The sequence below is a fragment of the Mesorhizobium sp. M0306 genome (genome assembly GCF_040321655.1).
In the GTDB taxonomy this organism is placed as follows: domain Bacteria; phylum Pseudomonadota; class Alphaproteobacteria; order Rhizobiales; family Rhizobiaceae; genus Mesorhizobium.
Map to the genome: position 1 here is coordinate 1 of NZ_JAMYRY010000002.1, position 55,866 is coordinate 55,866.

The window sequence follows — 55,866 nt, forward strand, 5'->3', positions numbered from 1 at the left end:
AGAGCCCGGAATTCATGGCCGCGCAGGTCGAGGATTTTGCGCGGGAAGGGCTGGTCAATGTCGTCGGCGGCTGCTGCGGCTCGACGCCCGACCACATCCGCGCCATCGCAGCGGCGGTGAAGAAATATCCGCCGCGAGCTGTTCCCGACATCGAACCGAAGATGCGCCTGTCGGGGCTCGAGCCGTTCACGCTGACCGACGAGATTCCATTCGTCAATGTCGGCGAGCGCACCAATGTCACCGGGTCGGCAAAATTCAGGAAGCTGATCACGGCGGCCGACTATGTCGCCGCGCTCGATATCGCCCGCGACCAGGTCGCCAATGGCGCCCAGATCATCGACATCAACATGGACGAGGGCCTGATCGATTCGAAGAGGGCGATGATCGAGTATCTCAACCTGATCGCGGCCGAACCTGATATCGCCCGTGTTCCCGTGATGATCGACAGTTCCAAATGGGAGATCATCGAAGCTGGCCTGAAATGCGTGCAGGGCAAGCCGCTGGTCAACTCGATCTCGATGAAGGAGGGCGAAGAAGCCTTCCTGCATCATGCCCGACTGGTCCGTGCCTATGGCGCGGCGGTGGTCGTCATGGCCTTCGACGAGGACGGCCAGGCCGACACCAAGGCGCGCAAGGTCGCAATCTGCACCCGCGCCTACAAGCTGTTGACCGAGCAGGCCGGATTCCCGCCGGAGGACATCGTTTTCGATCCGAACGTCTTTGCCATCGCCACCGGCATCGAGGAGCACAACAATTACGGCGTCGACTTCATCGAAGCAGCGCGCGAGATCACCACGACGCTTCCCTATGTTCATATTTCGGGCGGCGTGTCGAACCTCTCCTTCTCGTTCCGCGGCAACGAGCCGGTGCGCGAGGCCATGCATGCGGTGTTCCTCTACCACGCCATCCAGGCGGGCATGGACATGGGCATCGTCAATGCCGGACAGCTTGCCGTCTACGACACCATCGATCCGGACCTGCGCGACGCCTGCGAGGATGTCGTCAACAACCGTGAGCCGAAAGGTGGTAGCACGGCGACCGAGCGCATGCTGGAACTTGCCGAGCGCTTCAAAGGCACGGCTGGCAAGGAGGCGCAGGAGCGCGATCTCGCCTGGCGCGACTGGCCGGTCGAACAGCGCATTTCGCATGCGCTGGTCAACGGCATCACCGAATTCATCGACGCGGACACGGACGAGGCGCGGGGTGCGGCCGAGCGTCCACTGCATGTCATCGAAGGTCCGCTGATGGCGGGCATGAATGTCGTCGGCGACCTGTTCGGCTCCGGCAAGATGTTCCTGCCGCAAGTGGTGAAGTCCGCCCGCGTCATGAAGCAGGCCGTTGCCGGCCTGCTCCCCTACATGGAGGCGGAGAAGCTGGCGAACGCCGCCAACGGCATCGACAATGGCGAGCGCCAGACCGCAGGAAAGATCCTGATGGCGACGGTGAAGGGGGATGTCCACGACATCGGCAAGAACATCGTCGGCGTGGTTCTGGCGTGCAACAATTATGAGATCATCGACCTCGGCGTCATGGTGCCGGCGACGAAGATCCTGCAGACGGCGCGCGAGCAGCAGGTCGACATCATCGGCCTGTCCGGCCTGATCACGCCGTCGCTAGACGAGATGGCGCATATGGCGGCCGAGATGGAACGCGAAGGCTTCGACATTCCGCTGCTGATTGGCGGCGCGACCACCAGCCGCGTGCACACGGCGGTCAAGATCCATCCACGCTACACCAGCGGCCAGACGGTCTACGTCGCCGATGCCAGCCGCGCGGTCGGCGTTGTTTCGGCGCTGCTGTCGAACGAGGCCAAGGCCGGCTACGTCGACAACGTCCGCGCCGAATACAAGAAGGTTGCCGATGCGCATGCGCGCAGCGAAGCCGACAAGCAGCGCCTGCCGCTGGCGCGGGCGCGGGCCAACGCGCACAAGGTCGACTGGTCGGCCTATGTGCCGCCGAAGCCGTCCTTCCTTGGCGTCAAAGTCTTCGAAGGCTGGGATCTGGCCGAGCTCGCTCGCTATATCGACTGGACGCCGTTCTTCCAGACCTGGGAGTTGAAGGGTCGTTATCCCAAGATCCTCGAGGACGAGGCGCAAGGGCCGGCGGCACGCCAGCTTTTCGAGGACGCCCAGGCGATGCTGAAGAAGGTCATTGCCGAAAAATGGTTCGCGCCCAAGGGCGTGATTGGCTTCTGGCCGGCGAATACCGTCGGCGACGACATCAGGCTGTTCACGGACGATAAGCGCTCGCAGGAACTGGCGACCTTCTTCACCTTGCGCCAGCAACTGGCCAAGCGAGACGGCAGGGCCAATGTCGCGCTGTCGGATTTCGTCGCGCCCGCCGACAGCGGTAAAGCCGACTATCTCGGCGGCTTCATCGTCACCGCCGGCATCGAGGAAGTGGCGATCGCCGAGCGCTTCGAGCGGGCGAACGACGATTATTCCTCGATCATGGTCAAGGCGCTGGCCGACCGTTTCGCCGAAGCCTTCGCCGAGCGCATGCATGAGAAGGTGCGCAAGGAGTTCTGGGGTTACGCGCCCGACGAGAACCTGGCACCGGACGACCTGATCGGCGAACCTTATCGCGGCATCCGCCCGGCGCCCGGCTATCCAGCGCAGCCCGACCACACCGAGAAGGCGACGCTGTTTCGCCTGCTCGACGGCGAGCGCAATGCGGGCGTCAGCCTGACCGAAAGCTATGCGATGTGGCCGGGCTCTTCCGTGTCGGGCATTTATCTCGCCCATCCCGAAAGCTATTATTTCGGCGTCGCCAAGATCGAACGCGACCAGGTCGAGGATTATGCTAGCCGTAAGGCGATGCCAATCGCCGATGTCGAGCGCTGGCTGGGCCCCGTTCTCAACTATGTGCCGGCACACTATGCCGAGGCGGCTGAATAGTGGGAACGGCGGCATCGTAAATTCGTGCCTTCTAAATCTCCGCTGCCTTTTCGACCGGATGGCTTTCGACAGTTTCTTGTGCTCCTTCCTTGCCAAGCGTTTGAGGTAGGCAAAAGACTCTTGAAGCGGGCGGGTTTCGGCCTTCGTAAGAAGGGCTACTTAGCTGGTGCCGGGTCCGCATCGTGCGATACGGACTGAGATACAAACTGTGATACAAATCGCTACGGAATTCTACCAAAAACCCCTTTAAAATCAACGCGGGAGGCGGTGCAGCGTTGCATCTCGACCGCACCAATCAAATTCGAAAGCGGAACCTCTAACCCATTGAGTTCGAGCATGGCAGGGAGCGTCCTTGTCAGGGCACGAGGCTTTTGCCTGATTGCGGTCGCGAGTTTGGCCCATGCGAAGAGGCCATCGGCGGGCATGGCCATCTACCGACAAGCGCACATAATTATTCGCGCACCAGGCGTCCGGTCGCCCACCAGATCACAGATACAACAACGATCGATGCGTAGCCGTCCACGGCATAGTGCCAGCCAGTGTACACCGATCCGTACAGGATCAGGGCTGCAAAGGTCCAACCCAGAACGCCAAGCCAGAGATTGATTGAGGAAAGCAAATAGGCGTTCAATGCGGCAAAGGCGACATGCATGCTTGGCATGGCTGAGATGCCGCCCCCAAGACTTGGCCGGCCGCTCTGGTAAGCCATCAGGAGATATGCCGAGGGTTCCCGCACCATGTAACTATGGTCCAGTCTGTCCAAAGCGGCATTCAATCCGTGGAAGCGATCCACGCCAACAAAGTGGTGGTAGTAAACCGGCCCGACCGATGCCAGCGCCAGGGCCAAGACCGTTCCGAGGACGCACAACGTCAGCGCTGCTGCGCAGAGATAGCGGATGCGGGCAATCTCGTCCGACCAGAGCGACACGAAAAGGATGGTGCCGAACCACTGGTAAAACCAAATGACTTCATAGCTGTTGAAGACGACGAGCGACCAATTGTTGCTGTCGAGCTTATGGACGATCTCCCATGGCGGCATCCCGTGCAGCCATTCATCAGCGTCGGCCAACCAGTTGTCGGCATAGTATGGGACGACGGACGGGATGGCGATCTTGTAGGTAGAGAACGCGGTCAAGCTGGCGAAGAAGAACAGCAGTACCAGCAGACAGCCGCGCCAGCGCCCTTGAACCAAATCCAGGGCGTAGCGAACTGGTTGCCGCCGGCCATGGAGTATCGCGGCACAACAGACGCCACCGATAAACAACACCGGAATACCAATAAGAAACTTGTGAGAATAGATTAAGGCTGATGTATAGAATAGTTCTGGATATAGTGCAGATGCGCCTAAAACGTATATCGCCATGAACAGGGAGAGGCGCAATTGCCATATGGCGGAGGGCCTGTAGCGAGAGGCTTCCGTGGTTAGGGCCAAACCAATTTACCCGTTCTTAACGTTTCGCCGGAGAGACACATACACCGATAAGGTAAAAACGTTGCCGCCAGGTTTACTTTTCCCCGGTGATCGACATTTGCCTGCCGGCCCGCACGCGGTGGATTGTTTCCCTGAGCAATCTTGCATCCGCATTGCTGTCCATGCCCGGTGTGAAGGAACGCGCCGGAGCCTCGGGGCCGAACCGGCCGGGTGTTTAAACACCGGTCCACCGCTCCCTCAGTTGACATATCATAAGTTGTAACTTATCATAAGTCATGGTTTATGATTATGCAGGAATGGTGGCCTTGGCCGATCCGACGCGCCGCAAGGTGTTCGAGCTCATCGCCGATCGGCCACGCTCGGTCATCGATCTGACGCGAGTGCTTCCGGTCTCGCAGCCGGCGGTATCGCAGCACCTCAAGGTTTTGAAGGCGGCCCGGCTGGTCCGCGCAGAGCCGAAAGGTGCCAGCAACATCTATCATCTCGACCCGCATGGGCTCGGCGAGATGCGCACCTGGCTCGACCGCATGTGGGGCGATGCGCTCGACGCCTTCAAACGGGAAGTCGACAACAGCAAGGAGAAGAGGAAATGACGACCATGATCAAGCCCGCGCCGCTCAGGAAGTCGGTGACGGTGGAGGTGCCGCTCGACAAGGCATTCGATGTGTTCACGACAGGGTTCGGACGGTGGTGGCCTGCTTCGCACTCGATCGGCAAATCCGCCCTGACGACCGCGGTGATCGAACCCAAAGCCAGCGGCCGCTGGTACGAGATCGGCGAGGACGGGTCACAATGCGATTGGGGCGAGGTTCTCGCCTGGGATCCGCCGTCCAGGCTGACGCTCGCTTGGCGCATTGGAGCCGATTGGCGCTACGATCCGGCATTGCTGACCGAAGTCGAGATCCGCTTTGTCGCACTCGGCGAGAACGCGACGCGTGTGGAACTCGAGCACAGGCTTCTGGAGAACATGGGCGAGACCGCAGAGGCAGCGCGCCAGGCCTTCGAATCCGAGGGTGGCTGGAGCGGGCTCCTGGACCGCTATGCGGCTGAGGCCCAGCGCCACGCCGCCTGATCGGGAAGCCTTCCAGTCCATACCAGCGAGGCCGTCGCACTGTCGGCCTCGCCTCATTCCCGGTGCAGCATGTGCCGCTCTGCCCGGCCACTGGGACTAATGTTGTTGGGCGAACGATGCCCCGACCGGAACGGCGGGCACACCACACCTAGCGTTGTCGCGGACTACCCGGCGGTTGGTCAGCGGCGGTACCAGAGCTGGATTACCGGTGCTTCTCGACGAAAGCCTTGCAGGCGGGTGACAACTGCTCGATCATGCTCTGAAGGTCGCATTTGCCGATCGGTGTCATTGGGCAAAGCCGTTTGTAGTCAGGCTTGCATTCCTTGCCCTGAAAAGATTTGAAGGCCTTTGCCTCGGCGGTAATCGGGCTCAAAAGTATTCCCGAACAAACCAACGCAAGGCTGGTAAACAGATACTTCCCCATAAACACCCTCCATTTATTAGCAGTAATTATAGAGATCCTAAATTAGAATTATCTAATTATCAACCTGAGCAACCGGCAGCTCGCAACGTCGTCTGATATCCGTCCGTTGCGCACAGAGAGGCCGATTCTCAAGCCAAATCGTGCCGCCGCTCCATCTTTGTGTTTGACCAAGATCTTTTCGGAAAACCGGTTTCCACTTTTCAGGATCATGGTCTAGACCTGAGGCACCTTATCCGGAAATCCGATGGCGGGAGGCGCTGGTGGAAGGCCAGGACGAACACATGACCAGCGCCAGGGCGGCTGACGAGCGCCGCGCCGACATCTATGACGAGGACGGCGTCATCCTGTCGTCGTTCCTCGCCCAGATCGGTGCCGCGATCGCCGATCGCGATACGCTGACGCTGAAGCGTGAAGTCGACGATCTGCACCAGTCGGAACTCGGCCACCTGCTCGAGGCCCTGCACCCGGAACAGCGCCGCGCCCTGGTCGAATTGCTGGGCAAGGATTTCGATTTTTCCGCCCTGACCGAGGTCGACGAGGCGATCCGCCGCGACATCGTCGACAATCTACCCAATGCGCAGATCGCCGAGGCGGTGCAGGAGCTCGATTCCGACGACGCCGTCTACATTCTCGAGGATCTCGACCAGGAGGACCAGGACGAGATCCTGTCGCAACTGCCGTTCACCGAGCGGATCAGGCTGCGGCGCTCGCTCGATTATCCCGAAGAGACCGCCGGCCGCCGCATGCAGACGGAGTTTGTCGCGGTGCCGCCCTTCTGGACGATCGGCCAAACCATCGACTACATGCGCGAGGACAACAATCTTCCCGACCGTTTCAGCCAGATCTTCGTCATCGATCCGAGCTTCAAGCTGCTCGGCGCCATCGACCTCGACCAGATCCTGCGCACCAAGCGCTCGGTCAAGGTGGAAGAGGTCATGCATGAGACCAGGCATGCCATCCCGGCCACCATGGACCAGGAGGAGGCGGCGCGCGAATTCGAACAATACGATCTTCTGTCCGCTGCCGTCGTCGACGAGAACGAGCGGCTGGTCGGCGTGCTGACCATCGACGACGTCGTCGACGTCATCCAGCAGGAGGCCGAGGAAGATCTGCTGCGCATGGGCGGCGTCGGCGACGAAGAACTCTCGGACAGCATCCTTTCGACCTCGCGCTCGCGCGTCCCCTGGCTACTGGTCAACCTGTTGACGGCTTTCCTAGCGGCCTCGGTGATCGGCCTGTTCGACCGTACCATCGAGCATATCGTGGCGCTGGCGGTGCTGATGCCGATCGTCGCCGGCATGGGCGGCAATGCCGGCTCGCAGACCATGACCGTCACGGTGCGGGCGCTGGCGACGAGGGACCTCGACATCTACAATGCCGGCCGCATCATCCGCCGCGAAATCGGGGTGGGCTTCATCAACGGCATCATCTTCGCCATCCTGATCGGCATCGTTGCGGCTGCCTGGTTCCACGATCGCAATCTGGGCGGCATCATCGCGGCGGCGATGATCATCAACATGTTCGTGGCGGCTCTGGCGGGCATCCTTATCCCGCTGCTGCTCGACCGCTTCAAGATCGACCCGGCTGTGGCTTCGGCGGTTTTCGTCACTACGGTCACCGATGTCGTCGGTTTCTTTGCCTTTCTCGGGCTTGCCACATGGTGGTTCGGCGTGCGCTGAACGGCACCTCAATTGACTTTTACGTAAATGCCGTGCGAGGCTTTGGAAGGTGCCTTGTCCGCCGATTCTGGTACGTGCCTGGACGCCGGCGGCGCCGGCCAGTTGGAACTCGCGGCGTGGCCGGGGCATTGGAGTGACGATGCGGGAATATTATTCAATCACGGAGCTGACCCGCGAATTCGACGTGTCGACGCGGACGTTGCGCTTCTACGAGGACGAAGGGCTGGTGCAGCCGGTAAGGCGCGGCCGCACCCGGCTGTTCCGTCCGTCGGACCGGCATCTCATCCGCCAGATCATGCGCGGCAAGAGGCTCGGCTTCTCGATCAATGAGATCCGCGAAATCATCCAGATGTACAGGGAGCCGCCCGGCGAGGTCGGCCAACTCAAATTGATGATCAAGCGCATCGAGGAAAAGCGCGAGGATTTGCGCCAGAAACGCCGCGATCTCGAGGAGACCCTGGCCGAGCTCGACCAGGCAGAGGAATCCTGCGTCGAGCGGCTGGTGGAACTCGGCGTCACCACATAAGCGTGGTGTCAGCGCCGGCTCAAATCCAGCGCCGCACCCTTTTGGCGTAGTCTCGGTACTTCTTGCCGAATTTGGCCGTCAGCACCTTCTCCTCGCTCTCGATCGTCAGCTTCTGCGTCAGGAACGCCGCGATGACCGCCAGCGGCAGGAACCAGGCGATCCCAGAGACAAAGGCGAGGCTGACCAGCAGCAATGTGTTAGCGAGGTAGATCGGGTTGCGGCTGACGGCGAAGGGGCCGGTGGTCACCAGATGGTCCGGCACGCCGTTCGGGTTGAGCGTCGTTTTGGCGCGGATCATGGTGCGGATTGCCGTGAACCAGAGCGCGGCGACCGCCACCAACCCCACAAGGCCGGCAGCGAACAGGATGTCGCCGAGAAGATCGCCGATCCATGGCAGCGGATAGAACAGTCCTAGCGCGACGCTGACGATGATGGCGGCGATATAGATCAGCGGCGGCCATGGGATGTGCCCCAGCTTCGGCTGCCCAGGATTTTGCTGCACGGGTTTCGGGTGACTGTCGCTCATTGTTGTCCTCCCTCGATTAGCGCGTTCCCGGTTCCGCCGCCTCGGTTTGGGCGGTACAGGTGCCGGCGAGCTCGCCAATATGCGCCTTCCACTCCGGGGACTGGTCGTTGCTGTAGAGCCGGTCAAGCGAGGCTTCGCCCTGGAGAGTGTCCAGCATGCAGGCACAATAGCTGGAGCAGAACTCGGTGTCGCGTGCCTGCTCGCAGGATATCTGGCAGGATTTCAGGAAGTTCACCTCCCTGGTTTCGACCTGTGCCGGCATGAATTGCGAAAACAGCCAGACCGAGCCGATCAGCACCGGCTGATGGATCAGATAGAAGGCAAGGCTGTGCCGGCCGATGAAGACCAGCGGGTTTGCCCAGCGGCCGGCCGACAGCCGCGTCAGCGCGCCGGAGGTGGAGGCGAGCTTGGTAACCGCGATGCCGGCAAGCACGGCACCGAACCACGGCAGCAGCGGAACGTAGTCATTGGAGCGCGGATTGGTCGCCGACAGGCCGACCCACCACAAAGCCGGCTGATCGAAAGTTTCGGATCGCAGGTAGAAGGGCGCAGCGACAACGAATACGGCGACAAGCAGCGTCAGCAGCGCCGGCAGGCGCAGGAACGCCAGGCCGAGCAGGCTGGCGAGCGCGATTTCGTGCAATATGCCGAAGAAGATGAAGCCGTCGGGCGTGGCGATGCGCGTGACCAGCGATATTGCGAGTGCTGCCCCGGCAACCATGGCGAAGCGCTTCCAGAAGCCGGTCCAGCGGATTTTTTTGCCATGGGCGAGATAGAGACTGATGCCGACCAGGAACAGGAAGCTCGAAGCGATGCAGCGCGCGTAGATTTTCCACCAGCCGAAGGCGGTGAGGCCGGGATCGGTGTAGCCGAAGAATTCGAGGTCCCAGGTGAAATGATAGCTCGCCATAGCAAGCAAAGCGATGCCGCGTGCGATGTCGATGGCGGCGATGCGCTTCGACTTCGGTTGATCCTGAACGGCTGCGGTCGGCGTGGCGATGCTCATTGGTCTCGCTGTCTTGGTTCAGCCCCGGCAAGACGACTATCACGGTTGCCACCGTCAAAAGAAGCAGGGCCTTGCGTCGCGTTGGTGCCGGTCGGCATCAGAGCTGCTTTAGGCCAGAGCCGGAAAGCCTTTGGCCGGCTTCGCTTTTTGCCGTGAAGGCGTCGGTTTCCTGTTACCCGGCAAGGAATCGCCGCGGCAGATTTGTGCTCCAAACCCTGCTTCGGGCGATTCGGCTTCGGGGAAAGCAATGGCTACCCATGTGCGCCATCCGATCTGGCTCGCGGCCTTGCGGCCGGCGGATGCCCGCACCTTCGCCTCGCTTTATGCGGTCGAATCCTTCGCGCGCGCCACCGTATCCAGCGTCATCCCGATCCAGGCCTACGAGATCCTGCACAACGAGCAGATCGTTTCGATCCTCTACACGATCGTGGCGATGCTCGGCCTGTCGGCGACGCTGTTCATGCCGATGCTGATCGCCCGCTTTGCCCGGCGCTGGGTCTATACCGCCGGCGCCTGCCTGCTGGCCGCCGGCTCGCTGTTCTTCGTCACCCATACCCTGGCCGGCCAGGTGGTCGGCATGCTCTGCCGCGTCGTCGGCGCCGGCGCGCTGGCGATCACGCTCAACCTCTACATCATGGATCATATCCGCAAGACCGATTTCATGCAGGCCGAGTCGCTGCGCATGGCGTGGTCGATGCTTGCCTGGACCGCCGGGCCGACGCTCGGCATTTTCCTCTACACGCGTTTCGGCATCTATGCCGCGCATGGCGCGGTGGCCGTCTTCGCCATGGCCTTGCTGGCGCTGTTCTGGACTTACCGGCTTGGCGACAACCCGTCGATCCGCCCCGGCAAGACGCGGCCGGTCAATCCGCTGGCCAATATCGGCCGCTTCGTCGCGCAGCCAAGGCTGAGACTCGCCTGGCTGATCGCCTTCGGCCGCTCCTGCTTCTGGACGACGTTCTTCGTCTATGGGCCGTTGTTCATGGTGATCACCGGCGAGGGCAAGCTGGCCGGCGGCCTCTTGGTTTCGGCCGGCAATGCGCTTTTGTTCATGGCCATCTTCTGGGGCAGGGCGGGACGGCGTTTCGGCGGCCGGCGCACCATGACGTTCGCCTATTTCGCCATGTCGGCGACGCTGCTGGCGGCCGGCGCCGTCGGCGAGGCCGCACCGCTCGTCACCGGCGCGTTGCTGCTTTGCGGTGCCCTCTTCACCATCGCGCTCGATGCGCTGGGCTCGACCGCCTTCATGCGCTCGGTGCGCTCGTATGAGCGGGCGCAGATGGCGGCGGTCTACCGTACCTATCTCGACTTTTCCGAGCTGACGCCGCCGCTGGTCTATTCGGTGGTGCTGGCGTTCTTCGGCCTGGGCGCGGTTTTCGCGACGCTCGGCCTGCTGGCGGCAGTCTGCGGCTTCGTCACCTGGCGCTATCTGCCCAAATCGCTTTGATGTTCAAGCGCCGCGTGGCGCTCGCGCACCCAGTTGTGGAAGCGGTGCAAATCATATTCCTCCGGCATCAGCACGCCAGCCTTATGGCGCATCGAGCGCAGGCCCTTCTGGTTGACCTCGCAGATATCAGCATCTTCCTCCAGCATCTGGGTACCGAAGGCGACGATGTTGTCGATATCGGCCGCCGGATCGGCGAGCGCTTCGGGCGAAAAAAGCCATTCGGCGGTGAGTTCGGTCTGCTCCGGCCCAAGCGGCACCAGCCGCACGGTCCTGACATAGTCGACATGACCGACGACGAACATCGACGGCAAGCTGGTGGCATAGGTCTGCCCGGCGGCACGCTCGCTCGGCGTCAGGCCGGAAAAGACCGACCCGTGGACGCGTCCGTCGCGCGACCAGGTTTCGGCCCCGGCCCGCAAGCCGCCGGCAAATTCCGGCGCGTCATTGTCGGCGTGGCGCGCCCATTCGGGGTCGTCGTGCCGGCCCATCAGGCCGCGGCCATAGATCGGCACCAGCCGCGACAGGTCCTTGTGGACGCCGGGGCAGTGCAGGCACTCGTTGAAGTTTTCCCAAAAGATCTTCCAATTGCAGTTTATCACCTTGCGCAGCACATGGCCGCTCAGCAGCGTTTCCAGCGGCCAGTTGGCGAGGTCGCCGGATGCCGGATCGAAGGATGTTTCAGCTGAGCCGGCAACATCCTCGGCGAGGTTGGCGAAGACAAAACCGCGCCACACCGAAAGCGCGACGCGGTAGAGCGGATGATCGGCCTTGTCGAAACCGTCCGGCAGCGATTTCGATGGCACGCGCACCAGATCACCGCGCAGCGAATAGGACCAGGCGTGGTAAGGGCAGGTGATGAGCCGCGCCTTCAGCCGGCCTTCGCTCTGCTGGCAAAGCTGCGAGCCACGATGCCGGCAGGTGTTGTGGAAGGCGCGCAATTCGCCGGTCTCGTCGCGCAGCACGACGACCTCCTGCGTGCCTATGCGGAACGTTCTGAAAGCCAGCGGCTGGGCAAGGTCGGCCTCGCGGCAGACCAGCAGCCAGTTGCGATACCAGATGGCCTCGAGATCGCGCTGGTAGGCTGCGATGTCCCAATAGGCCGATGACGGCAGCGTCGGCTCGGCCCGCGTCAGACCGTTGTAGGACCGCGCTCATTCGGGCTGGGTTGCATGCCGGCTTCTTCCCCATCCGCCAGCCGACACCCGGCGGTAAAAATTGTCAATCGCGGCGCCGGCCGGGCAGCTTGGCGAGGCGGCGCATTCGCCACACGATCCGGCGGAATTTGGTTTGCCGGGCGCGGCGATTCTGCCTATAGTCGCTGATGTCGTCGGTTCCGTTTGGAACCAAGAGGGAATGCGGTGCGGGCGAAATTGTTTGCCCAATGCCGTGGCTGCCCCCGCAACTGTGTGCGGTAGTCCTCTCCATATGCCACTGAAGGTTCGCCTTCGGGAAGGTGGGGAAGGACGCTGATCCGCGAGCCAGGAGACCTGCCGGCGACAGGAAACTGACTTCTATGCCCTCGGGTGGAGGGCGAAAGGACAAGACATGAATACCGCATCCGTCTCGCTCGGCGCTTCCGTCTCCTCGCAGTCGCGTTTCATGCAGCTGGCGCTTGCTGCATTCCTCGGCATTTTCGTCATGGGCTTTGTCGGCTTCTCGCATATCGATGCGGTCCACAATGCCGCGCACGACTATCGCCACTCGATGGGCTTTCCCTGCCACTGACAAGGGGCTGACATCATGACATTTTTTCGCAACGTCGTGTTCATCGCGGCGATCGCAGGGCTTGTGGCCGGCGTCGCTCTCGCCTGCATGCAGGCCTATGCCACGGTGCCGCTCATCCTGAAGGCGGAAGTCTATGAACAGGCCGGCGGCGGCCATGACCATGCCGCGTCACCGGCCGAAAACGCCGCGGGCACGACGGCTATGAGCAGCGCCGCGCCGGCTGAAGCAATGGCTCCGGCTGAGGACGAAGGCTGGGCGCCGGCCGACGGTTTCGAACGCTTTGCCTTCAGCGTCGTTGCCAATATCGTCACCGGTATCGGCTTTGCGCTGGTCCTGGTTGCGGTTTCGGAGTTCGCCGGCGGCATCGGCAATTGGCGTCAGGGCCTGTTCTGGGGGCTGGCCGGCTTTGCCGTGTTCACCCTGGCGCCGGGCCTCGGCCTGCCGCCGGAACTGCCGGCGATGCCGGCGGCCGACCTTGTCCAACGCCAGATCTGGTGGTGGGCAACAGTGGTGGCGACCGCGGCCGGTCTCGGCCTTATCGCCTTCCGCAGATCGCTGCCGCTGGCGGTCCTTGCGGTGGCGTTGATCGTCGCGCCGCATATCGTTGGCGCGCCGCAGCCCGACAGTTTCGAGACGGCGATCCCGGAAGGCCTGCACCACCAGTTCGTGGTGGCGGTGACGCTGACCAATCTGGTGTTCTGGCTGGTGCTCGGCGCGGTCGTCGGCGTGGTGCGCGGCCGCTTCACCGGCACGGCGACCAGCCTGCGCGACAGCTTTGCCTGACCGCGCTGCCGGGGCACTGACCCTTATCATCGGCGGGGCGCGCCCCGGCAAGAGCGCGCATGCCGAGAGGCTGGTGAGTGCCTGTCCGGCGCCGTGGAGCTATCTCGCGACGGCGCAAGCCTATGACGAGGAGATGCGCGAACGGATCGCGCTGCACCGCTCGCGCCGCGGTGCCGGCTGGACGACCATCGATGCGCCGCTCGACCTTGCCGGCGCGATCGAGGCGCTGCCTGACGGCCAGCCGGTGCTGATCGACTGCCTGACGCTGTGGCTGACCAACCATATGCTGGCCGAACATGATGTCGAGGCCGAATGCCGAAGGCTGGCGGATGTGCTGTCGCGGCCGCGTGGCCCCTGGTTCGTGGTGTCCAACGAGGTCGGCCAGGGCATCGTGCCGGACAATGCGCTGGCAAGACGGTTTCGCGACGCCGCCGGCCGGCTGAACCAAGACGTCGCCTCTGTCGCGGACATTGTGCTTTTGATGGTGGCGGGGCTGCCGCTCAGGGTGAAATGACATGGCTGATACCGACCACATCGATCCCAAGGACGAGGAACGCCACCGCGCCAAGATGGCCAAGCGCAAGGCGGTGCAGGACGCCGAGGTTGCAGCCAAGACGGTCGAGAAAGGGCTGTTGATCGTCAACACCGGTCCGGGCAAGGGCAAGACCACGGCCGCCTTCGGGCTGGCGCTCAGAATGCTCGGCTACGGCAAGCGCGTCGGCGTCGTCCAGTTCATCAAGGGCAAGTGGCACACCGGCGAGAAGGACGCCTTTGCTGCCTTCGGCGACCGCGTCGTCTGGCACGCGATGGGCGAGGGTTTTACCTGGGAGACGCAGGACCTGAAACGCGACATCGCGGCGGCCGAGGCCGCCTGGGCCAAGGCACTCGAGCTGATGGCCGAGCCGTCGATCAGCCTCGTGGTGCTTGACGAACTCAACATCGCGCTGCGTTACGACTATCTCGACCTCGAAAAGGTGGTCGCAGCGCTGAAGGCGCGTCGCGAGGGCCTGCATGTCGTCGTCACCGGCCGCAACGCCAAGCCGGCGCTGGTCGAGGCAGCCGACCTGGTCACCGAGATGGGCGTGACCAAGCACCACTTTGCCGCCGGCGTGAAGGCGCAGCAGGGGATAGAATTCTGAGGGCTTTGGCGATCAGGCAGAACGTTCAGAGGAAGATCCAACTCGGATGACGCTTGCCGAGGTTGCCCTCGACCTCTCAAGACCTGGGTTCCTCGCCCGCCGCGAAGCGGGGGAGAGGTGGCCGCGAAGCGGCCGGAGAGGGGGCCTTTCGTAGGGCGCAGTCCCCCTCTCCGTCTCGGCTTCGCCGAGCCACCTCTCCCCCACTTTCGTGGGGGCGAGGAACCCAAGCTGGAATAAAGCCGCGTTCCAACGCTGAAGGAGCAACTTTGTTCTTGCTTTGTGCCGGCAGCTATGCTACTAATTTGGTTATGGTGCTAATTGGCTCCAACGACCCGCCTCCCGAGGCGGGTTTTTTGTTTTGGCCCCATTCATGGCAAAATGGCCCAAGCGGAATATGATTCCGTTGCGGCCAATCAGCTTTCGCCGCGTTAGCGGATCTTCTGAATCGACGGTCGCTGAGTTTGACGCACCCCATCGTTCGAGCCTTCAGCCGGTTCAATCAATTCGATCCCGAACTGTCACTTTTTGCTCGGATCGTCCGCCGGGTTGACGTAGGTGATCTTGAATGGCCCCTCGCCATGAACCTGGATAATCGTGTCGCTTGTCGTCCAGGCGAAGTGATTCATTCCGGCCGGCGCGACGCCGAAGCCGCCAGCAGTCAGTTCGACACCTTTCGCCTCGTCGAGCTTATCGCCCATTCCAATATGGAAGTTGCCGGAAAGCACCGTTACGTATTCCGTGGTGGGATGATTATGTGCGGCAATTTTGTAGCCGGCGGGTGTCTTCAACCGCAGCACATAGGCGCCGTCCTTTGAGGGATCTCCAGAGATAACAGCCATTTCAGCGCCAGCGGGAATGACAGCAGGCGCAGGAGCCCATTTGATGTCTTTCGCGTTCATCGGCATGTCATCGGCAAACAGAGGCGCCGTCCCAACAAGCAGCAGTGCCAGGGCAGTGGCAAGCTTGAGCATGACAATCTCCCAGTGGTTCGTAGAGGACGGCGTCGAGTATCGGCGCGCCGATCCCCTTGCCAATTCGAGTCTATCAGGGCGGAGCGCCTCAACGCATCCTGCGAACGGGGGACGCGCATTCGCGGTAGCCGCGGAAGCTGCCGCTAAAAACTTTCCAGGTGAAACGATTTTGTTTGTATCTCTGTAGGTAATAGGCCCTCGCTAGCTTCCAGTGCCAGATTTGTCGACGGCAGAAGACGGCTTGACGGCCTTTGGCTGCCGGCTGAAAAGGGCTGGCCTGCGGACGTGGCGGAATTGGTAGACGCAAGGGACTTAAAATCCCTCGATCTCTGATCGTACGGGTTCGATTCCCGTCGTCCGCACCAGATTGGTCTTCGTTTGATACCCTTCGTAACTGGAGACCAGACCGCTCGACCCGGTTCTGGCCGCCTCACCTCCCGATCGGGTTCAGCTTCAAATGCTGGATCAGGATGATCGTCTTGGCGTCGATAATCCGACCGTCGTGGATGCCGGCCAGCGCCTCGTCGAGCGGCATTTCCAAAACCTCGATGTCCTCGCCTTCGTCATGGGCGCCGCCACCGTCGGAAATGCGATCGGCGGGCGAATAGCGGGCGACGAAGAACCAGAGCCGCTCGGTTACGCTGCCGGGGCTCATATAGGGCGAAAACAGCCGCTGCACGTCCTTCAGGCGGTAGCCGAGTTCCTCCTCGGCCTCCTTGCGGATACAGGTTTCGGGATCGTCTTCGTCGAGCAGACCGGCGCAGGCCTCGATCAGCGGCTCCTTGTGGCCGGTGACGTAGGCAGGGTAGCGGAACTGCCGCACCAGAAGCACCGTCGAGCGGTCGGGATCGAAAGGCAGGATCACCGCGCCGTCACCGCGATCGTAGGTCTGACGGGTGTGCGTTTCCCATTTGCCGTCGCGCCGGCGGTAGTCGAAGACGGTCTTTTTCAAAACCGCCCATTCGTCGGAAAGGACTTCCTCCGAGCGGATGCGAATGCGATCTTCCATGGTGGACTCCCTGCTGCCGCGGCAAGGCGTAGCCGCGAATGGCGGTTCGTGCAATCCGGCCAGCTATTGGTCCAGAGCACCGGTTCACCGTCTCGTGTCTGGCGCTGGCACAATCGGCTGCATAAATAGCGGCAACCCTTCGCGGAGTTTTTTATGACCTCATCGCTTTTCCAGCCGATCACCCTCGATGGCCTCACCTTCCCCAACCGCATCGCGGTCGCGCCGATGTGCCAGTATTCGGCCGAGGACGGCTCGGCCAGCGATTGGCACCTCTATCACTGGATGAACCTGGCGATGTCGGGTGCCGGCATGGTCACCGTCGAGATGACCGAGGTCGAACGGCGCGGCCGCATCTCGCATGGCTGCCTCGGCCTCTATTCCGAAGACAACGAGGCGGCGGCGCGACGCACGCTGGATGCAGCCAAGCGGGTCGCCGCGCCGGGCACGAAATTCGGCACGCAACTTGCGCATGCCGGCCGCAAGGCGTCGAACCGCAAACCCTGGGAAGGCGGCGGACCGCTGACCGCCGATCAGGACCCGTGGCCGATCGTGTCGGCGTCGGCGATCGCCTACGACACCGGCTGGCAGGTGCCGCGGGCGCTGGAGGACGACGAGATCCTGCAAATCATCGAACGCTTCGCCGAAGCGGCAAAGCGGGCCGAGCGCGCCGGCTTCGACTTCATCGAGCTGCATGCCGCGCATGGCTATCTGATCTTCCAGTTCCTGTCGCCGCTCTCCAACCGGCGCACCGACCGCTGGGGCGGCTCGCTGGAAAACCGCATGCGTTTCGCCGTCGAGATCGCCAAGGCGGTGAAGAAGGCGGTGCCCAGGCTGATGCTGGGCGCGCGCCTGTCGATCAAGGAATGGGTCGATGGCGGCTTCGACGTCCAGGATGCGATCGAAGTGGCAAAAGCGCTGAAGGAAGCCGGCGTCGCCTATCTCTGCTGCTCGAGCGGCGGCAATTCGCCGTTGCAGAAGCTGCCGTCCGGGCCCGGCTACCAGGTGCATCTGGCCGAAGCGGTGCGCAAGGCCGTCGGCATCCCGACGCGGGCCGTCGGCCTGATCGACGATCCGAAACAGGCCGAGGCGATCGTTGCCGACGGGCGCGCCGACATGGTGGCGCTGGCGCGCGCCTTCCTTGCCGATCCGCGCTGGGGCTGGCGCGCCGCGGCCACCTTCGGTGAAAAAATCCACCCGGCGCCGCAGCTTGCCCGCTCGGTTACGACGATGCAGCATTGGATGAAGGCGGTGAACTGACGGCGGGTTCGTCTCGCTGGACAGGGCACCATAGCTTCGCTTTGATCCTCTGCCGGTGTAGAGTAGCCGGGGCCGCGGCTGGGCGCGGCGGGTTGGGGGAGCAGGGACATGTCGTTCAGGGGGATTTCCATTGCGGCTGCCGCCGCGGTTGTGGCCGGGCTGTCGTTCGCCTCATCGACGCCGGCCGGGGCGCAATATTGCGAAGGTACGGTGCACGGTCTTTCCAGGCACTACAATCTGGCAACGGGAAGCGGCTTTCTCGCCGTTCGGGCCCGGCCGAACTCGTCGTCGCGTATGATCGGGCAATTGTTCAACGGCGACCAAACCGAGATCTTCGATCGCCGCGGAAACTGGTACAAGGTCGATTTCGGCGGCCGCACCGGCTGGGCGAATGCACGCTGGCTGCGCAACGACTGCGGCTATTGAGCTATTTTCGCCTGAGCTAAAATAGCAGTTGCAACCAAATCGGCCGCTCCGCGTTGGCGGCGATGATGGACAGCAAGCCATTTGAAAAGCCGGTCGTGGTCGAACTCGGCCATGTCGGCAAGTATCGCCATATCCGCAGCGCCCAGGAGGCGGCGGAGTGCCTGATGACGGTCTGGCCACTCAATCGCGGGCCGCGTCATCGTGATGCCCTCGACACTTGCCTAAAAGTGCTGGAAGGTTATCGTTCGACGGCGGATGCGCGCCGGGCACTGATCGAAGCCGCCAGGGAATCGGACGTGCTGGTCCCAGACGACAGGCTGCCAGACGACAGACTGGCCGACGACAGACTGGCCGACGACAGGCTGCATTGAGGCAACGGGCTTTCAACCGGAGGGTTTCATGGCGAAACTGACCTACAAGATCGTCGAGCATGACGGAGGCTGGGCCTACAAGGTCGGCTCGACATTCTCCGAAACGTTCCCTACCCATCAGGACGCGTTGCGCGCCGCCGAGATCGCTTCCGCCGAACAGCAGGTCGCCGGCAACACCGACGGCATCCAGTACGAGGACGCCGACGGCAAATGGCACGACGAGCTCGCAGACGGCCGCGACCGGCCGCAGACCGAGGTTTCGGATTAGGGTGTGTCGATATCCAGGTGATGCCGGCGTGCTTTACAGGTCGGTTTGGTAGCGCTACCGTCTCACATCGCGCGTGACCGGGGAGGAGCCTGGCGCTGTCGCGGGCCAGGCAGGAAAGCGGTTTCCTTCGAAGTCGTTGCAGGAATCAATCGGGAGGAGATCGATGGCGTCTGTCGCAATCGGCGATGTCTACAAATCATTTGGGACCGTCGAGGTCCTGCACGGGGTCAGCGTCGATATAAATGACGGCGAGTTCGTCACGCTGGTCGGTCCTTCGGGTTGCGGAAAGTCGACCCTTCTCAGAATGATCGCCGGCCTGGAAAAGATCTCGCGCGGCCAGATCGCGATCGGCAAACGTGTCGTCAACAACGTTGCGCCAAAGGAGCGCGACGTCGCCATGGTCTTCCAGAACTATGCGCTCTACCCGCATATGACGGTCGCCGAGAACATGGCGTTCTCGCTGATGCTCAAGGGCGTTCCCAAGACGGAGAGCGATGCCGGCGTGCGGCGCGCGGCCGAAATCCTGGGACTGGTGCCGCTGCTCGACCGCTATCCGCGCCAGCTTTCCGGTGGCCAGCGCCAGCGCGTTGCCATGGGCCGGGCGATCGTGCGCGATCCGCAGGTCTTCCTGTTCGACGAGCCGCTCTCCAATCTCGATGCCAAGCTGCGTGTCCAGATGCGCGCCGAGATCAAGGAACTGCACCAGCGCCTGAAGACGACGACGGTCTACGTCACCCACGACCAGATCGAGGCGATGACCATGGCCGACAAGATCGTCGTCATGCATGACGGCATCGTCGAGCAGATCGGGCCGCCGCTCGAGCTGTACGACCGGCCGACCAACCTCTTTGTCGCCAGCTTCATCGGCTCCCCCGCCATGAACATGCTGAGGGGCGAGATCGTAAGCGACCGCTCGCCGTCGTTTCGCGGCGCCGGGGGGATTTCAGTCCCGTTGGCGTCGGCACTTTCCATCGGCAATGGTGAGCCGGTCGTGCTGGGAATACGGCCGGAGCATTTACGGCTGTCCGACCACCAGGGCATTCCGGTCACCGTCGTGGTGGTCGAGCCGACAGGGTCCGAAGTGCAGCTCATCGGCCGCACCGCCGGCGGCGAGGAGATCGTCGCCAATTTCCGGGAACGCCATTCCTTCACGCCGGGCGAAACCATCTGGCTTACGGCCGAACCTGGCCTCATCCATCTCTTTCACGGCAAAACCGGACAGCGGTTCGAAACACCCATCGAGCAGTAGGACGGCAAGGACAATAAGCAGGAGGAAGCAAGCATGAAATTCACCAGACGCGACGTGATCCGCACCACCGCCGGCGTGGCGGCGGGAGCCTTGGGAAGCCGGCTCATCGGCTCTCCCGCCTTTGCCCAGGAGGGATTGAAATACAAGCCCGAGGACGGCGCCAAGCTCAGGCTGCTGCGCTGGTCGCCCTTCGTGCAGGGCGACGAGGATCAATGGCTGGCCAACACCAAGCGCTTCACCGAAGCGACCGGTGTGGAGGTCCGCGTCGACAAGGAAAGCTGGGAGGACATCCGCCCCAAGGCGGCGGTCGCCGCCAATGTCGGCTCCGGCCCGGACCTGATGTTCGTCTGGTTCGACGACCCGCACCAATATCCCGACAAGCTGCACGACGTGACGGAGCTGGGCGAATATCTCGGCTCGAAATATGGCGGCTGGTACGACGGACCGCATCAATATGCGACGCGGCAAGGCAAGTTCCTCGGCCTGCCGCTGGCGACCATCGGCAATGCCATCGTCTATCGCGAAAGCTGGGTGAAGGAGGCCGGCTTCTCCGAATTTCCGAAGGACACGGCAGGCCTGCTCGAGCTTTGCAAGGCATTGCAGGCGAAGGGACACCCGGCCGGCTTCACGCATGGCCACGGCGTCGGCGACGGCAACAACTACGCCCACTGGCTGCTATGGAGCCATGGCGGCCAGATGGTCGACGAGAGCGGCAAGGTGACGATCAACAGCCCCGAGACGCTCAAGGCGATCGAATACGCGCAGGAGCTCTACAAGACCTTCATTCCCGGTACCGAAAGCTGGCTCGACGTCAACAACAACCGCGCCTTCCTGGCCGGCGAATTGAGCGTCATCGCCAACGGCATCTCGGCCTACAACACCGCCAAGATCAACAAGGATAAGGATCCGAAGTTGACCGAGATGGTCAAGGACATCCGCACCACCAACCTGCCGATCGGTCCGGTGGGGAAATCCGTCGAGCTGTTCCAGGTGACCACGGCCGTGATCTTCGACTACACGCCCTACCCCAACGCGGCCAAGGCCTACCTGCAGTTCATGTTCGAGGATCCGCAAATGTCGCAATGGATCACGTCCTCGGCGGGCTATTGCTGCCAGACGCTCAAAGCCTTCGACAACAACCCGGTGTGGACGGCCGATCCGAACAATGCCGCCTACGCCAAGGCCTCGGCGACGCTGCGGCCCAACGGCTATGCCGGCCCGCTCGGCTATGCCTCGGCTGCGACCATGGCCGACTATGTGCTGGTCGACATGTTCGCCAAGGCGGTGACAGGCCAGGCGACGCCGCAAGAAGCGATGGAAGAAGCCGAGAAGCGCGCAAACCGCTACTATCGCGTTTGAGCCGGGTTCAGCCGGGCAGCCATGGCTGCCCGGCTTCGAATCGCGCATGGCCGCCTGGCCGATCAATGGGACCTTAGAGGAGCCGACCCATGGCCGTGACCTCCGCTGCCGCTCAGCCACGCCGGTCGACGCTGTCGCGCATTCTGACGTTCGTGTCTGAAAGTCATAACGCGCTCGGCTTCGGCTTCATGCTGCCGGCGGCGGCCCTGCTGCTGGTCTTCCTGACCTATCCGCTCGGGCTCGGCGTCTGGCTCGGCTTCACCGATGCCCGCATCGGCCGCCCCGGCATCTTCATCGGCATCGAGAACTACGAATATCTGTGGGATGACGCCGTCTTCTGGCTCTCCGTCTTCAACACCTTGCTCTACACGATCAGCGCCTCGATCCTGAAGTTTGCGCTCGGCCTGTGGCTGGCGCTTATCCTCAACCAGAACCTGCCGTTCAAGTCGTTCTTCCGCGCGATCGTCCTGCTGCCATGGGTGGTGCCGACGGTGCTGTCGGCGATCGCCTTCTGGTGGATCTACGATTCGCAGTTCTCGATCCTGTCCTGGGCGCTGATGGAAATGGGCCTGATCGACCATCGCATCAACTTCCTCGGCGATCCGGAGAATGCGCGGGCTTCGGTCATCGCCGCCAATGTCTGGCGCGGCATTCCTTTCGTGGCGATCACGCTGCTTGCCGGCCTGCAGACGATTCCGCAGTCGCTCTACGAGGCCGCCACGCTCGACGGCGCCAGCCGCTGGCAATTGTTCCGCTATGTGACGCTGCCGCTGCTGACGCCGATCATCGCCATCACCATGACGTTTTCGGTGCTGTTCACCTTTACCGATTTCCAGCTGATCTATGTGCTGACCCGCGGCGGGCCGGTGAACGCGACGCATCTGATGGCGACGCTGTCGTTCCAGCGCGGCATTTCCGGAGGCCAGCTTGGCGAAGGCGCCGCGATCGCAGTCGCCATGATCCCGTTCCTGCTGGCAGCGATCCTGTTCAGCTACTTTGGCCTGCAACGCCGCAAATGGCAGCAGGGCGGCGGAGATTGACATGACCGCGATCGAAACGAGCAAACGCCCTGAACTCGACGAAGGCGGCATGGGTTACCTGCAGAGTGTGCCGCGCCGCGTGGTGACGGTCTACCTGCCGCTGCTGATATTCGTCATCGTGCTGTTGTTTCCGTTCTACTGGATGACGATCACGGCGGTTAAGCCCAATCTCGAGATGACCGACTACGCCAATTTCAATCCGTTCTGGGTGGTGCATCCGACGCTCGAGCATATCCGCTATCTGCTCTTCGAGACGTCTTATCCGGGCTGGCTGCTCAACACGATCATCATCTCGACCGCCGCCACGTTCCTGTCGCTGCTGGCTGCGGTGTTCGCTGCCTATGCGATCGAACGCTTGCGGTTCTCCGGGGCGCGGCAGGTCGGCCTCGCGGTGTTCCTCGCCTATCTCGTACCGCCCTCGATCCTGTTCATTCCGCTGTCGGTGATGGTGTTCAACCTTGGACTTTACGACACGCCCTTTGCGCTCATCCTCACCTATCCGACCTTCCTGATCCCGTTCTGCACATGGCTGTTGATGGGTTATTTCCGCTCGATCCCGTTCGAGCTGGAAGAATGCGCGCTGATCGACGGGGCGAGCCGATGGCAGATCCTCACCAAGATCGTGCTGCCGCTGTCGGTGCCGGGCCTGATTTCCGCCGGCATCTTCGCATTCACCCTGTCATGGAACGAGTTCATCTACGCCTTGACCTTCATCCAGTCGTCCGAAAACAAGACTGTGCCGGTCGGCGTGCTCACCGAGCTGGTGCGCTCGGACGTCTATGAATGGGGGGCGCTGATGGCGGGAGCGCTGATCGGCTCGCTGCCGGTGGTGGTGCTCTATTCGTTCTTTGTCGAGCACTATGTTTCCTCGATGACCGGAGCCGTGAAGGAATAGCCGACATGGTGAGGAATGCGCGAGGTCCCGGGAGGGTGTCAGCTGCCGGTGTCGGACTTCGGCGCAAATGCGCGGTCGGCAATGCGTTCGATGAAAGCGACGACCCGTTCCGGCTCGACGAATTGCGGCATGTGGCCAAGCCCCTCGACCGGCTCGAAATCGAGCCCGCTGATCTTTTCCATCACCGGCCAGCCATGGATATCGATGCCCAGAACGATGTCGGAAGCACCAAACAGAATGCCGGCCGGCATGGTGATCTCACCATAGCGTTGCTCGATGCGGCCAAGATCCTGCTCGATGGCCACGACATCGGTCGACGTTGCGTAGAAATGGCTTGGCCTTAGCCCGCACCAGCCGCCGCCCTCGACCATATAGTCGGCCGGCGTCGCCTGCGGCGCGAAGATGAAGGCCAGCGTGCGCTCTGCGTATTTGAAAGCCGCCGGGATCGCCATCGTATGAGCCATGATCCGGCGCCGCAGCGGCGACTTGACGTATAGCGGGCCGAACTTCTCGCGCGCGTCCAGCTCCAGATGGGTCAGCGGTGCCAGCAAGGCGATGCCGGAAATCGCCTCTGGATGCTCGACAGCCAGCGTCAGCGCGATGGCGCCACCCAGCGAATGGCCGACGACCAGAGGCTTTTCCAGCCCAAGCGCCTCAATAAAGCGCCGCACGATCTCGGCCTGCTCGGGCAGCCGTCCGCTGGCGCCCCCGGCCCGCACCGAATAGCCGGAACCCGGACGATCGAGCGCGATCAGCCGATAGTTCGGGCCGAAGCGTCCGAACAGCCTGTGGCGGAAATGATGAAGCTGCGCGCCAAGGCCGTGCAGGAAGACGATCGGCCGCCCCTCGCCCGTCTCGACATAATGGATGCGGTTGCCGTCGATCTCGATGAATTTACCGCTGGCCGGCACCAGCTTTTCGGCTTTCGCCGCAATCCGCCGCGTCGCCAGAAACGGATAGGCTGCCATGACGAGCGCCAGCAAAAACAGCACGCCAAGCAGCCATAGAAGAATCGATAACGGCATGTTCTTGCTCAAGGCCCCAAACCGGCACGCAGCATCACCCGCCGAAGGGTCCACTGCAAGGGAGGTGGTACAGGTGGATCCGTGGTTTGGCGGCATTGCCGCCGGCCGTTCCCCGCGCTATCTCAGGCGACCCGTTGCCGGAGCCTGCCATGACCGAAATCGTCACCGCCGCCATGCTCGTCATCGGCGACGAGGTTCTGTCCGGCCGCACCAAGGACAAGAACATCGGCCACCTCGCCGACATCATGACGGCGATCGGCATCGACCTGAAGGAAGTGCGTATCGTTGCGGACGAGGAAGACGAGATCGTCGCTGCGGTGAATGCGCTGCGCGCCCGCTACACCTATGTCTTCACCACCGGCGGCATCGGCCCGACGCATGACGACATCACCGCCGATTCCATCGCCAAGGCCTTTGGCGTGCCATGCGAATACGACGCCAAGGCCTACGCCCTGCTGGAAGCAAGCTATGCTGCCCGCGGCATCGAATACACCGAGGCGCGCAAGCGCATGGCCCGGATGCCGCGCGGGGCAGACCACATCGACAATCCGGTGTCGGTTGCGCCGGGCTTTCGCATTGGCAACGTCCATGTCATGGCCGGCGTGCCGGCGATTTTCCAGGCGATGCTCGACAATGTCGTGCCGACGTTGCGGGCCGGCACCAAAATGCTGTCGGCAACCGTGGAATGTCCGCTCGGCGAAGGCCTGATCGGCGGCCCGCTGGGCGACATCCAGAAGGAGCATCCGGACACGATCATCGGCTCCTACCCGAAATATGGCGACGGCAAATTCTGGACCGAACTGGTGGTGCGCGCCCGCAGCCAGCAGGCGCTGGACTCGGCACGCGCCGACGTAGAGGCTATGGTGGCGAGCTTGACCAGGGCAAGCAGAGTGGGCTGATCGGCCGGCCTGACGGAACCAGCATCGCGCAGTGACGTTTGTCACGAGTGGGATCGCCGTAAAACTGAGGGATTGCCATGCGCTTCAAGACCATCGTCGCCATATTGCAGAATGAACAGGACGCCGAACGCGTCCTCGACTGCGCGATCCCGCTGGCCAGCCGATTCCAGAGCCATCTGATCGGCATCCATGCCGAGGCGCTGCCCGTGCCCTACACCTCGGCCACCGGCTTTCCGGACACCGAGTTCCTGCAGGTTTCCGCCGACATGAACCGGGAGCGCGCCGAGAAGTTGCAGGCCGCCTTTCACAAGCGCATCGAGAATTCCGGCCTGTCGTTCGAGTGGCGCAGTCTCGAGAGTTTTTCCGGCGACAGTGCGCTGACCGGCATCTCGACCGTTCGCACCGCGGACCTGATCATCGCCGCCCAGCGCGAATCGGGCAGCGACCCGAGCGCCGACGTCGACACGCTGGTCTACGATGCCGGCCGGCCGGTGCTGGTGGTACCGCATTTGGGCCCCCTCGTCACCAGCTTCAAGCATGTGCTGCTCGCCTGGAACGGCAGCAAGGAGGCCGCGCGCGCGGCCTTCGATGCCCTGCCCTTCATCATCGAGGCCGAGAAGACGGACATCATCGTCATCGACCCGCCGGACACGCTCGACGAGGCGCCGGAAACGGCCGGCGCCGAGATCGCCGCCTCGCTGTCCAGGCACGGCGCGACCGTGAGCGTCTCGGTGCTGAGGTCCGGCGGCGCCTCGGTCGACGACATCATCCAGACCAGGGTCGCCGAATCGGGTGCGGACCTGCTCGTGCTCGGCGCCTACAGCCATTCCTGGCTGCGCCAGCTGCTGTTCGGCGGAGTGACGCGAACGGTGCTGCGCACCGCACCGGTGGCGGCTTTCCTGTCGCGGTAAGTTCGTAGGGACCGCTGGCAGGACAATCGCTTTGCCACTCCCCTTGCCAAGGCCAAGCCTTTCCAGTTAATTCCGCGCGCATTCCATAGTGTCTGCGCGCGATGCGCGCTTTGCGGAGTGCGCGAAAGATGTCCCTGCCCGAAAAAGCCTTCCCGGTCTCCTGGGACCAGTTCCACCGCGATGCGCGCGCGCTCGCCTGGCGGCTTGCCGGCGCCAACAAGGGGCAATGGAAAGCGATCGTCTGCATCACGCGCGGCGGCCTGGTTCCGGCCGCCATCATATCGCGCGAGCTCGGCATCCGCATCATCGAGACGGTCTGCGTCGCCTCCTACCACGATTATACCAGCCAGGGGCACCAGGGGCAGTTGCAGGTGCTGAAGGAGGTCACGCCGGCGCTGCTCGCCGATGATGGCGCCGGCGTGCTGATCATCGACGACCTCACCGACACCGGCAAGACGGCGGGCATCGTGCGCGCGATGATGCCCAAGGCGCATTTCGCCACCGTCTATGCCAAGCCGAAAGGCAGGCCGATGGTCGACACCTTCGTCACCGAGGTCAGCCAGGACACCTGGATCTATTTTCCCTGGGACATGGGCTTCACCTACCAGAAGCCAATCGCCGACGACCACGCCGGCTGATTCGCGCAAGGTGTTCCCTTCGGAACGCACTGGCGCACACTCCTTGAAAAAGTGCCGTCGCGCACGATATTTCCTGAATCTACGCCTCTTGGCGTAGTTAACAAGTCGATATGAAGTTTTTTACTTTCATTGCTTATGATTAGCCGTAAGATTCACGAGACGGCAAATGATTCTGGGAGCTGGGGCAAGCTTCTCCGATGTTGACGAGGCCAACGACGCATAACCATCTGGCCGAAAGGGTCCGGCGACTCTTCGGTACGGCGCCGTGTCGCCTGCAGGTTGCAGCGCTGCCCTGGCGCGATAGCGGGCACGGCGTCGAGATCATGCTGATCACCAGCCGCGACACCGGCCGCTGGGTGCTTCCCAAGGGCTGGCCGGAAGCAAAGGAGCCGCTTTGCGAGGCGGCGGCGCGCGAAGCCGGCGAGGAAGCCGGGCTGCGCGGCACGATCTCGCATCACGAGGCCGGCCGCTATTTCTATGCCAAGGTGCTGGCGTCCGGCGAGGAAGTGCCGTGCGAGGTGCTGGTATTCCCGCTGCACGTCGACAAGGTCGCCGACCGGTGGAAGGAAAAGCGGGCGCGCATCCGCAAATGGGTCAGCGCCGCCGAGGCGGTACGCATGGTCAACGAGCCCGACCTTTGCCAGATCATCGCTCATTTCGGTGCTGACCCGCATCGCTTCAACTGAGTCGGCACATGGCTTCCGAGTCGGCATGGTCTTCGCTGCGGCGAAGGGCCTTCGAGCGTCGGCACCAGGCTTGTGGCTACAAGCCATAAAAAACTGAATCAGCGCGCGCTTCTATCCCCGTTATCCACATATGTGACACACAAGATGTTGGGGTCATAAAAGCTACGCAAACGAATCCTTGACGCCGCAAAACGAGTCGCCTTTTATAGGCCATGCGCTCCTGTTGAGAGTGCGACCGGAAAAGTTTCGAGGCCGGTCTTTTTCCCGGAATATGTGCGTTTTGATCCGCATTCCCGCCTGTTTACGAGGCCGGCGAAGGCGTGGGATTTTGAAGCCTTGGGTGGCGAAAGGGGAGGATTGTCGGACTTGAATAAATTGTCTGTTAACACTATATTTAGTGTTTGCAGGTAGGTTCGACGCTAGATAATGTGAATTTCCCTCGATCGAGGGCGTTACAAAAAGTTTTCAGTTTTGAGGGACCCACAGGGTCCGTGAGCGCGTTGGACAGCGGCCTCGCAAGAGGTTCGACCGGCAGGGCGGCGGAGACTGTGACGATGAGAGCCGGGGTTTTCGAACGCCGGCAGACGGCGGCCATGCGCGTTTCGTCAAGAGGGCAGAAATCCTCTGGGAAAAGCGCTATATGTAGACAAAAGGGACCGGACCAATGCGCATCGAGCGTCGTTTCACCAAGCCAGGGCAATCAGCTTACGCGGAGATCGAATTCCGCAAGGCGCTTTCGGAGATCAAGAATCCGGATGGCTCGGTGGTGTTCCGCTTGGACAATATCGACGTGCCGGCGCAGTTCTCCCAGGTTGCCGCCGATATCCTGGCGCAGAAATATTTCCGCAAGGCGGGCGTCCCGGCACGGCTGAAGAAGGTCGAAGAGACGCAAGTCCCCTCATTCCTGTGGCGCTCCGTCGCCGACGAAGCTGAACTGGCAAAGCTGCCGGAAGCCGAGCGCTACGGTTCCGAGACCGATGCCCGCCAGGTCTTCGACCGGCTTGCCGGTACTTGGACCTATTGGGGCTGGAAGGGCGGCTACTTCAAGTCGGAGGAAGACGCGCGCGCCTTCCGCGACGAGCTCGCCTATATGCTGGCCACCCAGCGCGTCGCGCCGAATTCGCCGCAATGGTTCAACACCGGCCTGCATTGGGCCTATGGCATCGACGGTCCCAGCCAGGGCCATTTCTATGTCGACCCGTTCACCGGCAAGCTGACCAAGTCGAAGTCTTCCTACGAGCATCCGCAGCCGCATGCCTGCTTCATCCAGGGCGTGCAGGACGACCTCGTCAATGAAGGCGGCATCATGGACCTGTGGGTGCGTGAGGCGCGCCTGTTCAAATACGGCTCCGGCACCGGCTCCAATTTCTCATTCCTGCGCGGCGAAGGCGAAAAGCTGTCGGGCGGCGGCCGCTCGTCGGGGCTGATGAGCTTCCTCAAGATCGGCGACCGTGCTGCGGGCGCCATCAAATCGGGCGGCACGACGCGTCGCGCCGCGAAAATGGTCATCGTCGACGCCGACCATCCCGATATCGAGGAATTCATCGACTGGAAGGTCAATGAGGAGCAGAAGGTCGCCTCGCTGGTCACCGGCTCGAAGATCGTCAAGAAGCACCTCGAAGCGATCATGAAAGCCTGCATCAACTGCGAAGGCAACGGCGACGATTGCTTCGACCCGGCGGTCAACACAGCGCTGAAGCGCGAGATCAAGGCGGCCAAGAAGGACGCGGTGCCGGAGAACTACATCTACCGCGTCATCCAGTTCGCCAAGCAGGGCTATACCTCGATGTCGTTCAAGACCTACGACACCGACTGGGATTCCGACGCCTATCTCACCGTTTCCGGCCAGAACTCCAACAATTCGGTGTCGCTGAAGGACGATTTCCTGCGCGCCGTCGAGCAGGACGGCGACTGGCATCTCACCGCCCGCAAGGACGGCAAGGTGCTGAAGACGCTGAAGGCGCGCGATCTCTGGGAAAAGATCGGCTATGCCGCCTGGGCGTCGGCCGATCCGGGCCTGCATTTCAACACGACGATGAACGACTGGCACACCTGCGCCTCGGCCGGTGCGATCCGGGCATCCAATCCGTGCTCGGAATACATGTTCCTCGACGACACCGCCTGCAATCTGGCCTCGATCAACCTTCTGCCCTACCGCAACGCCGACGGCACTATCGACATCGCCGCCTACGAGCACACGGTGCGGCTGTGGACCATGGTGCTGGAAATCTCCGTCATGATGGCGCAATTCCCGTCGAAGGAGATCGCCAAGCTCTCGTACGAATACCGCACGCTCGGCCTCGGCTACGCCAATATCGGCGGCCTGCTGATGACCTCGGGCATTCCCTATGATTCCGACGAGGGCCGCGCCATCTGCGCCGCCCTCACCGCGATCATGACCGGCACGGCCTATGCGACTTCGGCCGAAATGGCCGCCGAGCTCGGCGCCTTCCCCGACTATGACCGCAACGCGCAGAACATGCTGCGTGTCATGCGCAACCACCGCCGCGCGGCCTATGGCGAAAGGGACGGCTACGAGAAGCTTGCCGTCAACCCAGTGCCGCTGGTCGCCTCAGACCTCAAGCAGCAGGAGCTTGCCGACCATGCCAAGGCCGCCTGGGACCGCGCCATCGAGCTCGGCGAGGAGCATGGCTACCGCAATGCGCAGGCAACGGTGATCGCCCCGACCGGCACGATCGGCCTGGTGATGGATTGCGATACCACCGGCATCGAGCCCGACTTCGCGCTGGTAAAATTCAAGAAGCTCGCCGGCGGCGGCTATTTCAAGATCATCAACCGCGCGGTGCCCGAAGCGCTGCGCACGCTCGGCTATTCCGAGGCCCAGATCGCCGAGATCGAGGCCTATGCCGTCGGCCACGGCAATCTCAACCAGGCGCCGGGCATCAATCCCGGCTCGCTCAAGGCCAAAGGCTTTACCGACGACAAGATCGCTGCGCTCAATGCCGCGTTGAAGTCGGCTTTCGACATCAAGTTCGTCTTCAACCAGTGGACGTTGGGCGCCGACTGGGTGAAAGAGACGTTCGGCTTCACCGATGAGCAGCTCAACGATTTCTCGTTCGAGATGCTGCCGGCGCTGGGCTTTTCCAAGAAAGACATCGAGGCCGCCAACATCCATGTCTGCGGAGCGATGACGCTGGAAGGCGCGCCGTTCCTGAAGGCCGAACACCTGCCGGTGTTCGACTGCGCCAGCCCGTGCGGCAAGATCGGCAAGCGTTCGCTGTCGATCAACAGCCACATCATGATGATGGCGGCGGCACAGCCCTTTATCTCCGGCGCCATTTCCAAGACCATCAACATGCCGAACGACGCGACGGTGGAAGATGCCAAGGGCGCCTACATGCTGTCGTGGAAGCTGGCGCTGAAAGCCAACGCGCTCTATCGCGACGGCTCGAAGCTGTCGCAGCCGCTCAACGCCTCGCTGCTCGCCGATGGTGAAGAGGACGAGGACGAAGCCGTCGAGCAGCTGATCGCGGCACCGGCCGCACAGCGCGCCGTTCAGGTGACCGAGAAGATCGTCGAGCGCGTCGTCGAGCGTCTCTACCGCGACCGCGAGAAACTGCCGAACCGCCGCAAGGGCTACACCCAGAAGGCGGTCGTCGGCGGCCACAAAGTCTATCTCAGGACCGGCGAGTTCGACGACGGCCGTATCGGCGAGATCTTCATCGACATGCACAAGGAAGGTGCCGCCTTCCGCGCGATGATGAACAACTTCGCCATCGCCATTTCGCTCGGCCTGCAATATGGCGTGCCGCTCGAGGAATTCGTCGAGGCCTTCACTTTCACTAAATTCGAGCCGGCGGGCATGGTGCAGGGCAACGACGCCATCAAGAACGCCACGTCGATCCTCGACTATGTCTTCCGCGAACTTGCCGTCTCCTATCTCGGCCGCAACGACCTCGCCCATGTCGATCAGTCGGACTTCGACAAGACCGCACTCGGGCGCGGCATCAACGAAGGCAAGGCGACGCCCTTCTCCAAGGGTCTCACCCGCGGTGCCTCGCCGGTCAAGCTGGTGTCGGGCATGGGTGCCGAGCCCAAGGGCTTTGCCGGTTCGGGCTCCGGAACTCCGGCCCGTACCGCCCCGACCGCCTTCTCCGGCTCCAACGTGCTGACGCTGAAGCCGGCAAGCGACGAAGCCATCGCCTACAAGCGCGACTACGAGGAGCGCGCCAGGGAACTGGTCGAGGACATCGTCTACGCGGAAGCGTCCGACCCGACGGAGCTGTTCACCGACGAGGCGGCGAAAGAAGCAGCCGAAGCCAAAGCGCTCGCCGCCAACCGGCGCCAGCAATCGCTGATGCAGGGCTACACCGGCAACGAATGCTCGGAGTGCCACAATTTCACGATGGTGCGGAACGGGACGTGTGAAAAGTGCGATACTTGTGGGGCTACGAGCGGGTGCAGCTGAGATAGCTGATAGGCAAGTTGATCGCTTAGAGGTGGGTTGACGGCAACCCACCTCTAACGGTCAAAGCAAGCCAATTGCCACTACCCGATCAGGCACGCCCGATGCCTAGCTACTCAAAGCTCGCGACGTTGCTCGTGCGGTCGTTCAAACGCTGTGCTCGGCCCTAACCCAACAAGCGGGTCAGTAGTCCCAGACAGCCGGCACGCAACGAAAGACATCGCCGTCCACCGCCACATGGCAGATAGACGGGAACGGCAGGTGAGTGGCCACCAGCGGCTCGCGGGTCGCCGCCAGCTCCCGCAAAAGATTGATGCGGACGCGGGCCGCCTCCTCGGGGTCGTGTTCGAAGCCGTTGTGCCAGTCGGGTTGGTCGAACCCGACCTGGAACACGGCGTCGCCGGCGAAGGTCAGTCGATCGCCGCCGGACGCTAGGCGGACCACGCTGTGCCCGGGGGTGTGGCCACCGGTGAGCGTGACGACCACCCCCGGCGCCACCTCGTGCTCCGTCTCAAACGGCCGCAACTGGCTGTGGTAGTCGTTCACGAACCGCTTGGCCGCCCGCCGCAGCGCATCCGGGAACCCCGTTGGCATGGAGACGCGGGAGAAATCGGGCGACTCCCAGAACTTGAGCTCGGCGGCCGCCACGTGAATCCGCAGATCCGGACGCAGCCGGTCCTTCACCCCGTCGATGAGCAGCCCGCCGATATGGTCCATGTGCATATGGGTAAGCACCACGTCGGTGACTGATGCGAGATCGATGCCGGCGGCCTCCAGTCGCGAGACCAACCGCCCGGCCCTCGGCAAGTGCAAGTCCGGGTCCATCCCCAGCCCGGCGTCCACCAGTATGGTCCGGTCGCCGCTGCGTACGACGACCACGTTCAGCGGCCACTCGAGCACGTCCGGCGGCAGGAACATGTCGTCCAGCCAAGCCTCCCGGAGGGCCGGGTCGACGTTGTATGCCATAACCGGCGCTGGTATCGGCAGCACTCCATCGCTGACCACCAGCACGTCGATGTCGCCGACCTGCAGCGCGTAGCGCGACGGAACCAATTCGGGCTCCGGTCTACCGTTGCTGTGCTTGGCGTTCAGGCTGTCGGCGCAGTGCTGGATCGAGGGGTGTGAAATGTTGTCCAAGCTCATGTTTGTCTCCTGCTGACCAGTCGTGCGGGTTTTTGTTTCTGCCTGCGACATGATGCGCTCCTGTTTTGCGTGATCGAGACGTGTCGGTCACAAGCCACGTCGGGGACCCTATGGGGAAGCGTGTCGGCTATCGAGCTACACCTGAGGATGGGTCAGCCTGTGCTCTCAGTGGACCGCAGCGAGGATTTGGTGGTGAAGAGGCTGGCATGAGGGAGTAGACGCCCTCGCCCACCGAACGGCGCCCTGCGCTCAGCGTTGACTCGAAGCCGTCCTCGATATCCGCGACGATGTGCTCTTTCGAGCAGGAAGGATGTCAGGAGGAGCTGCTATTCAACTACGTCAGTGTAGATGATCGGCCGCTGGCCATAATGACATTTCCAACCGAAGAGGTTGCGCAATGCGTTACGCGGCGGTCATCGAAAAAGCCGGAAACAATTTTTCCGCTTAGCTGCCGGACCTACCCGGCTGCATTGCGATCGGTGCTCGAGGTGGAAACCGAAATTCGCGACGCAATACGCTTTCACATCGAAGGCTTGCGAGCCGATGGACTGGATGTGCCCAAAGGGGTCAGCTTGGCGAATATATAGAGGCGTAGAGCCGCCAGCCGAACCAAGGGCTGGTAGCTATCACCGCGCGTTTCTCTTCGACGGCACGGCATGGATCCTAGGGTCTGCGCTCCGCTTCGCGTTCGCTCCGCCCTAGGATGACGAAGACACGGAGGCCGAAGGCCAATCGCCAAGGCCGGTAACTAGCGGGAACATCCCTTCCTTCGTCATCCTAGGGCGGAGCAGGAGCGAAGCGACGTTGCGGAGACCCTAGGATCCACGCCGTGACCGCGGCGGGATACCGACGGTGGAAGCCAAGCACCCGACCCGCCGCGCTACTCCGCCTCGGCCACCATCTGCCGGCCGCCAGTCCAGTCTCGCCAAGCCTTCTCATCGCCGTGGAAGACGTTGAGGTCGATGCGGCCCCTCACCCCGTGCGACAGGCCAGAGCCGGAATATTGCCAGAACAGCCATTTGCGGTCGGGATAGACCTTTGATGGGTGCGCCGCCACGGCGCGCAGCCAGAATGGGTAATCGGGAAAGGCGCCCCTGAGATTGTCGCGGTAGAAGTCGGGCGCGGTGTAGATGATCGGGCGCTGGCCGTAGTGGCGCTCGAGCTTGTCCATGAACACCTGCATCTTTTCCAGCACCTTTTGCCGCGACGGGCGGCGCTTGCAGCTCGATTCGCCGTTCCACTCGACGTCGATCACCGGCGGCAGCGCGCCCTCGACCCTCGGCACGTTGCGGATGAACCAGTCGGCCTGCTCGCCGGCGGTGCGGCACCAGTAGAAGAAGTGATAGGCGCCGCGCTTGAGGCCGGCGGCGTCGGCATTGCGCCAGTTCCTGGTAAACATCGGGTCGATATGATCGCCGCCGTCGGTGGCCTTGATGTAGGCGAAGTTGGCGCCCTGGGCGCGCAGCTTTTGCCAGTTCACATTGCCCTGCCAGCGCGAAACGTCGACGCCGTGAACGGCAAGGCGCCTTGGCGAGGAGGACTTGCCGAAATTGATCGGCTTGGCGTCGCGAAAGCCATAGCGCGTGACCGGCTCGGCAAGCATCGCCGGTGCTGCGCGTGCCAGCCGCTTCGGCGGCGACATCAGCGCGATCACCTCGGCCGGCGGTTCGACGCCCTGATCGGGTACGTCCATCGCGACCGGCTGTTCGTCCTGCTCCTGTTCGGCAAAAGCGGGCGCGGCATCAGTTTTCGCCACGGATGCCACCGGCGCGGGTGGCCGTACAACCGAGCTGGTGGTCTCGCTGGACGGCATTTGCAGCGCATCGACGCCGGAGGTCGACGTGCAGCCGGCAAGGCACAGCGCTGCGATCGAAAAGATGACGACGCCTGATATCCGCATCTGGACCTGTACGCAAAACACAACAGACCGAAGGCAGGACAACGCCGCCGGACAAACCAAGCTGGATTCCTAACAAGAAACTACCAACAAAGTTTGAATCGACTTGTTAGGGCTTTGTATCGGGAAATCGGCCGGACAGAGGGGCGCTATCCCTCCGACGTTCGGCCACGTCGCTGCCTCGCAATCCCGCTTGACAACTCACTGCATGAGATTAGTCTCCCCTAATCTTACAGTGTAAGGCCATACTTGGGAGGACGTCATGCAGCCTGCCGCCTTGTCAGAATTGCGGCCCGTCGTCCCGCCGGAGCCGCACTCGCCTGCCATCAGGATTGACGAGATATCCCGCGACCTCAGCCGCGTTATCGAACGCGCCGAGGTCAATGCCTGGCTCGATCTCTATCGCGCCGCTCCGGCAGACTTTGCCGCAAGGCAAGGCTTGGCCATCGCCGAAGATGGCGATCTCGTCTGGACCACCTGCACGACGATCCCGTTCATCCATTTCAACTGCGTCAAGAATTTCGGTGTCGATAGCGCGGCCACCGAGAGCCGGCTCGATGCGCTTCTGACGCATTATCGCGAGGCCGGTATTCTGCGGCCCTGGTTCTACACCAATCCGCATACCGAGCCCGCGACGCTCAGCTGCTGGCTCGAGGCACGCGGCCTGCAGCGTCAGGGCGGCTGGGAACGCATCTTTCGCGACGCCACGCCATTGCCAACGGAGCCGCTTTTCCCGACGAAGGATGTCTCGGTCGAGCGGGTGACGCCGGCAACGGCAAGAGAATGGGCTGGGTTCATCGACAGCCAATATCGGTTGCCGACCTCACCGTGGTTGCTGGTGCTGGCCGGCCGGCGCGGCTGGCATCATTACATGCTGCGGCGGGAGGGCACGGTGGCGGCGGTGCGCTCGATGTTCATCGGTGCCGACGGCATGGCCTGGAGCGGCATCGACGCACCGGTGCCCGGCATCATGGCGCCGAGCTTCGACCTCGATGCAATGCTCGGCGAACCGATGGTGCGCGACGGACTTGCGGCCGGTGCAAAACTGTTCGTGGCCGACATCGAGGCGCCGCACGCCGAACGCGACGGGCCGGCGTATCGCAACTATGCGCGCCTCGGCTTCAGGCTCGCTTATTTCCGCAGCCATTACAGCTATTTGCCGGCAAATTCCGGCTGACCGCTTCAAGACCCTAGCCGCACAGCCACAGCTTGTGGCAGGTCGTGGCCATCAAGTGGGCCGGCGGTACAAAACGATCGTTGACCGCCACATCATCGTCCGCCCGGCGGACCTTTTCCTCGAGCAGAGTGCGAAGTTCCGCCGGCTGCACGCGGTCGCGCTCCATCACCAGCTTGATCATCGGATCGCTCAAGAGTTCGTCCAGGGTGTTGATGCTGTCGTTCATCCGTCGCCTCCTCGACTGCCTGCCCGCACACAATAGATAGGCAGCAATGATGGCCCACCAATGACGCTTTGCCGGCTATCTCGTGTCGCTTCGGATTAAATTTTGTCCAGATTTCACCTCAAACCGGCGGTGGCGCGCCTTCATATTGCGGCAGGCCGTCGTCGATCTGAACCCAGGGCTGCTTCGAGGCGGTCCAGATGTGCATCTCAGGCCTGAACACTGAGGGATCGTCGAGCGAGCCAGTGGTGACGCCCACGATGCCGGCGGAATCGCGTCGGGAAAACATCGTCGTGCCGCAGCGCGGACAAAAGCCGCGCTTGAGATCGGGGGAGGAATTCACCATCGCCAGCGGTCCTTCGACCGTCACATCGTCGATGCGGAACAGCACGCGCGCGTTGAAGGCGGCACCCAGCGCCTTCTGGCAGATCCGGCAATGGCAGACGCGCTCATTGATCGGTGCCGCCTCGGCGCGGTAGCGCACCGCCCCGCATAAACATCCACCCTGATATCTTGCCATTGCTCCGATCCGTCATTTGGAGAAGATCGGCGAACCGTAGCGACGGGCATGGCAGCGTCAATTGAAAAGCTTTGATAGGGCGCCATCGGTTCCTGTGATCCGGCCGATACACGATGCCCGACGCGCCGGGCCCAAGGCCTCATGCCGCGAAAACCGGCCATCTCGCGAGAGACGGCCGGCAGACAATTGACCGGGCGTCAGTTAGTTTCGTTGACGACCTCATCCCAGGTCTTGACCTTGGTCTCGCCATTGAGGAACGGCAGCGCGGCAGCTGTCAGTTCCGGCGCGAAGAACACGTCGTAATGGGTGCGGTTCGGCACGATCGCCAGACGGTTCTGCGACAGGTTCTCGCGCATCCAGCCGGCGTCCTTCAGCCCGCCGCCAAGCATCTGATAGAATTTGATCTCGTGCTCGGGCCGGTACATGTCGCTGTCGCCGAACACCAGCATCACCGGCATTTTCAGCTTCGGCACGTCGGCCGAATAGTCGTAGTCCTTGCGCATGTAGGCGCCGAGCTGGTCAAGGAGTTTCGGAAAATCCTCCGGATGCAGCGCGACCGCGACGTAGGATTTGTACATCGGCGTGTCCTTCATCATGTCGGCCATCGCCGCGCCGACTTGTGCCTGCTGGCCACGCATCTCGGCATAGAAGCCGTCCGCGGCGTAGCCGGTCGAGACCAGGACGAGCCGTCGCACCACGTCGGGATGCTGCACGGCCATGCGGAAGGCGACGCCGCCACCCAGCGAATAACCCATGACGTCGACCTTGTCGTAGCCGAGCGCCTTGACGATCGCCGCCATGTCGTCGCCCATCGCCTCCAGGCTGAGCGGCCGATCGCCGAGCGCGGTGCGGCCATGGCCCTGCAGGTCGACCCCGATGACGGTGCGGTTTTCGGTAAGCTTCGGCAGGATCGGCGCGAACATGTCGGTCGTGCCGAGACCGCCATGCAGCAGGAGCAGCGGCTCGCCCTTGCCATAGACGGCGTAATAATAGTTCAGGCCGTTGATCGGCAGCAGGCCGGATTTTTCCGGCGTCGGCAGTGTTGCGGTTGCGGTCGTCATGGCGGGCTTGGCCTCCTCTGCGTTGATGGTGCCCGGCGCCGCAAAGAGCGCGGCGGCCGAGGCGAAAATGGCAAAAAATATAGATCTGGACATATCAGTCTCCCTCTCCCGTTTGCATCAAAGTCGCTTTGCGACCTCCTCGAGCTGTTCGGCGCACTGGCCCCAGCCCTCGTGAAAACCCATTTTCTCGTGCTGTTCGCGGTCGGCGACCGACCAATGCGCAACCCGGGCGATGTAGCGGGTCTTGCCCGTGCCCTCGTCCTCGAGTGTCACAATCCCGGTCATGAACGGTTTGGCGGAAGGCTCCCACGCCTTGGTATAGGCATCGGTGAAGACGAGCTTCCTGCCCGGCACGACTTCGAGGAAGACGCCGGGGTTCGCAAACTCGTTGCCGTCAGGACCGGCCATGACGACGAGGCTGGTACCGCCGGGCCGAACATCCATCTCCGCGCGCGGCGTCGTCCACGGCTTCGGCGCGAACCATTGCGTCAAGAGCTTCGGCTCGGTCCAGCAGCGATAGACGTTCTCGCGCGGCGCATCGATGATGCGGGCGAGAACCAACTCGCGGTCGGAGTTGGGGGCGATGTCGAGCTTGGTGGTCATGGTGTTTCCTCACATGTCGGTTTTGGCTTTCGTGTCTAGGACGAACCGACAAGACGCAAGCCGACACGGTTCGCGAGAAAAAATCCGCGGGACCGGAGATTCGAACGACGGAAATGAGTGGCTTCAGTGACGCTTGGCTTGCACCAGATAGGCGTCGATCTCGGTCTCGCCGAGCCACTTGGCCGCTTCCAGCCGATGCAACCCTTCGACGAGGATGTGGCGCTTGCCGTCATGGCGCACCTGGATCGGCATCTTCATGCCGTTTTCCAGAATGTCCTCGGCCAGATGGCGGACGGTTTCGGGATGCAGCGTCTTCTTGCGCGCGGTCGGCACGTAGATGTCGTCGACCCTGACCTTTTGCACTCTCAGCATATCGGCTCCCATGCGGACAAGGCCGCCCTTGTGAGATAGTCTGTTTGGCCGGCAAGGCCAAGGGAGCGGCCCGGCAATGGCTGGCCCGATCGTTTCCAATTGACGCTTGGCCGGCCGATGGCCGAAATGGCGGCCTTCGACCTTAGCGGTGTCCATGAACCATCTGCCGACAGAGTTTCCCGATTTCGGACTGACGCCGGAGCAGCGACGCCAGGCGGTGCGCAGCCATTACTGGGAATGGCCGGGGATGGATGGCGGGCGTGGCGAAATCTGGTGCTACAGCGACCGTTTTTCCTACCGTCCTGGCGACATGATGGCGCTGCATGTCAGTTCGACAGCCGCCAGTTTCGGCATCGCGATCATCCGCGACGGCGGCGCGGAAGCGACAATGTTCGAGGAGGCCGGTATCGCGGCGCGCTGGCAGGATACGCCGGATCAATGTTCGGTCGAAGGCTGCGGCTGGCAAGTGTCGTTCGAGTTTCGCATCGGCGACGATTGGCCGTCCGGCGCCTATCGCGTCACACTGACGGCAGATGGCCGGGACGGCGAGGTGATCCGCTGCCACCATCTTTTCGTCCTTGCGCCGCAACCCGGCAAGAAACCCGGCCGCGTGCTGCAGGTCGCGGCCACCGGCACCTGGCTCGCCTACAACACATGGGGCGGTTCCAACCATTACGAAGGCATCACCGGGCCAGGCCGCGACCAGTATGCACGAATGGTATCGACGCAGCGGCCGTGGTGCCGCGGCTTCGTCGTGCTGCCCAAGGACGCGCCGCGCGTGCCGCTCGAAGTCGCCGTGCAGCCGAAAACCGTGCCGCGCTATCCGCATATGGAATGGGCCTTTGCTACCGGCCATTCCAAGAAATACGCCTCGTCGGGCTGGGCAAGCTACGACAGCCATTTCTTCCGCTTCGCCGAGCGTGCCGGCTACGCCGTCGATCTCGCCAGCCAGCACGATCTGCATTTTTCGCCCGACATCCTCGACGGCTATGACTGCGTCGTCTTCGTCGGCCACGACGAATATTGGACCTGGGAAATGCGCGATGCGGTCGACACCTATGTCGAGCGCGGCGGCCATGCAGCGCGCTTTGCCGGCAATTTCATGTGGCAGACCAGGCTGGAGGACGAAGGGCGTCGGCAGGTCTGCTACAAATACCGCGCCCGCGCCGAGGACCCGGCCTATCGCGGCGGCGACATAAGGCGCGCCACTAACTCCTGGGAGGCGCCGGAAATCGGCCGGCCGGGTGCGGCGACCTTCGGCCTCAACGCGACAAGAGGCGTCTATGCCGGCTGGGGCGGCTGCGCGCCGCGCGGCGTGCGCGGCTTTCCGGTCTACCGGCCGGAGCATTGGGCCTTTGCCGGTACCGGCATCTACTATGGCGACCTGCTCGGCGCCGACAGCCATGTCTATGGTTACGAGGTCGACGGGCTCGACTTCGAGATCCGCGGCGGCCTGCCCTACCCCGAGCCCGACAGCGGCGCACCGGACGGCCTGCAAGTGCTGGCCGTCGGCATGGCGAGCCAGGTCGAGGAAAGCGCCGACATTCCGCTCAAGGACCAGTTTCTCGGCGACGAGGACGGGCGCTTCACCGCCGAAACGCTGTTCGGCGAGGCAAGCGATGCCAATCTCGACAAGGTCAAACGCGGCAACGGCATGATCGTCAATTTCCGGCGCGGCAAGGGCGAGGTGTTTCACGCCGGAAGCTGCGAATGGGTTGCCGGCCTGCTAAGGCAGGATGCGATGGTCGAGCGTGTCACCAGAAATGTCCTCGACCGCTATCTTGGAAAGTCATGACATGCTGAAGTCCCCTGCCCCGGAAGCCCGCGAAGCCTCGCATCTGTTTTATCTGTCCAGCCTGCGCCGGCCGTTGATCGACCGCGCCGAAGGCATCTACATGTGGACGCAGGACGGCCGCTGCTTCATCGACGGATCGAGCGGGCCGATGGTCGCCAATATCGGCCATTCCAACCGCAACGTGCTCGACGCGATGAAACGGCAGATGGACCGCGCCACCTTCGCTTACCGCCTGCATTTCGAGAACGAACCGGCCGAGGAGCTCGCGCGGCAACTGGCGGCCAAACTCCCCGAGGGCCTGGACCGCATCTTCTTTGTCTCCGGCGGCTCGGAAGCTACGGAATCCTGCATTAAGCTGGCGCGGCAATGGGCGGTCGCCACGGGCCAGCCCAGCCGCTGGAAGGTGATCACGCGCTTTCCCTCCTATCACGGCGGCACACTGGGTGCGCTCGCCGTCACCGGCGACGATGCGCTGGCCGAAAATTTTACGCCGATGATGCAGGTCATGCCGACCGTGCCGGCGCCCATCGCCTGGCGCGACCGCGACAATCTATCGATGGAACAGCGCGGCATCCGCTACGCCGATATGCTGGAAGAAAAGATCCTCGCCGAGGGGCCGGAAAGCGTGCTCGCCTTCATCATGGAGCCGGTCGGCGGCGCTGCCACGGCAGCACTTGTGGCGCCGGACAGCTATTATCCGCGCATCCGCGAGATCTGCGATCGCTACGGCATCCTGCTCATCCATGACGAAGTGATGAGCGGTGCGGGTCGCACCGGAAAATTCCTCGGCGGCGACCACTGGAACTGCAAGCCCGACATCGTTGCGCTATCGAAGGGGCTGGGCTCGGGCTACGCGCCGCTCGGCGCGCTGGCGGCACCGATGCGGCTGGTGCAGCCATTGCTCGCATCGGGCGGCTTCCAGCACGGCCATACTTATGCCGGCAATCCGCTCGCCTGCGCCGCCGGGCTCGCCGTACTCGGCGAAATGGACCGCCTCGGCCTAATCGCCAACGCGGCTGTCATGGGCGACCTTTTGATGGACGAACTGAAGGGATTGGCCAAACGGTTTCCATTCATCGCCGATGTCCGCGGCAAGGGCCTGCTCACCGGTGCCGAAATGGTCGCCGATCCCGACACTCTGAGGCCGATCGAGCCCGCGAAAATGGCCACCCAGCGCCTGCTCGACCTCGCCTATGAGCGCGGCCTGATCATCTACGGACGCAAGGTCAAGGGCGGTGTCGACGGCGACAATTTCATGGTCGCGCCGCCGATGATCGTCACCGCCGCGCAGATCGGCGAGATCGTATCCATCATCGGCGACTCGCTCGAGGTGCTGGCCGGCGAGCTCGACCTGCCGGTCGAAGGTTGAGGCGACCATGGCACCGCGAAAAGTCATTATCACCTGCGCCGTCACCGGGTCGGTGCATACGCCGTCGATGTCGCCGCATCTGCCGGTGACGCCGGACCAGATCGCCGCCGACGCGATCGCCGCCGCCGAAGCCGGTGCCTCGATCCTGCATCTTCACGCCCGCGACCCTAAGGACGGGCGGCCGACCGCCGACCCCGAGGTGTTCATGCAGTTCCTGCCGCGCATCAAGCAGGCGACCGATGCGGTGATCAACATCACCACCGGCGGCTCCTCGCTGATGACGCTCGACCAGCGGTTGGCCGCCCCGCTCAGGGCCGCGCCGGAAATGTGCTCGCTCAATATGGGCTCGATGAATTTCGCGCTGTTCCCCATGCTCGACCGGCCGCGGGAGTGGCAGCACGAATGGGAGCCGAAGCTGCTCGAAGCGACCCGCGACACGATCTTCAAGAACACCTTTGCCGACATGGAGACGGTGCTCGAAAAGCTTGCGCGCGGATGCGGCACGCGCTTCGAATTCGAATGCTACGATGTCGGCCATCTCTACTCGCTGGCGCATTTCCGCGACCGCGGGCTGGTGTCGGGACCGCTGTTCATCCAGTTCGTGTTCGGAATCCTCGGTGGCATCGGCGCCGATCCCGAAAACCTGGTCCACATGAAGCACATCGCCGACAAACTGTTCGGCGACAGCTACCAGTTTTCGGTGCTGGCCGCCGGACGCCACCAGATGCCGATGATCTCGATTGCGGCGGCGATGGGCGGCAACGTCCGCGTCGGGCTGGAGGACAGCCTCTACGACGGGCGCCAGCTCGCCAAGTCCAATGCCGACCAGGTGCGCCGCATCCGCAGCGTGCTCGACGGATTGTCGCTGGACGTTGCAACGCCGGCCGAGGCGCGGCAGATGCTGGCGCTCAAGGGCGGCGACCGTGTGGCGTTCTGATGGTTGTGGCCTGAGATGATTGTGATCCGTCACACCCCCCTCTGTCCTGCCGGACATCTCCCCCTCAAGGGGGGAGATTGGACATCACTGCGGCCTTCGCCAATTGCCGATGTTGCAGGATGGGCGACAAGATCGAAGCTACCAATCTCCCCCCATGAGGGGGAGATGTCCGGCAGGACAGAGGGGGGTGCCTGGGCACTCTGCCTGCCGTGAGTACGCCATCGACAAACGTACTTATCCGCCCCGGCACCAGCGAAGACGTCGAAACCATCCACGCCGCGCTCCTACGGCTGGGCGCGCATGTCGGCGCCCATCAGGAGATCGCCTCGACAGCTCAGGATCTCCGCACCTATGGCTTTGGCGAAAAGCCTGCCTTCTCGACCTTGATCGCCGAAGTCGGCGGCGAATTTGCCGGGCTGTGCCTCTATTTTCCGATCTTCTCGACATGGATGGGCCGGCCCGGCGTCTATGTGCAGGACCTCTATATCGAGGACCGGTTTCGCGGCCGCAGGATCGGCGAGCGCCTGCTGCGCCGGGTCGCGGCGCAATGCCGCAAAGACGGCGGCGTTTACCTCAGGCTGTCCGTCGACACCGACAACGAGACCGCCAAGGCTTTTTACGAACGGTTGGGCATTGCCTGGTCGAGCTACGAGCAGGTGCAAAAGATCGTCGGCGAGGCCTTTTTCGCCTTTGCCGACGCACCGGAGGAGCCAACATGAAAGCCTTCTATGCCGAAGAACAGAAGCGCCACGACCCGAAGGCGTTCCTCTCAAGCGGCGCGCCGCAGCCCAATCCGGAAAAGCCGGTACGGGTCGAGCGATTGTTAGCCGGCGCAAAGGCTGCCGGCTGCACGATCGAACGGCCGCGGGATCACGGGCTCGGCCCGATTGCGGCGGTGCATACGCCGGAATATCTCGATTTCCTCCAGCATATCTTCGCGCGCTGGCAGCGCATCGAGGGCGCCTCGGCCGAGGTCATCCCCAACATCCACCCGATCGCGCGGAACGGCTCCTATCCGGCCTCGGCGGTCGGCCAAGCCGGCTACCACATGGCCGACACCGCCTGCCCGATCTCCGGGGAGACGTGGCAGAGCGCGCTTTGGAGCGCCTGGAGCGCGGTTGAAACCGCCGAGGCGGTGATGTCGGGAGCGCCGGCCGCCTATGCGCTGTGCCGGCCGCCCGGCCATCACGCCTTTGCCGATGTCGCCGGCGGCTTCTGCTTCATCAACAATTCGGCGGTCGCCGCACAGGTTCTGCGCAAGCAGGCGGCGCGGGTGGCGATCCTCGATGTCGACCTGCACCACGGCAACGGCACGCAAGGCATCTTCTATGCCCGGCCGGACGTGCTCACCGTGTCGCTGCATGCCGATCCGGTGCGGTTCTATCCGTTTTTCTGGGGCTATGCCGACGAGCGCGGCGAAGGCGCCGGCCTCGGCTACAATCTCAACCTGCCGCTGCCGCGCAAATCCGGCGATGCGGCTTTCCTCGAAGCGCTCGCGGCAGCGTTCCAGCGCATCAACGCCTTCTCGCCCGATGCGCTTGTGGTGGCGCTGGGGCTAGACGCCTTCGAAGGCGATCCGTTCGGCGGACTGTCGGTGAGCACGTCTGGTTTTTCGCGCATTGGCGAGGCGATCGCCGGGCTCGGCCTGCCGACGGTCATCGTCCAGGAAGGCGGTTATCTCTGCGACGAACTCGGCGACAATCTCACCGCCTTCCTCACCGGTTTTGGCGGCGCCCACAAGCGATGATCCGCCCGCGTGGCCCGCTCAGGATCGCTCCTGCCTCAGCATGGCGACAACGCGGTGCACGCTCTCCAGCGTCTCTTCGATCTCGGCTGCAGTGTTGTAATGAGCGATGCCGATGCGCACCACGCCCTGCTCGGCCGGAATGCCGAGCTGGTGCACGATCTCCCAGGCGTAGTTGTGGCCGGACCACAGGAAGATGTTTTCGGCATTCGTCTGCCGCACGATCGTCTCCGGCACGATGCCTTCGACAGTGAACGACACCGTCGGCACACGCTCATTGATCCGCTTCGGATCGGTGATGCCGTGGATGGTCAGGCCGGTAATATCCGACAGACCATCGATCAGCTGTTGCGCCAGCGGGTTCTCGTAAGCGATTGAAACTTCGAAGGCCTTGGCGATTTTCTGCCGACGCGACGCTTGCGCGCCGGCTGCCGCGCCCAGGTCGGCAAAATAATCGACAGCCGCCGACAGGCCGGCCATCAATTCAATTTGCGGCGTGCCGAGCTCGAAGCGCTCCGGCAGGGCATTGGACGAGCAGCGGCATTTGTACGGCTGCAGTGCATCGACGACGTCCAGCCTGGCCCACAAAATTCCCATATGCGGGCCGAAGAACTTGTAGGCCGAGCAGATCAGAAAATCGCAGCCGAGGTTTTGGACGTCGATCAGGCCATGCGGCGCGAACTGGACGGCATCGACGTAGACCAGCGCACCAGCCTGCCTCGCGATGCCGGTCAACGCCTTCACCCGGTTGATCGACCCGGTGAGATTGCTGGCATAGTTGAGCGCGACGAGCCGCGTCCTCTCGGAAAGCAGCGCGGCGAGTGCTGCCTCCTCGACCTGCCAGCTCTGCTGGTCGAAAGGCAGCCAGCGCACGACAAGGCCAAGGTCTTCAGCCAGTTGCAGCCAGGGCGAGATGTTGCCCTCATGGTCCATGCGGGTGAGGATGATCTCGTCGCCGGGTTTCATCGTACGGCCAAGCGTTCGCGACATCTGGTAGGTCAACGTCGTCATGTTGGCGCCGATAATGACTTCCTGCGGACTTGCCGCGCCAAGGAAATCCGCCATCGCCAGATGGGCCTCGTCGACAATGTCCTGTGCCGCAATGGTGGTCTCGAAGAAGCCGCCGAGATTGGCATTGGTGGTCAGTAAGCAACGCGATACTGCGTCCGCCACCGCCTGCGGCACCTGCGTGCCGGCAGGATTGTCGAGATAAATGCGCCTGCGGCCCTTGTCGGTCAACGACAAGGCCGGAAATTTCGCGCGCACCGCGTCGATCCGGAAGTCCATGGCTGTTCCCTCCCCTTATGACTATCGGACAACTACGTCCCGACGCATCAAGGGCACGGATTGCCGACGCGCTGGTGGATCGCGTCGACGGCTTTCTGCATCTCGTCGGTCCAGACCACGTCGGCGGAAGAGAGCGCCATTTCGAGTTGCGAAATGGTCGTGGCGCCGATGATGTTCGAGGTGACCAAGGGCCGGTTCGAGACATAGGCATTGGCAAACAGCGCCGGCTCCATGCCGAAGGTGCGCGCCAACCGGTTATATTCGAGCTGCACCTCGGCAGCATTCGGCGTCTCGTAGCGCTGGCCGCGGTTGAACAATTGCGAGCGCGAGCCCTGCGGCCGCGCGCCATGATCGTATTTGCCGGTCAAATAGCCTTGCGCCAGCGGCGAATAGGCAAGCAGCGACACCTGCTCGCGCTCGCAGACTTCGGCAAGGTTCACCTCGAAGGTGCGATTGACGAAATTATAAGCGTTCTGCAGCGAGGCGACGCGCGGGCCGAGGCCCTTGTCGGCTTCGGCAATGAAACGCATGACGCCCCAGGAATTCTCGTTCGACAGGCCGAAATGGCGGATCTTGCCGGCCTTCACCAGTTCATCGAATACGGCAAGCGTCTCGGCGATCGGCGTCTCGCCTTCCGGCACGCCGGCGGCATCGGATCGTCGCGGTACGGCCCCGATGCGGTTCGGATTGGCGCCCCACGGCACGTCGCGTTCCGGCCAATGGATCTGATAGAGGTCGATGTAATCGGTGTTGAGCCTGGCGAGTGACTTTTCAATAGCGTCGACGATATCGGCGCGCACCAGCTTAGACGGGCGGTCGCCGCGAAACCAGGTGTTGGCGGTGCGACCAACCACCTTCGAGGCGATGATCACCTGGCCGCGATTGCGCTTCTCCTTCATCCAATTGCCGATGATTGTCTCGGTACGGCCTTGTGTCTCCGCCTTGGGCGGGATCGGATAGAGTTCCGCGGTGTCGATGAAATTGACGCCGCGCGCAAACGCCAGATCCAGCTGGGCGTGACCGTCCGCCTCGGTGTTCTGCTGGCCCCAGGTCATCGATCCGAGGCAGATCTTCGACACGAAAAGATCGGTCTGGCCGAGACGGCGTTTGTGCATGGAGTTTCTCCGGCGGGAATTTTGCGCGGCTGCGCGAGGAGGAAGCAATAGCATACAGGAAAGCGCCGCCCGCTTCCAAGCCCACCGACGGCAGGTCAGGCGACTTTCCCAGGACGCCGGCGGACGGGGTTCATCCCAGCGGCCAATAAAAAGCCGGACTGCATGTGAATGCAGTCCGGAAGTTCGCCAGGAATGGCGAGGAAAAACCGGCCAAGGGCCGGCACTGAGGCCTACGGTCGAAGCACCGCAGAAGTTTCGCCGGAACAGCCGAATTATGTCAAAAAAGATCAGGGCAGCATGGCTGCCATGCGAATGCTGCACTGCACAATTGTCATGATCTGCCTATATTGACGGCCGTGGAGGTTCAATAAGGGGCTTGAATCATGGGATTCTTCACTGAAATGTTCGCCCGTCCGCGTCCGCGGGAACAGCTGCGCTATCGTGCGGCACTGGCGCTGCTCCATTCGATGAGCAATGCCGATCGCGCCGATATCGGCGTCAAGCCGGCCGATTTCCCGCGCATCGCCCGAGAAATGTCCCTGCGCTAAACAGCGCACCGTGAGATATCCCGCCGCAGCGGGAAATCTCACGAGCGGACCTCAACGCAATCCGAGGAAGATCGACTTGCCCAATGGCACGCCGTTGTGGCGCAGGATGTCGTAGGCGGTGGTCAGGTGGAAATAGAAATTAGGCATGGCGGCATGCAGCAGATACTGCATTCCCGGCATCGAAACCTCGCGTCCCGCAAGCCGCAGTTCGACCATTCTGTCATCTGAACCATCGAATTCGGCTGCCGAGAACGTGGCGAGTAGATCGAGCGTCTTGGCTATGCGCGCCTGCAGATCGGCGAAGCTCGCCTCATTGTCCTCGTATTTTGGCACCTCACGCCCGGCAAGCCGCGACGGCGCGCCCTTGGCGTGATCGGTGGCAATCTGTACCTGCCTGGTCAGCGCAAACATGTCCGGCGCCAGCCTCGCCGTCAGATACACCTGCGGATCGATCTTGCGATCAGCCGCATTTTGCTCGGCAATGTCCAGCACATTGGCTAGTGCCTTCAGCCTCGCCGAAAATACCGGCACGGATGCTTCATACATTGATATGGTCACAAGAAATCTCCACGCGGCCCGACTGCCGACGGCGAGAGGTAGCGCTTTCGCAGGCGATTGTTCAAGCGTCACCACGTCGCCGCAATCGATATGATAGGATTTTTCATCGAGTGGAGGTTCCCGATGAGACGCGCCCTTTTTGCAGCGACCGCTTTTATCTCGCTTGCCGTTGCTGGCCAATCGGCGCTCGCCGCAGACGCGCCTTATATCGACGACAGGTCGAATGCCGAAGCGGTCATCCGGTCGCTTTATAGTGCCATCAGCCGGCACGAATTCGCGCGCGCCTGGGACTATTTCGGCGACACCAAGCCGGCCAAGGATTTCAATTCCTTCGTCAAAGGCTATGACAGCACCGACACGGTCGAAGTCAAAACCGGTGGCGTATCCGAAGATGGGGCTGCCGGCAGCATCTACTACAGCGTTCCGGTCGCCATCCGGGCGACGGCCAAGGACGGCAGCGAGAATGTCTTTGCCGGCTGCTATACGCTGCGCCAGATCAACGCCTCGATCCAGGAACCGCCATTTCGCGCGATCTTCATCGACAAGGGTGCGCTGAAACCGTCAAAGGCCGATTTCGAGGATGCCGTGCCGGCAAGCTGCGGCGAAGGACCGCCGCCGCCTAAGAAGGACGCAGCGCTTGAGCAGGCCAACAAGGCGTTTGCCGCGACTTATGGCGACCAGTGCGACAAGGATCTTTTGGCGCAGGAGCCGGACATTTTCTCGATCCACTATAAGGACAAGGATGCGGCTGCCAGCGATCCCGAAAGCGAAACGCGGCTTTTCCATTTCGCCTGCTCGGCCGCGGCCTACAACGAAAACTCGATCTATTACATGAGCGACGACGTGCTTGGCGTGAGACAATTGCAGTTCGCCGAACCTGAAATGGACATCCGCTACGAGAACAATGACAGCGACGGCAAATTGCTGGGCATGACCATAGTTGGCTTCCAGACCTCCGACTGGGCAACTAATTCCGACTACGACGAAGAGACCAAGACGATCACCACCTTCAACAAATGGCGTGGCATCGGCGATGCCTCTTCATCAGGAACCTATCTGTTCCGCAACGGCGATTTTTCCCTGGTCCAGTACGATGTCGACGCGTCTTACGACGGCGAGGAAAATCCGCAGACGGTCGTCGACTACAACACCGCGCCCTAAGGGGCCTTCGACAACATCCAGTTGAGTGTGCCGCGCCAGTCGGTCATGCGGATCGGTGTGCCATGCGTGCCGGTCTCGAAGCGGACGAAGCGCGTGGGATAGCTCTTCGATTTGGCCAGGATGGAGCGGAAGAAGCCTTCCTGTTTCTCGACCGGAAACACCGGATCCTTGCTGCCCTGGCCGAAGAAGACCGGAACACGGCGCTTGAAGGCCGGGCTTGAGAAGAAACTCTCATCCCACAGCGAGCCGAGCAGCAGCAGCCCGTCGATGCGCCCGCCGGTATCCTTGCGGGAGGCCAGCTTCCAGCACAACGCGCCTCCCATAGAGCCGCAGGCGACGAAGATTTTTGCGCGCGGCGATTGTTCGGCATAGTGGCCGATCAATGCGGCGATCTGGGCGGCACCGGCGTCGCCGAAGTCGGAAAAATCCGGCGACAGATAGAGGCCGCCATTGCCGGCCATCAAGTTCTTGATGCGGTTGAAATTACCGCCGAAGGTGAAGTCGTCGGTGCCCTGCTTACGGCTGCCACCCTGTCCGTGCAGATAAAGTACGATGATGCTGGCGCCCCCGACCTTGCCGACGGCGATGTGGCGGACATTGCCTGCATCGGTCGGCAGCAACAGATCCTGCTGCACCTTACGCACGCCGGTGTCGGTGTATTGCGCATGCACACGACGTTCAGGCACTTCGTCGCGGGCGTTGATGTCGCGCATCTCACGATAATCGATAACCGAATAGGCGCCGTTGTTTTCGGATGAGAGCGTCGCCGGATAGGCGAAGAGATCATCCTTGAAGGGTTTGAGTTCGAGAGCGTTGGCGTAGGCGGCGCAAGAGAGCGGCAAAAGAATCGCCATCAGCAGGGCTGGGAGGCCAGAGGGAGGCAAGCGGAACCGGAAGCAGGAACGAAAGGCCATCCCGCAGCCATGCGTTTTTCGGCTTTGGTTTGTCAATCCTGCAGCACGCCGCCGGCGCTTTCCAGCGCCTCGGGCGTGTCGACATCGACGGCTGCCCCTTCGCCGATCTCGACATCGATGACGTCGAGCCCTTCGGCCTCGACCAGATGGCGGGCACCGGTATCGCCTCCGAGGTGAGCGATCGCGGCGAACAGCGAGCGCGGCAGCACCACCGGGTTGCCGCGCCGGCCATCATGGGAGGCGCGCACCACCGATCGCCATTCGGACTTGCGGAACGCCTCGATCAGCCTGTCGAGGTCGGCCGAGGCGACGCCGGGCATATCGCCGAGGACGATCATGGCGCCGGTGGCGTCTCCGGAAATCTTTGCGATGCCTGCCTTCAGCGACGAAGACAGGCCCTCGGCGAAATCCGGATTGTCCGCGAAGGTCACATCCATGCCCGACAGTGCATCGCGCACGCGCTCGCGCTGGTGGCCGGTGACGACGATGGTGGCCGCGGCTTTCGAAGCGATCGCGCGTTCGGCAGTGCGACGGACCAGCGGCTTGCCGTCGAAGAGCGCCAAGAGCTTGTTCGGCCCGCCCATGCGGCTGGAGCGACCGGCGGCCAGAAGCACGATCTCGACCTTTGGTTCGGCTTTGGCCGGCAATGGCTCGCGCGGCTGCGGCCGCGTCGAAATTTCCATCAACAGCCCGCCGACACCCATGCCGGCAATATCCCTGGCGGTCACGTCGAGACCGGCGATCAGCCGGTCGAGCACCCAGTCGAAGCCGTTCTCCTTGGGGCTGCGGGCGCAGCCTGGCGCACCGATGATGCGCTTGCCGCCTAGAGTGCCTAGCACCAGCAGATTGCCGGGATCGACCGGCATACCGGCGCGGATGACAGTGCCGCCTGCCTTTTCGATGGCAGCGGGAACGACGTCGCCAAAATCGGCCATCGCCGAGGCGCCGAAGATAACCACCATATCGTTGTCACGGATCAGCGAGGCCGCAGCCTCGGCGACGGGAATAATTTCATGCGGCGTTCGACGCTCCGCCGTCAGCCTGCCGCCCGAACGCGCCAGGCGTGCTTCGGTGACGCGCAGCGTCTTATCGAGCACGCTGGGTTTGATGCCGGGCAGCACCGTCTGGATGACGCCGACGCGCACCGGCTGATAGGCGTTGACGGCAAAGATCTCGCCGCCGGCGCAGATCCTTGCCACCGCATCGACCAAAGCGGAGGCGACCGCAAACGGAATGATCTTCACCGTTGCTACCATCTGACCTTTTTCGACCGGCGCATGCTGCGCGAGCGTGGCGATGGTGATCGTCGGATCAACAGCGTTGATAGCGTCGATCATCGCCGCGTCGACGGTGAACATGCCGGCAGCGTGCGCGTGGAGGTTGACCCTGCCGGTCGCGGCGGGCTTCGCCTCGATGTTGCGGTGGACCATACATGCGGCGATCTTTTCGGCGGCCGCATCCTCGCTAAGATCATCGGGCGCCAACACCGCCGCGACGACCTCGGAAATGCCAGCGGCCTTCAACAGGGACAAATCCTCGGCGCTTAGCCTGTGCGCCTTGCGGAAGCGGCGCTCTCCGGCTGTGGTGGCGTGCGCAAGCACTGCCCCTTCGGCCGCATCGATCGCAACGGGACCAAATTTCACGCGACCGCGCCTTTGGATTCGAGGCCGCGGGAGCGAAAGGCGTGGATCGCTTGCGCCAAGACCGCGACGGCGATCTCGGCCGGGCTGGCGGCGCCGATGTCGAGGCCGATCGGGGCATGAATGCGAGCGATCTGGTCGGCGGTCGCCCCCGAAGCCAGCAGGCGTTCCACACGTTTGGTGTGGGTCTTGCGGCTGCCGAGCGCGCCGACATAGAAGCAGCCGGCGTCGAGCGCCGCCTTCAGCGCGAAATCGTCGATCTTCGGATCGTGGGTGAGAGCAGCCAGCGCCGTATAGCTATCGAGCGGCTGACGCTTCAGCACATCCTCCGGCCATTCGGCATGCAGCGCGATGTCGGGAAAGCGGTCGGACGTGGCAAAGGCCGTGCGCGGATCGATGATCTCGACAGGATAGCCGGCGATCCTGGCCATCGGTGCCAGCGCCTGGCTGATGTGGACGGCGCCGATCACCACCAGGCGCGGCTGCGGCAGATGTGCGTTGAGGAAGAACGTCCGCCCCTCAGCTTCGACCGAACCGGAATTGCCCGTGCGAAATGCCTTGGCGATGGCCGCCCCGAGTTCGCCGGCTACCCGGTCGCCCTCGCGCACGACACGGTCGCGGCCGTCGCCGAGGTCGGTGACCAGGATCGCCGCGCGGCGTGCGCGGCGTTCGGCGTTGAGTGTCTTCAGCGCGTAAGGATCCATCGAGAATCAGCCCAGCCTTTCGACATAGACCTTGATGCGGCCGCCGCAGGACAGGCCGACCTGCCAGGCGGTTTCGTCGGCGACCCCGAACTCCAGCATCTTCGCCTTGCCGCTATCGATAACATCGACCGCCTCGGTCACCACGGCGCCTTCGACGCAGCCGCCCGAGACGGAGCCATGGAAATTGCCTTCGGCGTCGATGACCAGGTGGCTGCCGACGGGACGCGGTGCCGAACCCCAGGTTTCGACCACGGTGGCGATGGCGACATCCTTGCCGTCCTTCATCCAGCTCTCCGCGATGATCAGCGGGTCGCGGGCCTCATCGAGATAGATGCTGTGTTCCATGATTTTCTCCCAGGGAGACATGTGGTTATGCCACGCGCTTCGCACCAGCCTCGATCCATCTGCGCGGGTCGACCGAACGGACCGAATTTTTTATCCAGCGACGCACAGAGATCGGCGAGCGCATCGAGATTGTGCACCGAACGGAATTCGTCGACATGCGGCAGCATCGCCTTGACGCCGCGGGCACGCGCCTCGAAGCCGTCGAAGCGCAGCAGCGGGTTCAACCAGATCGGCCGCCGGCAGGATTTATGCAGCCGTTCCATTTCTCCGACAGGCGTCTCGTCGATCGTCCGCGGCGCCGGACACTGTTTCAACTCGGTCATTCTGTCTCCGTGGGCGCGGCCATCTAAAGCCTCTACAGAGCGTGATAGCCGCGGTTGTGATAGATCAGTGGCCGCAAATTATCGCCGATGCGCAAACCTGTCACGTTGCCAAAAAGCACACGGTGCGTGGCCAGATCCTTGGTGTCGACCAACTCGCAGTCGAAGACGGCAAGGGCGCCCTTCAACGTCGGTGAACCGGTCGAGATCACATCCCATTCGGCCAGCGCGAAACGCTCCTCGACCGGTAGGCCGGTAATGCCGGAAAAGCCGATCGACAGCGGCTCCTGATCCGAAGCCAGCGTGTTCAGGGCAAATTTGCCGTTTTCCACGAACGGCTCGTTCTTGGAATTTTCACGATTGAGGCAAACCAGGATGGTCGGCGGCGTGTCCGACACCGAGCAGGCCGCGATCACCGTCGCGCCGCGCCTGCCGGCGGGGCCATCGGTGGTGACTACATGTACATGGCCGGCAAAATGGGCCATCGCGTCGCGGTAGGCCTGCGGCCCGATGTCATTCTTCTTCAGCACCGATGATTTCCACTAGTCAGAACCAACCGTTATATATGGCGGGATATTGCATGCCACAAGCGAAGTGCTTGAGCTATATCCCGAATTCCCGTGTTGCGCCAAAGCTGGCCAGCCTTTAGGTCTTGACGGCATTGGCGCCGGCAAAACACGCGATCGGCGCGGAGGAATTCTTCGCTCGCATGCGACCTTGGACAACCACGATAGCGGTGCTGGCCTGGCTCTCGGTCGCCTGCAGTGCAAATGCCGAGACGCTGCTGGTCGGCGTCGCGGCACCTTTGTCGGGGCCGTCGGCTATGCTCGGCAAACAGATCGAGGCAGGCGCGAAAATGGCGGCTGAAGCTGACGGTACCGAGATCAGGACGATCGATGACGCCTGCACGGCCGATGGTGGCGCCGCCGCAGCGAGGGAATTCGCCGCGGCGAAAGTCAATGTCGCCGTCGGTTTTCTCTGCACCGACGCAATCGAGGCGGCGCTGCCGATCCTGAAGGACGCTGGCATCCCGGTGATCACCGTCGGCGTCCGCACGGAAAGCCTGACCGACCGGCGCGCCAAGACGGGATGGCCGATCTATCGTCTCGGGCCGCGCGGCGACGACGAGCGCAATGCCGTCGCAGCCATCCTCACCCGCCTATGGCAGAACGAGCTGTTCGCCGTCGTCGACGATGGCACCATCTACGGCCGCGAAATGGCCGAGACGTTTCGGGCAGCCGCCGAGCAGGCGGCTCTGAAGCCGGTGTTCGTCGACACGTTCCGGCCGCAGCTCGACAACCAGATCGGCCTGATCGGCCGGCTGAAGAAAGCCGGCGCAACGCATGTCTTTGCCGGCGGCGACGGCGATGATGTCGCCATTATGGGCCGCGATGCCGGCCAGCTCGACACCGGCATGGTGTTTGCCGGCGGCGAAGCGTTGCGGGCGCCGCTCGGCGACGCGCCTTATGCCGCCGGCACGCTGATGATCGCGCCGCCCGAATGGGCCGATGTCGCCGACCCCAAGGTGCTGCAAAGCTTTGCCGGACAAAACATCGTGCCGGAAGGTTACACGCTGCCCGCCTATGCCGCGGTCGAGATCGCCAAGGCGGCCTCAGCATTGACGCAAAGCTCCGGCGAGAGGCTGGCCAACGTGTTGACCGCGCACGACTTCACCACGGCGATCGGACCGATCCGCTTTGACGAAAAAGGTGACCTGACGCAAAATCCTTATCGCGCCTACCGTTTCGACGGCGGCCGTTTCGTGCCGGTGGAGAGCCAATGATGTCCAGCACAGGGATGTTCCATACGGGTCCGCGCAATCTCATCACCGACGTCGCCGGCCTGCGTGTCGGCAATGCGGCTAATGCCAAGCTGAAATCCGGTGTGACCACCGTTGTCTGCGACGAACCGGCCGTCGCCGGCGTGCAAATCCTGGGCGGTGCGCCGGGCACCCGCGAAACCGACCTGCTCGAGCCGCACAATTCGATCCACGCCATCCATGCCGTGGTGCTTTCGGGCGGCTCGGCTTTTGGCCTTGACGCCGCGTCGGGGGTGCAGGCGTCATTGCGCGAAAGAGGCATCGGCGTCGAGGTCGGCGGCTTTCGGGTGCCGATCGTGCCGGCGGCGATCCTGTTCGACCTGCGCAATGGCGGCGACAAGGATTGGGACCGGTATCCGCCTTACCGTGACCTTGGCTACGAAGCCGCGCAAGCCGCCGCGATCGACTTTGCGCTCGGCACTGCCGGCGCAGGTAGCGGGGCTTTGAGCTCCGGCCTGAAGGGCGGGCTCGGCTCGGCCTCGACAGTGCTGGACAGCGGCGTCACCATCGGCGCGCTCGCCGCCGTCA

The 55,866-nt window shown here is 62.8% G+C and carries 55 protein-coding genes, 1 tRNA gene, 1 pseudogene and 1 riboswitch (1 of these 58 only partly in view); of the genes and pseudogenes, 34 read left to right on the forward strand and 23 right to left on the reverse strand.

Features of this window, described 5'->3' with window-relative positions:
- Positions 1-2,897 (forward strand): methionine synthase (gene metH, locus NKI95_RS04870; protein WP_352714602.1); only part of this gene is annotated, 2,897 nt, incomplete at its 5' end.
- A 451-nt stretch (positions 2,898-3,348) separates the two neighbouring features.
- Here the strand turns inward: metH and NKI95_RS04875 are convergent.
- On the reverse strand, positions 3,349-4,260 hold the full coding sequence (locus NKI95_RS04875; RefSeq protein WP_352714604.1) for a phosphatase PAP2 family protein: 912 nt from the start codon (positions 4,258-4,260) through the stop codon (positions 3,349-3,351).
- Positions 4,261-4,604: 344 nt separating this feature from the next.
- On the opposite strand from NKI95_RS04875, the gene NKI95_RS04880 reads away from it, so the two are divergent.
- The 4 genes from NKI95_RS04880 to NKI95_RS04895 all read left to right on the forward strand — a co-directional run bounded on the left by NKI95_RS04880 (position 4,605) and on the right by NKI95_RS04895 (position 8,030).
- A complete protein-coding gene (locus NKI95_RS04880; RefSeq protein WP_352714605.1) occupies positions 4,605-4,922 on the forward strand; it encodes an ArsR/SmtB family transcription factor in 318 nt (105 codons plus the stop codon).
- Positions 4,919-5,401 carry an SRPBCC family protein gene (locus tag NKI95_RS04885; RefSeq protein WP_352714607.1) on the forward strand — a complete coding sequence of 161 codons (483 nt, stop codon included), beginning with the start codon at positions 4,919-4,921 and terminating at the stop codon, positions 5,399-5,401. Before NKI95_RS04880 ends, NKI95_RS04885 begins: the two co-directional genes overlap by 4 nt.
- 705 nt (positions 5,402-6,106) lie before the next feature.
- On the forward strand, positions 6,107-7,504 hold the full coding sequence (mgtE, locus tag NKI95_RS04890) for a magnesium transporter (protein WP_352714608.1): 1,398 nt from the start codon (positions 6,107-6,109) through the stop codon (positions 7,502-7,504).
- Positions 7,505-7,643: 139 nt separating this feature from the next.
- On the forward strand, positions 7,644-8,030 hold the full coding sequence (locus tag NKI95_RS04895) for a MerR family transcriptional regulator (RefSeq protein ID WP_023676566.1): 387 nt from the start codon (positions 7,644-7,646) through the stop codon (positions 8,028-8,030).
- 19 nt (positions 8,031-8,049) lie between these two features.
- Here NKI95_RS04895 and NKI95_RS04900 read toward each other — a convergent pair whose 3' ends face one another.
- Positions 8,050-8,556 (reverse strand): methyltransferase family protein, encoded by a 507-nt coding sequence (locus NKI95_RS04900; protein WP_352714610.1) that lies wholly within the window; start codon positions 8,554-8,556, stop codon positions 8,050-8,052.
- A 16-nt stretch (positions 8,557-8,572) separates the two neighbouring features.
- Positions 8,573-9,562, reverse strand: a complete 990-nt coding sequence (locus NKI95_RS04905; protein WP_352714612.1) for a heparan-alpha-glucosaminide N-acetyltransferase — start codon at positions 9,560-9,562, stop codon at positions 8,573-8,575.
- A gap of 247 nt (positions 9,563-9,809) precedes the next feature.
- Between NKI95_RS04905 and NKI95_RS04910 the strand changes: the two genes are divergently transcribed.
- A complete protein-coding gene (locus tag NKI95_RS04910) occupies positions 9,810-11,009 on the forward strand; it encodes an MFS transporter (RefSeq protein ID WP_352714613.1) in 1,200 nt (399 codons plus the stop codon).
- On the opposite strand, the gene NKI95_RS04915 is transcribed toward NKI95_RS04910, so the two are convergent.
- The gene (locus NKI95_RS04915; RefSeq protein ID WP_352715205.1) at positions 10,988-12,142 is read right to left on the reverse strand and encodes an aromatic ring-hydroxylating oxygenase subunit alpha; all 1,155 of its coding nucleotides are present in this window, start codon (positions 12,140-12,142) and stop codon (positions 10,988-10,990) included. The genes NKI95_RS04910 and NKI95_RS04915 overlap by 22 nt on opposite strands.
- Positions 12,143-12,320: 178 nt before the next feature.
- Positions 12,321-12,518: riboswitch (cobalamin riboswitch) on the forward strand.
- Positions 12,519-12,554: 36 nt separating this feature from the next.
- Here NKI95_RS04915 and NKI95_RS04920 point away from each other — a divergent pair.
- From NKI95_RS04920 to cobO, 4 genes are read left to right on the forward strand one after another with little or no spacing between them, the layout of a single operon-like run.
- Positions 12,555-12,734 carry a CbtB domain-containing protein gene (locus NKI95_RS04920; protein ID WP_023720718.1) on the forward strand — a complete coding sequence of 60 codons (180 nt, stop codon included), beginning with the start codon at positions 12,555-12,557 and terminating at the stop codon, positions 12,732-12,734.
- A gap of 15 nt (positions 12,735-12,749) precedes the next feature.
- Positions 12,750-13,517: a CbtA family protein gene (locus tag NKI95_RS04925; RefSeq protein WP_352714615.1), complete on the forward strand. Its 768-nt coding sequence runs from the start codon at positions 12,750-12,752 to the stop codon at positions 13,515-13,517.
- Positions 13,510-14,031, forward strand: coding sequence for a bifunctional adenosylcobinamide kinase/adenosylcobinamide-phosphate guanylyltransferase (cobU, locus tag NKI95_RS04930; protein ID WP_352714616.1), 522 nt, complete (start codon positions 13,510-13,512; stop codon positions 14,029-14,031). Before NKI95_RS04925 ends, cobU begins: the two co-directional genes overlap by 8 nt.
- 1 nt (position 14,032) lies before the next feature.
- The gene (cobO, locus tag NKI95_RS04935; RefSeq protein ID WP_352714618.1) at positions 14,033-14,656 is read left to right on the forward strand and encodes a cob(I)yrinic acid a,c-diamide adenosyltransferase; all 624 of its coding nucleotides are present in this window, start codon (positions 14,033-14,035) and stop codon (positions 14,654-14,656) included.
- A gap of 518 nt (positions 14,657-15,174) precedes the next feature.
- Here cobO and NKI95_RS04940 read toward each other — a convergent pair.
- Positions 15,175-15,627 (reverse strand): cupin domain-containing protein, encoded by a 453-nt coding sequence (locus NKI95_RS04940; RefSeq protein ID WP_352714620.1) that lies wholly within the window; start codon positions 15,625-15,627, stop codon positions 15,175-15,177.
- 279 nt (positions 15,628-15,906) lie between these two features.
- Between NKI95_RS04940 and NKI95_RS04945 the strand changes: the two genes are divergently transcribed.
- Positions 15,907-15,992, forward strand: a tRNA-Leu gene (locus NKI95_RS04945).
- Between the two features lie 65 nt (positions 15,993-16,057).
- On the opposite strand, the gene NKI95_RS04950 is transcribed toward NKI95_RS04945, so the two are convergent.
- Positions 16,058-16,636, reverse strand: a complete 579-nt coding sequence (locus NKI95_RS04950; RefSeq protein ID WP_023674774.1) for an NUDIX domain-containing protein — start codon at positions 16,634-16,636, stop codon at positions 16,058-16,060.
- Positions 16,637-16,789: 153 nt separating this feature from the next.
- On the opposite strand from NKI95_RS04950, the gene NKI95_RS04955 reads away from it, so the two are divergent.
- From NKI95_RS04955 to NKI95_RS04990, 8 genes are all read left to right on the forward strand, one after another.
- Entirely contained in the window at positions 16,790-17,893 is a 1,104-nt protein-coding gene (locus NKI95_RS04955; RefSeq protein ID WP_352714623.1) for an NADH:flavin oxidoreductase/NADH oxidase, read from the forward strand.
- A gap of 108 nt (positions 17,894-18,001) precedes the next feature.
- Positions 18,002-18,319 (forward strand): SH3 domain-containing protein, encoded by a 318-nt coding sequence (locus NKI95_RS04960; protein WP_352453483.1) that lies wholly within the window; start codon positions 18,002-18,004, stop codon positions 18,317-18,319.
- 62 nt (positions 18,320-18,381) lie between these two features.
- Positions 18,382-18,690: a DUF982 domain-containing protein gene (locus NKI95_RS04965; RefSeq protein WP_352714625.1), complete on the forward strand. Its 309-nt coding sequence runs from the start codon at positions 18,382-18,384 to the stop codon at positions 18,688-18,690.
- Between the two features lie 28 nt (positions 18,691-18,718).
- Positions 18,719-18,958: a DUF2188 domain-containing protein gene (locus NKI95_RS04970; protein WP_023674770.1), complete on the forward strand. Its 240-nt coding sequence runs from the start codon at positions 18,719-18,721 to the stop codon at positions 18,956-18,958.
- 163 nt (positions 18,959-19,121) lie between these two features.
- Positions 19,122-20,207 carry an ABC transporter ATP-binding protein gene (locus tag NKI95_RS04975; protein ID WP_352714627.1) on the forward strand — a complete coding sequence of 362 codons (1,086 nt, stop codon included), beginning with the start codon at positions 19,122-19,124 and terminating at the stop codon, positions 20,205-20,207.
- A gap of 33 nt (positions 20,208-20,240) precedes the next feature.
- Entirely contained in the window at positions 20,241-21,566 is a 1,326-nt protein-coding gene (locus tag NKI95_RS04980; RefSeq protein ID WP_352714629.1) for an ABC transporter substrate-binding protein, read from the forward strand.
- A gap of 188 nt (positions 21,567-21,754) precedes the next feature.
- Positions 21,755-22,606 carry a carbohydrate ABC transporter permease gene (locus tag NKI95_RS04985; RefSeq protein WP_376705884.1) on the forward strand — a complete coding sequence of 284 codons (852 nt, stop codon included), beginning with the start codon at positions 21,755-21,757 and terminating at the stop codon, positions 22,604-22,606.
- Position 22,607: 1 nt separating this feature from the next.
- Positions 22,608-23,501, forward strand: coding sequence for a carbohydrate ABC transporter permease (locus NKI95_RS04990; protein WP_023717433.1), 894 nt, complete (start codon positions 22,608-22,610; stop codon positions 23,499-23,501).
- 38 nt (positions 23,502-23,539) lie between these two features.
- On the opposite strand, the gene NKI95_RS04995 is transcribed toward NKI95_RS04990, so the two are convergent.
- Positions 23,540-24,526 (reverse strand): alpha/beta fold hydrolase, encoded by a 987-nt coding sequence (locus tag NKI95_RS04995; protein WP_352714631.1) that lies wholly within the window; start codon positions 24,524-24,526, stop codon positions 23,540-23,542.
- A gap of 149 nt (positions 24,527-24,675) precedes the next feature.
- Between NKI95_RS04995 and NKI95_RS05000 the strand changes: the two genes are divergently transcribed.
- The 5 genes from NKI95_RS05000 (at position 24,676) to NKI95_RS05020 (ending at position 32,089) form a co-directional block, all read left to right on the forward strand.
- Positions 24,676-25,425 carry a competence/damage-inducible protein A gene (locus tag NKI95_RS05000; protein ID WP_352714632.1) on the forward strand — a complete coding sequence of 250 codons (750 nt, stop codon included), beginning with the start codon at positions 24,676-24,678 and terminating at the stop codon, positions 25,423-25,425.
- A 77-nt stretch (positions 25,426-25,502) separates the two neighbouring features.
- Positions 25,503-26,336 (forward strand): universal stress protein, encoded by an 834-nt coding sequence (locus NKI95_RS05005; RefSeq protein ID WP_352714634.1) that lies wholly within the window; start codon positions 25,503-25,505, stop codon positions 26,334-26,336.
- 128 nt (positions 26,337-26,464) lie between these two features.
- Positions 26,465-26,974: a xanthine phosphoribosyltransferase gene (gpt, locus tag NKI95_RS05010; RefSeq protein ID WP_352714636.1), complete on the forward strand. Its 510-nt coding sequence runs from the start codon at positions 26,465-26,467 to the stop codon at positions 26,972-26,974.
- Between the two features lie 197 nt (positions 26,975-27,171).
- On the forward strand, positions 27,172-27,660 hold the full coding sequence (locus tag NKI95_RS05015; protein ID WP_352714638.1) for an NUDIX hydrolase: 489 nt from the start codon (positions 27,172-27,174) through the stop codon (positions 27,658-27,660).
- A gap of 664 nt (positions 27,661-28,324) precedes the next feature.
- Positions 28,325-32,089 (forward strand): vitamin B12-dependent ribonucleotide reductase, encoded by a 3,765-nt coding sequence (locus tag NKI95_RS05020; protein ID WP_352714639.1) that lies wholly within the window; start codon positions 28,325-28,327, stop codon positions 32,087-32,089.
- Positions 32,090-32,269: 180 nt separating this feature from the next.
- Here NKI95_RS05020 and NKI95_RS05025 read toward each other — a convergent pair whose 3' ends face one another.
- Complete coding sequence (locus NKI95_RS05025) at positions 32,270-33,280, reverse strand: MBL fold metallo-hydrolase (protein WP_292657726.1); 1,011 nt, start codon at positions 33,278-33,280, stop codon at positions 32,270-32,272.
- An 829-nt stretch (positions 33,281-34,109) separates the two neighbouring features.
- Positions 34,110-35,129, reverse strand: coding sequence for a GH25 family lysozyme (locus tag NKI95_RS05035; protein ID WP_352714640.1), 1,020 nt, complete (start codon positions 35,127-35,129; stop codon positions 34,110-34,112).
- Positions 35,130-35,388: 259 nt separating this feature from the next.
- On the opposite strand from NKI95_RS05035, the gene NKI95_RS05040 reads away from it, so the two are divergent.
- Positions 35,389-36,303 (forward strand): hypothetical protein, encoded by a 915-nt coding sequence (locus tag NKI95_RS05040; RefSeq protein WP_352714641.1) that lies wholly within the window; start codon positions 35,389-35,391, stop codon positions 36,301-36,303.
- A gap of 13 nt (positions 36,304-36,316) precedes the next feature.
- On the opposite strand, the gene NKI95_RS05045 is transcribed toward NKI95_RS05040, so the two are convergent.
- The 5 genes from NKI95_RS05045 to NKI95_RS05065 all read right to left on the reverse strand — a co-directional run bounded on the left by NKI95_RS05045 (position 36,317) and on the right by NKI95_RS05065 (position 39,082).
- Positions 36,317-36,529, reverse strand: coding sequence for a hypothetical protein (locus tag NKI95_RS05045; protein ID WP_023717422.1), 213 nt, complete (start codon positions 36,527-36,529; stop codon positions 36,317-36,319).
- 118 nt (positions 36,530-36,647) lie between these two features.
- Positions 36,648-37,046 carry a GFA family protein gene (locus NKI95_RS05050; RefSeq protein ID WP_352714642.1) on the reverse strand — a complete coding sequence of 133 codons (399 nt, stop codon included), beginning with the start codon at positions 37,044-37,046 and terminating at the stop codon, positions 36,648-36,650.
- Between the two features lie 197 nt (positions 37,047-37,243).
- Complete coding sequence (locus NKI95_RS05055; RefSeq protein WP_352714644.1) at positions 37,244-38,200, reverse strand: alpha/beta fold hydrolase; 957 nt, start codon at positions 38,198-38,200, stop codon at positions 37,244-37,246.
- A 24-nt stretch (positions 38,201-38,224) separates the two neighbouring features.
- A complete protein-coding gene (locus tag NKI95_RS05060) occupies positions 38,225-38,710 on the reverse strand; it encodes an SRPBCC family protein (protein ID WP_352714646.1) in 486 nt (161 codons plus the stop codon).
- A 123-nt stretch (positions 38,711-38,833) separates the two neighbouring features.
- Complete coding sequence (locus NKI95_RS05065) at positions 38,834-39,082, reverse strand: ParB N-terminal domain-containing protein (protein ID WP_352492428.1); 249 nt, start codon at positions 39,080-39,082, stop codon at positions 38,834-38,836.
- Positions 39,083-39,236: 154 nt separating this feature from the next.
- Between NKI95_RS05065 and NKI95_RS05070 the strand changes: the two genes are divergently transcribed.
- The 5 genes from NKI95_RS05070 (at position 39,237) to NKI95_RS05090 (ending at position 44,930) form a co-directional block, all read left to right on the forward strand.
- Positions 39,237-40,877: a N,N-dimethylformamidase beta subunit family domain-containing protein gene (locus NKI95_RS05070; protein WP_352714648.1), complete on the forward strand. Its 1,641-nt coding sequence runs from the start codon at positions 39,237-39,239 to the stop codon at positions 40,875-40,877.
- A 1-nt stretch (position 40,878) separates the two neighbouring features.
- Positions 40,879-42,246, forward strand: a complete 1,368-nt coding sequence (locus NKI95_RS05075) for an aminotransferase family protein (protein ID WP_352714649.1) — start codon at positions 40,879-40,881, stop codon at positions 42,244-42,246.
- 7 nt (positions 42,247-42,253) lie between these two features.
- Positions 42,254-43,183: a 3,5-dioxohexanoate:acetyl-CoA acetone transferase gene (gene kce / locus NKI95_RS05080; RefSeq protein ID WP_352714651.1), complete on the forward strand. Its 930-nt coding sequence runs from the start codon at positions 42,254-42,256 to the stop codon at positions 43,181-43,183.
- Positions 43,184-43,392: 209 nt separating this feature from the next.
- Positions 43,393-43,902 (forward strand): GNAT family N-acetyltransferase, encoded by a 510-nt coding sequence (locus NKI95_RS05085; protein ID WP_352714653.1) that lies wholly within the window; start codon positions 43,393-43,395, stop codon positions 43,900-43,902.
- Positions 43,899-44,930 (forward strand): histone deacetylase family protein, encoded by a 1,032-nt coding sequence (locus tag NKI95_RS05090; RefSeq protein WP_352714654.1) that lies wholly within the window; start codon positions 43,899-43,901, stop codon positions 44,928-44,930. The genes NKI95_RS05085 and NKI95_RS05090 overlap by 4 nt, the downstream gene beginning before the upstream one ends.
- Before the next feature lie 18 nt (positions 44,931-44,948).
- Here the strand turns inward: NKI95_RS05090 and NKI95_RS05095 are convergent, their stop codons facing one another.
- Both NKI95_RS05095 and NKI95_RS05100 read right to left on the reverse strand, forming a co-directional pair.
- Positions 44,949-46,214, reverse strand: coding sequence for a cysteine desulfurase-like protein (locus NKI95_RS05095; protein ID WP_352714656.1), 1,266 nt, complete (start codon positions 46,212-46,214; stop codon positions 44,949-44,951).
- 47 nt (positions 46,215-46,261) lie between these two features.
- A complete protein-coding gene (locus NKI95_RS05100; protein ID WP_352714658.1) occupies positions 46,262-47,329 on the reverse strand; it encodes an aldo/keto reductase in 1,068 nt (355 codons plus the stop codon).
- 383 nt (positions 47,330-47,712) lie between these two features.
- On the opposite strand from NKI95_RS05100, the gene NKI95_RS05105 reads away from it, so the two are divergent.
- Positions 47,713-47,877, forward strand: a complete 165-nt coding sequence (locus tag NKI95_RS05105) for a hypothetical protein (RefSeq protein ID WP_023674744.1) — start codon at positions 47,713-47,715, stop codon at positions 47,875-47,877.
- A gap of 51 nt (positions 47,878-47,928) precedes the next feature.
- Here the strand turns inward: NKI95_RS05105 and NKI95_RS05110 are convergent, their stop codons facing one another.
- Complete coding sequence (locus NKI95_RS05110; protein ID WP_352714660.1) at positions 47,929-48,435, reverse strand: DUF1993 domain-containing protein; 507 nt, start codon at positions 48,433-48,435, stop codon at positions 47,929-47,931.
- 123 nt (positions 48,436-48,558) lie between these two features.
- Here NKI95_RS05110 and NKI95_RS05115 point away from each other — a divergent pair, with 123 nt between their 5' ends.
- Positions 48,559-49,596 carry a DUF1176 domain-containing protein gene (locus NKI95_RS05115; protein ID WP_352714662.1) on the forward strand — a complete coding sequence of 346 codons (1,038 nt, stop codon included), beginning with the start codon at positions 48,559-48,561 and terminating at the stop codon, positions 49,594-49,596.
- On the opposite strand, the gene NKI95_RS05120 is transcribed toward NKI95_RS05115, so the two are convergent.
- The 6 genes and pseudogenes from NKI95_RS05120 to NKI95_RS05145 form a co-directional block, all read right to left on the reverse strand.
- Positions 49,593-50,450 (reverse strand): alpha/beta hydrolase, encoded by an 858-nt coding sequence (locus NKI95_RS05120; protein WP_352714663.1) that lies wholly within the window; start codon positions 50,448-50,450, stop codon positions 49,593-49,595. The genes NKI95_RS05115 and NKI95_RS05120 overlap by 4 nt on opposite strands.
- 92 nt (positions 50,451-50,542) lie before the next feature.
- Positions 50,543-52,153, reverse strand: coding sequence for an NTP transferase domain-containing protein (locus tag NKI95_RS05125; protein ID WP_352714665.1), 1,611 nt, complete (start codon positions 52,151-52,153; stop codon positions 50,543-50,545).
- Complete coding sequence (locus tag NKI95_RS05130; protein ID WP_352714667.1) at positions 52,150-52,854, reverse strand: XdhC family protein; 705 nt, start codon at positions 52,852-52,854, stop codon at positions 52,150-52,152. Before NKI95_RS05130 ends, NKI95_RS05125 begins: the two co-directional genes overlap by 4 nt.
- A 6-nt stretch (positions 52,855-52,860) precedes the next feature.
- Positions 52,861-53,199, reverse strand: coding sequence for an XdhC family protein (locus NKI95_RS05135; protein ID WP_352714669.1), 339 nt, complete (start codon positions 53,197-53,199; stop codon positions 52,861-52,863).
- 25 nt (positions 53,200-53,224) lie between these two features.
- Positions 53,225-53,465 (reverse strand): annotated as a pseudogene (locus tag NKI95_RS05140) (VWA domain-containing protein); the annotation flags it as partial.
- An 89-nt stretch (positions 53,466-53,554) separates the two neighbouring features.
- On the reverse strand, positions 53,555-54,049 hold the full coding sequence (locus tag NKI95_RS05145) for a flavin reductase (protein ID WP_352467274.1): 495 nt from the start codon (positions 54,047-54,049) through the stop codon (positions 53,555-53,557).
- A 179-nt stretch (positions 54,050-54,228) separates the two neighbouring features.
- Between NKI95_RS05145 and NKI95_RS05150 the strand changes: the two genes are divergently transcribed.
- Entirely contained in the window at positions 54,229-55,302 is a 1,074-nt protein-coding gene (locus tag NKI95_RS05150; RefSeq protein WP_352714671.1) for a branched-chain amino acid ABC transporter substrate-binding protein, read from the forward strand.
- Positions 55,303-55,316: 14 nt separating this feature from the next.
- On the forward strand, positions 55,317-55,866 hold the 5' portion of the coding sequence (locus NKI95_RS05155; protein WP_352715208.1) for a P1 family peptidase. Its footprint extends 470 nt past the window's final position; only the first 550 of its 1,020 coding nucleotides appear in the window; it begins with the start codon at positions 55,317-55,319; its stop codon lies off the right edge, out of view.

Bases quoted from the DNA above. Each gene is read 5' to 3' on its own strand.
- NKI95_RS04875 (WP_352714604.1), bottom strand. From the start codon at position 4,260: ATGGCGATATACGTTTTAGGCGCATCTGCACTATATCCAGAACTATTC.
- NKI95_RS04880 (WP_352714605.1), top strand. From the start codon at position 4,605: ATGGTTTATGATTATGCAGGAATGGTGGCCTTGGCCGATCCGACGCGC.
- NKI95_RS04885 (WP_352714607.1), top strand. From the start codon at position 4,919: ATGACGACCATGATCAAGCCCGCGCCGCTCAGGAAGTCGGTGACGGTG.
- mgtE (WP_352714608.1), top strand. From the start codon at position 6,107: ATGACCAGCGCCAGGGCGGCTGACGAGCGCCGCGCCGACATCTATGAC.
- NKI95_RS04895 (WP_023676566.1), top strand. From the start codon at position 7,644: ATGCGGGAATATTATTCAATCACGGAGCTGACCCGCGAATTCGACGTG.
- NKI95_RS04900 (WP_352714610.1), bottom strand. From the start codon at position 8,556: ATGAGCGACAGTCACCCGAAACCCGTGCAGCAAAATCCTGGGCAGCCG.
- NKI95_RS04905 (WP_352714612.1), bottom strand. From the start codon at position 9,562: ATGAGCATCGCCACGCCGACCGCAGCCGTTCAGGATCAACCGAAGTCG.
- NKI95_RS04910 (WP_352714613.1), top strand. From the start codon at position 9,810: ATGGCTACCCATGTGCGCCATCCGATCTGGCTCGCGGCCTTGCGGCCG.
- NKI95_RS04920 (WP_023720718.1), top strand. From the start codon at position 12,555: ATGAATACCGCATCCGTCTCGCTCGGCGCTTCCGTCTCCTCGCAGTCG.
- NKI95_RS04925 (WP_352714615.1), top strand. From the start codon at position 12,750: ATGACATTTTTTCGCAACGTCGTGTTCATCGCGGCGATCGCAGGGCTT.
- cobO (WP_352714618.1), top strand. From the start codon at position 14,033: ATGGCTGATACCGACCACATCGATCCCAAGGACGAGGAACGCCACCGC.
- NKI95_RS04940 (WP_352714620.1), bottom strand. From the start codon at position 15,627: ATGCTCAAGCTTGCCACTGCCCTGGCACTGCTGCTTGTTGGGACGGCG.
- NKI95_RS04950 (WP_023674774.1), bottom strand. From the start codon at position 16,636: ATGGAAGATCGCATTCGCATCCGCTCGGAGGAAGTCCTTTCCGACGAA.
- NKI95_RS04955 (WP_352714623.1), top strand. From the start codon at position 16,790: ATGACCTCATCGCTTTTCCAGCCGATCACCCTCGATGGCCTCACCTTC.
- NKI95_RS04960 (WP_352453483.1), top strand. From the start codon at position 18,002: ATGTCGTTCAGGGGGATTTCCATTGCGGCTGCCGCCGCGGTTGTGGCC.
- NKI95_RS04965 (WP_352714625.1), top strand. From the start codon at position 18,382: ATGATGGACAGCAAGCCATTTGAAAAGCCGGTCGTGGTCGAACTCGGC.
- NKI95_RS04970 (WP_023674770.1), top strand. From the start codon at position 18,719: ATGGCGAAACTGACCTACAAGATCGTCGAGCATGACGGAGGCTGGGCC.
- NKI95_RS04975 (WP_352714627.1), top strand. From the start codon at position 19,122: ATGGCGTCTGTCGCAATCGGCGATGTCTACAAATCATTTGGGACCGTC.
- NKI95_RS04980 (WP_352714629.1), top strand. From the start codon at position 20,241: ATGAAATTCACCAGACGCGACGTGATCCGCACCACCGCCGGCGTGGCG.
- NKI95_RS04985 (WP_376705884.1), top strand. From the start codon at position 21,755: ATGCTGCCGGCGGCGGCCCTGCTGCTGGTCTTCCTGACCTATCCGCTC.
- NKI95_RS04990 (WP_023717433.1), top strand. From the start codon at position 22,608: ATGACCGCGATCGAAACGAGCAAACGCCCTGAACTCGACGAAGGCGGC.
- NKI95_RS04995 (WP_352714631.1), bottom strand. From the start codon at position 24,526: ATGCCGTTATCGATTCTTCTATGGCTGCTTGGCGTGCTGTTTTTGCTG.
- NKI95_RS05000 (WP_352714632.1), top strand. From the start codon at position 24,676: ATGACCGAAATCGTCACCGCCGCCATGCTCGTCATCGGCGACGAGGTT.
- NKI95_RS05005 (WP_352714634.1), top strand. From the start codon at position 25,503: ATGCGCTTCAAGACCATCGTCGCCATATTGCAGAATGAACAGGACGCC.
- gpt (WP_352714636.1), top strand. From the start codon at position 26,465: ATGTCCCTGCCCGAAAAAGCCTTCCCGGTCTCCTGGGACCAGTTCCAC.
- NKI95_RS05015 (WP_352714638.1), top strand. From the start codon at position 27,172: ATGTTGACGAGGCCAACGACGCATAACCATCTGGCCGAAAGGGTCCGG.
- NKI95_RS05020 (WP_352714639.1), top strand. From the start codon at position 28,325: ATGCGCATCGAGCGTCGTTTCACCAAGCCAGGGCAATCAGCTTACGCG.
- NKI95_RS05025 (WP_292657726.1), bottom strand. From the start codon at position 33,280: ATGTCGCAGGCAGAAACAAAAACCCGCACGACTGGTCAGCAGGAGACA.
- NKI95_RS05035 (WP_352714640.1), bottom strand. From the start codon at position 35,129: ATGCGGATATCAGGCGTCGTCATCTTTTCGATCGCAGCGCTGTGCCTT.
- NKI95_RS05040 (WP_352714641.1), top strand. From the start codon at position 35,389: ATGCAGCCTGCCGCCTTGTCAGAATTGCGGCCCGTCGTCCCGCCGGAG.
- NKI95_RS05045 (WP_023717422.1), bottom strand. From the start codon at position 36,529: ATGAACGACAGCATCAACACCCTGGACGAACTCTTGAGCGATCCGATG.
- NKI95_RS05050 (WP_352714642.1), bottom strand. From the start codon at position 37,046: ATGGCAAGATATCAGGGTGGATGTTTATGCGGGGCGGTGCGCTACCGC.
- NKI95_RS05055 (WP_352714644.1), bottom strand. From the start codon at position 38,200: ATGTCCAGATCTATATTTTTTGCCATTTTCGCCTCGGCCGCCGCGCTC.
- NKI95_RS05060 (WP_352714646.1), bottom strand. From the start codon at position 38,710: ATGACCACCAAGCTCGACATCGCCCCCAACTCCGACCGCGAGTTGGTT.
- NKI95_RS05065 (WP_352492428.1), bottom strand. From the start codon at position 39,082: ATGCTGAGAGTGCAAAAGGTCAGGGTCGACGACATCTACGTGCCGACC.
- NKI95_RS05070 (WP_352714648.1), top strand. From the start codon at position 39,237: ATGAACCATCTGCCGACAGAGTTTCCCGATTTCGGACTGACGCCGGAG.
- NKI95_RS05075 (WP_352714649.1), top strand. From the start codon at position 40,879: ATGCTGAAGTCCCCTGCCCCGGAAGCCCGCGAAGCCTCGCATCTGTTT.
- kce (WP_352714651.1), top strand. From the start codon at position 42,254: ATGGCACCGCGAAAAGTCATTATCACCTGCGCCGTCACCGGGTCGGTG.
- NKI95_RS05090 (WP_352714654.1), top strand. From the start codon at position 43,899: ATGAAAGCCTTCTATGCCGAAGAACAGAAGCGCCACGACCCGAAGGCG.
- NKI95_RS05095 (WP_352714656.1), bottom strand. From the start codon at position 46,214: ATGGACTTCCGGATCGACGCGGTGCGCGCGAAATTTCCGGCCTTGTCG.
- NKI95_RS05100 (WP_352714658.1), bottom strand. From the start codon at position 47,329: ATGCACAAACGCCGTCTCGGCCAGACCGATCTTTTCGTGTCGAAGATC.
- NKI95_RS05105 (WP_023674744.1), top strand. From the start codon at position 47,713: ATGGGATTCTTCACTGAAATGTTCGCCCGTCCGCGTCCGCGGGAACAG.
- NKI95_RS05115 (WP_352714662.1), top strand. From the start codon at position 48,559: ATGAGACGCGCCCTTTTTGCAGCGACCGCTTTTATCTCGCTTGCCGTT.
- NKI95_RS05120 (WP_352714663.1), bottom strand. From the start codon at position 50,450: ATGGCGATTCTTTTGCCGCTCTCTTGCGCCGCCTACGCCAACGCTCTC.
- NKI95_RS05130 (WP_352714667.1), bottom strand. From the start codon at position 52,854: ATGGATCCTTACGCGCTGAAGACACTCAACGCCGAACGCCGCGCACGC.
- NKI95_RS05135 (WP_352714669.1), bottom strand. From the start codon at position 53,199: ATGGAACACAGCATCTATCTCGATGAGGCCCGCGACCCGCTGATCATC.
- NKI95_RS05150 (WP_352714671.1), top strand. From the start codon at position 54,229: ATGCGACCTTGGACAACCACGATAGCGGTGCTGGCCTGGCTCTCGGTC.